The 56,681-nt window shown below is 72.5% G+C and carries 48 protein-coding genes and 1 tRNA gene (2 of these 49 cut by a window edge); 28 read left to right on the forward strand and 21 right to left on the reverse strand.

All coding sequences use genetic code 11. The annotated features are described in order from the left end of the window. Window positions 1-1,040, forward strand: partial view of a penicillin acylase family protein gene (locus E6R60_RS21240; protein ID WP_136328195.1) — the 3' end only. It extends 1,807 nt beyond the left edge of the window; the window shows 1,040 of its 2,847 coding nt (coding positions 1,808-2,847); its start codon lies beyond the left edge, outside the window; it ends in the stop codon at window positions 1,038-1,040. A 57-nt stretch (window positions 1,041-1,097) separates the two neighbouring features. Here the strand turns inward: E6R60_RS21240 and E6R60_RS21245 are convergent, their stop codons facing one another. Next, a complete protein-coding gene (locus tag E6R60_RS21245) occupies window positions 1,098-2,375 on the reverse strand; it encodes a DUF1343 domain-containing protein (protein ID WP_136328196.1) in 1,278 nt (425 codons plus the stop codon). A 208-nt stretch (window positions 2,376-2,583) separates the two neighbouring features. Here E6R60_RS21245 and E6R60_RS21250 point away from each other — a divergent pair, with 208 nt between their 5' ends. Genes E6R60_RS21250 through E6R60_RS21260 form a run of 3 tightly spaced genes read left to right on the forward strand, consistent with a single transcriptional unit; the run spans window position 2,584 to window position 5,641 of the window. Beyond that, window positions 2,584-3,348 carry an SDR family oxidoreductase gene (locus E6R60_RS21250; protein ID WP_136328197.1) on the forward strand — a complete coding sequence of 255 codons (765 nt, stop codon included), beginning with the start codon at window positions 2,584-2,586 and terminating at the stop codon, window positions 3,346-3,348. After that, entirely contained in the window at window positions 3,345-5,003 is a 1,659-nt protein-coding gene (locus tag E6R60_RS21255) for an AMP-binding protein (RefSeq protein ID WP_136328198.1), read from the forward strand. Before E6R60_RS21250 ends, E6R60_RS21255 begins: the two co-directional genes overlap by 4 nt. A gap of 44 nt (window positions 5,004-5,047) precedes the next feature. Beyond that, window positions 5,048-5,641 carry a TetR/AcrR family transcriptional regulator gene (locus E6R60_RS21260; RefSeq protein WP_136328199.1) on the forward strand — a complete coding sequence of 198 codons (594 nt, stop codon included), beginning with the start codon at window positions 5,048-5,050 and terminating at the stop codon, window positions 5,639-5,641. A gap of 111 nt (window positions 5,642-5,752) precedes the next feature. Here the strand turns inward: E6R60_RS21260 and E6R60_RS37495 are convergent, their stop codons facing one another. The 3 genes from E6R60_RS37495 to E6R60_RS21275 all read right to left on the reverse strand — a co-directional run bounded on the left by E6R60_RS37495 (window position 5,753) and on the right by E6R60_RS21275 (window position 9,410). Beyond that, window positions 5,753-6,631: an ATP-binding protein gene (locus E6R60_RS37495; RefSeq protein WP_136328200.1), complete on the reverse strand. Its 879-nt coding sequence runs from the start codon at window positions 6,629-6,631 to the stop codon at window positions 5,753-5,755. Between the two features lie 527 nt (window positions 6,632-7,158). Next, window positions 7,159-8,373, reverse strand: a complete 1,215-nt coding sequence (locus E6R60_RS21270) for an acyl-CoA dehydrogenase family protein (RefSeq protein WP_136328201.1) — start codon at window positions 8,371-8,373, stop codon at window positions 7,159-7,161. Window positions 8,374-8,381: 8 nt separating this feature from the next. Then, window positions 8,382-9,410, reverse strand: coding sequence for a phosphotransferase family protein (locus E6R60_RS21275; protein WP_136328202.1), 1,029 nt, complete (start codon window positions 9,408-9,410; stop codon window positions 8,382-8,384). A 154-nt stretch (window positions 9,411-9,564) separates the two neighbouring features. Between E6R60_RS21275 and E6R60_RS21280 the strand changes: the two genes are divergently transcribed. Together E6R60_RS21280 and E6R60_RS21285 are read left to right on the forward strand one after the other, a co-directional pair. Next, on the forward strand, window positions 9,565-10,854 hold the full coding sequence (locus E6R60_RS21280; protein ID WP_136328203.1) for a glucarate dehydratase family protein: 1,290 nt from the start codon (window positions 9,565-9,567) through the stop codon (window positions 10,852-10,854). Window positions 10,855-10,921: 67 nt separating this feature from the next. After that, entirely contained in the window at window positions 10,922-11,863 is a 942-nt protein-coding gene (locus E6R60_RS21285) for an NADP-dependent oxidoreductase (protein WP_136328204.1), read from the forward strand. Window positions 11,864-11,878: 15 nt separating this feature from the next. Here E6R60_RS21285 and E6R60_RS21290 read toward each other — a convergent pair whose 3' ends face one another. The 4 genes from E6R60_RS21290 to E6R60_RS21305 are packed head-to-tail and all read right to left on the reverse strand — an operon-like array spanning window position 11,879 to window position 14,070. Then, a complete protein-coding gene (locus E6R60_RS21290; RefSeq protein WP_136328205.1) occupies window positions 11,879-12,190 on the reverse strand; it encodes a DUF202 domain-containing protein in 312 nt (103 codons plus the stop codon). Beyond that, window positions 12,187-12,582, reverse strand: a complete 396-nt coding sequence (locus E6R60_RS21295) for a DUF202 domain-containing protein (protein WP_136328206.1) — start codon at window positions 12,580-12,582, stop codon at window positions 12,187-12,189. Before E6R60_RS21295 ends, E6R60_RS21290 begins: the two co-directional genes overlap by 4 nt. Window positions 12,583-12,620: 38 nt before the next feature. Continuing rightward, window positions 12,621-13,130 (reverse strand): NUDIX domain-containing protein, encoded by a 510-nt coding sequence (locus E6R60_RS21300; RefSeq protein ID WP_136328207.1) that lies wholly within the window; start codon window positions 13,128-13,130, stop codon window positions 12,621-12,623. A 46-nt stretch (window positions 13,131-13,176) separates the two neighbouring features. Next, the gene (locus tag E6R60_RS21305) at window positions 13,177-14,070 is read right to left on the reverse strand and encodes a DMT family transporter (protein WP_136328208.1); all 894 of its coding nucleotides are present in this window, start codon (window positions 14,068-14,070) and stop codon (window positions 13,177-13,179) included. Between the two features lie 219 nt (window positions 14,071-14,289). Here E6R60_RS21305 and E6R60_RS21310 point away from each other — a divergent pair, with 219 nt between their 5' ends. Together E6R60_RS21310 and E6R60_RS21315 are read left to right on the forward strand one after the other, a co-directional pair. Further along, window positions 14,290-15,945 carry an FAD-binding dehydrogenase gene (locus E6R60_RS21310; RefSeq protein WP_136328209.1) on the forward strand — a complete coding sequence of 552 codons (1,656 nt, stop codon included), beginning with the start codon at window positions 14,290-14,292 and terminating at the stop codon, window positions 15,943-15,945. Window positions 15,946-16,032: 87 nt separating this feature from the next. Continuing rightward, window positions 16,033-17,280, forward strand: a complete 1,248-nt coding sequence (locus tag E6R60_RS21315) for an aromatic acid exporter family protein (protein ID WP_136328210.1) — start codon at window positions 16,033-16,035, stop codon at window positions 17,278-17,280. A gap of 21 nt (window positions 17,281-17,301) precedes the next feature. Here the strand turns inward: E6R60_RS21315 and E6R60_RS21320 are convergent, their stop codons facing one another. Beyond that, window positions 17,302-17,745 carry an ASCH domain-containing protein gene (locus tag E6R60_RS21320; protein WP_136328211.1) on the reverse strand — a complete coding sequence of 148 codons (444 nt, stop codon included), beginning with the start codon at window positions 17,743-17,745 and terminating at the stop codon, window positions 17,302-17,304. Between the two features lie 218 nt (window positions 17,746-17,963). On the opposite strand from E6R60_RS21320, the gene E6R60_RS21325 reads away from it, so the two are divergent. Further along, entirely contained in the window at window positions 17,964-18,629 is a 666-nt protein-coding gene (locus E6R60_RS21325; protein WP_168713657.1) for a molybdopterin-dependent oxidoreductase, read from the forward strand. Continuing rightward, the gene (locus tag E6R60_RS21330; protein ID WP_168713651.1) at window positions 18,613-19,260 is read left to right on the forward strand and encodes a cytochrome b/b6 domain-containing protein; all 648 of its coding nucleotides are present in this window, start codon (window positions 18,613-18,615) and stop codon (window positions 19,258-19,260) included. The genes E6R60_RS21325 and E6R60_RS21330 overlap by 17 nt, the downstream gene beginning before the upstream one ends. On the opposite strand, the gene E6R60_RS21335 is transcribed toward E6R60_RS21330, so the two are convergent. Beyond that, window positions 19,246-20,643, reverse strand: a complete 1,398-nt coding sequence (locus E6R60_RS21335; protein ID WP_136328213.1) for a gluconate:H+ symporter — start codon at window positions 20,641-20,643, stop codon at window positions 19,246-19,248. The genes E6R60_RS21330 and E6R60_RS21335 overlap by 15 nt on opposite strands. 11 nt (window positions 20,644-20,654) lie before the next feature. Further along, on the reverse strand, window positions 20,655-21,164 hold the full coding sequence (locus tag E6R60_RS21340; protein WP_136328214.1) for a gluconokinase: 510 nt from the start codon (window positions 21,162-21,164) through the stop codon (window positions 20,655-20,657). 180 nt (window positions 21,165-21,344) lie between these two features. Between E6R60_RS21340 and E6R60_RS21345 the strand changes: the two genes are divergently transcribed. Beyond that, complete coding sequence (locus tag E6R60_RS21345; protein ID WP_136328215.1) at window positions 21,345-22,046, forward strand: FCD domain-containing protein; 702 nt, start codon at window positions 21,345-21,347, stop codon at window positions 22,044-22,046. A gap of 9 nt (window positions 22,047-22,055) precedes the next feature. On the opposite strand, the gene E6R60_RS21350 is transcribed toward E6R60_RS21345, so the two are convergent. Then, on the reverse strand, window positions 22,056-22,769 hold the full coding sequence (locus E6R60_RS21350) for a TetR family transcriptional regulator (protein WP_136328216.1): 714 nt from the start codon (window positions 22,767-22,769) through the stop codon (window positions 22,056-22,058). Window positions 22,770-22,868: 99 nt separating this feature from the next. Here E6R60_RS21350 and E6R60_RS21355 point away from each other — a divergent pair, with 99 nt between their 5' ends. The 4 genes from E6R60_RS21355 (at window position 22,869) to E6R60_RS21370 (ending at window position 27,942) form a co-directional block, all read left to right on the forward strand. Next, window positions 22,869-24,392, forward strand: a complete 1,524-nt coding sequence (locus E6R60_RS21355) for an APC family permease (protein ID WP_240802641.1) — start codon at window positions 22,869-22,871, stop codon at window positions 24,390-24,392. A gap of 51 nt (window positions 24,393-24,443) precedes the next feature. Beyond that, a complete protein-coding gene (locus E6R60_RS21360) occupies window positions 24,444-26,084 on the forward strand; it encodes an amidohydrolase (protein WP_136328218.1) in 1,641 nt (546 codons plus the stop codon). 143 nt (window positions 26,085-26,227) lie between these two features. Next, the gene (locus tag E6R60_RS21365; protein WP_136328219.1) at window positions 26,228-27,313 is read left to right on the forward strand and encodes an S-(hydroxymethyl)mycothiol dehydrogenase; all 1,086 of its coding nucleotides are present in this window, start codon (window positions 26,228-26,230) and stop codon (window positions 27,311-27,313) included. After that, the gene (locus tag E6R60_RS21370) at window positions 27,313-27,942 is read left to right on the forward strand and encodes an MBL fold metallo-hydrolase (RefSeq protein ID WP_136328220.1); all 630 of its coding nucleotides are present in this window, start codon (window positions 27,313-27,315) and stop codon (window positions 27,940-27,942) included. The genes E6R60_RS21365 and E6R60_RS21370 overlap by 1 nt, the downstream gene beginning before the upstream one ends. A gap of 14 nt (window positions 27,943-27,956) precedes the next feature. Here the strand turns inward: E6R60_RS21370 and E6R60_RS21375 are convergent, their stop codons facing one another. Further along, window positions 27,957-28,892 (reverse strand): pseudouridine synthase, encoded by a 936-nt coding sequence (locus tag E6R60_RS21375; protein ID WP_136328221.1) that lies wholly within the window; start codon window positions 28,890-28,892, stop codon window positions 27,957-27,959. Between the two features lie 218 nt (window positions 28,893-29,110). Between E6R60_RS21375 and E6R60_RS21380 the strand changes: the two genes are divergently transcribed. Beyond that, the gene (locus E6R60_RS21380; RefSeq protein WP_136328222.1) at window positions 29,111-30,154 is read left to right on the forward strand and encodes a rhamnogalacturonan acetylesterase; all 1,044 of its coding nucleotides are present in this window, start codon (window positions 29,111-29,113) and stop codon (window positions 30,152-30,154) included. 50 nt (window positions 30,155-30,204) lie between these two features. On the opposite strand, the gene E6R60_RS21385 is transcribed toward E6R60_RS21380, so the two are convergent. Then, a complete protein-coding gene (locus tag E6R60_RS21385; RefSeq protein WP_136328223.1) occupies window positions 30,205-33,084 on the reverse strand; it encodes a glycoside hydrolase family 2 TIM barrel-domain containing protein in 2,880 nt (959 codons plus the stop codon). Window positions 33,085-33,361: 277 nt separating this feature from the next. Continuing rightward, window positions 33,362-34,315: a helix-turn-helix domain-containing protein gene (locus E6R60_RS21390; RefSeq protein WP_168713652.1), complete on the reverse strand. Its 954-nt coding sequence runs from the start codon at window positions 34,313-34,315 to the stop codon at window positions 33,362-33,364. A 91-nt stretch (window positions 34,316-34,406) separates the two neighbouring features. Between E6R60_RS21390 and E6R60_RS21395 the strand changes: the two genes are divergently transcribed. Next, window positions 34,407-38,630 carry a S8 family serine peptidase gene (locus E6R60_RS21395; RefSeq protein ID WP_168713653.1) on the forward strand — a complete coding sequence of 1,408 codons (4,224 nt, stop codon included), beginning with the start codon at window positions 34,407-34,409 and terminating at the stop codon, window positions 38,628-38,630. 354 nt (window positions 38,631-38,984) lie between these two features. Here E6R60_RS21395 and E6R60_RS21400 read toward each other — a convergent pair. Next, window positions 38,985-39,072 (reverse strand) — tRNA-Leu (locus tag E6R60_RS21400). 182 nt (window positions 39,073-39,254) lie between these two features. Here E6R60_RS21400 and E6R60_RS21405 point away from each other — a divergent pair. From E6R60_RS21405 to E6R60_RS21415, 3 genes are all read left to right on the forward strand, one after another. Next, on the forward strand, window positions 39,255-40,589 hold the full coding sequence (locus E6R60_RS21405) for a M20/M25/M40 family metallo-hydrolase (protein WP_136328226.1): 1,335 nt from the start codon (window positions 39,255-39,257) through the stop codon (window positions 40,587-40,589). Between the two features lie 178 nt (window positions 40,590-40,767). Beyond that, window positions 40,768-41,001: a chaplin ChpH gene (chpH, locus tag E6R60_RS21410; RefSeq protein ID WP_136328227.1), complete on the forward strand. Its 234-nt coding sequence runs from the start codon at window positions 40,768-40,770 to the stop codon at window positions 40,999-41,001. 138 nt (window positions 41,002-41,139) lie between these two features. After that, window positions 41,140-41,931, forward strand: coding sequence for a chaplin (locus E6R60_RS21415; RefSeq protein WP_136328228.1), 792 nt, complete (start codon window positions 41,140-41,142; stop codon window positions 41,929-41,931). 58 nt (window positions 41,932-41,989) lie between these two features. Here the strand turns inward: E6R60_RS21415 and E6R60_RS21420 are convergent, their stop codons facing one another. Continuing rightward, on the reverse strand, window positions 41,990-42,178 hold the full coding sequence (locus tag E6R60_RS21420) for a DUF5703 family protein (protein WP_136328229.1): 189 nt from the start codon (window positions 42,176-42,178) through the stop codon (window positions 41,990-41,992). A 47-nt stretch (window positions 42,179-42,225) separates the two neighbouring features. On the opposite strand from E6R60_RS21420, the gene E6R60_RS21425 reads away from it, so the two are divergent. Continuing rightward, window positions 42,226-42,888 (forward strand): hypothetical protein, encoded by a 663-nt coding sequence (locus E6R60_RS21425; protein WP_136328230.1) that lies wholly within the window; start codon window positions 42,226-42,228, stop codon window positions 42,886-42,888. Between the two features lie 66 nt (window positions 42,889-42,954). Here E6R60_RS21425 and E6R60_RS21430 read toward each other — a convergent pair whose 3' ends face one another. Continuing rightward, window positions 42,955-45,366: a helix-hairpin-helix domain-containing protein gene (locus tag E6R60_RS21430; RefSeq protein WP_136328231.1), complete on the reverse strand. Its 2,412-nt coding sequence runs from the start codon at window positions 45,364-45,366 to the stop codon at window positions 42,955-42,957. Further along, window positions 45,363-46,346: an aldo/keto reductase gene (locus E6R60_RS21435; protein WP_136328232.1), complete on the reverse strand. Its 984-nt coding sequence runs from the start codon at window positions 46,344-46,346 to the stop codon at window positions 45,363-45,365. The genes E6R60_RS21430 and E6R60_RS21435 overlap by 4 nt, the downstream gene beginning before the upstream one ends. A 140-nt stretch (window positions 46,347-46,486) precedes the next feature. Here E6R60_RS21435 and E6R60_RS21440 point away from each other — a divergent pair, with 140 nt between their 5' ends. Both E6R60_RS21440 and E6R60_RS21445 read left to right on the forward strand, forming a co-directional pair. Then, the gene (locus tag E6R60_RS21440) at window positions 46,487-47,539 is read left to right on the forward strand and encodes an LLM class F420-dependent oxidoreductase (RefSeq protein WP_136328233.1); all 1,053 of its coding nucleotides are present in this window, start codon (window positions 46,487-46,489) and stop codon (window positions 47,537-47,539) included. A 244-nt stretch (window positions 47,540-47,783) separates the two neighbouring features. Beyond that, window positions 47,784-48,572 (forward strand): ferritin-like domain-containing protein, encoded by a 789-nt coding sequence (locus E6R60_RS21445; protein WP_136328234.1) that lies wholly within the window; start codon window positions 47,784-47,786, stop codon window positions 48,570-48,572. A 16-nt stretch (window positions 48,573-48,588) separates the two neighbouring features. On the opposite strand, the gene corA is transcribed toward E6R60_RS21445, so the two are convergent. Then, on the reverse strand, window positions 48,589-49,575 hold the full coding sequence (gene corA, locus E6R60_RS21450; RefSeq protein ID WP_136328235.1) for a magnesium/cobalt transporter CorA: 987 nt from the start codon (window positions 49,573-49,575) through the stop codon (window positions 48,589-48,591). 68 nt (window positions 49,576-49,643) lie between these two features. Here corA and E6R60_RS21455 point away from each other — a divergent pair, with 68 nt between their 5' ends. The 5 genes from E6R60_RS21455 (at window position 49,644) to E6R60_RS21475 (ending at window position 56,385) form a co-directional block, all read left to right on the forward strand. Then, window positions 49,644-50,357: a histidine phosphatase family protein gene (locus E6R60_RS21455; RefSeq protein WP_136328236.1), complete on the forward strand. Its 714-nt coding sequence runs from the start codon at window positions 49,644-49,646 to the stop codon at window positions 50,355-50,357. Between the two features lie 106 nt (window positions 50,358-50,463). Continuing rightward, window positions 50,464-51,054: a DUF3090 domain-containing protein gene (locus tag E6R60_RS21460; protein ID WP_136328237.1), complete on the forward strand. Its 591-nt coding sequence runs from the start codon at window positions 50,464-50,466 to the stop codon at window positions 51,052-51,054. Next, window positions 51,018-51,857, forward strand: a complete 840-nt coding sequence (locus tag E6R60_RS21465) for an SCO1664 family protein (RefSeq protein WP_136328238.1) — start codon at window positions 51,018-51,020, stop codon at window positions 51,855-51,857. The genes E6R60_RS21460 and E6R60_RS21465 overlap by 37 nt, the downstream gene beginning before the upstream one ends. 138 nt (window positions 51,858-51,995) lie before the next feature. Next, window positions 51,996-53,225, forward strand: coding sequence for a cysteine--1-D-myo-inosityl 2-amino-2-deoxy-alpha-D-glucopyranoside ligase (mshC, locus tag E6R60_RS21470; RefSeq protein ID WP_136328239.1), 1,230 nt, complete (start codon window positions 51,996-51,998; stop codon window positions 53,223-53,225). 109 nt (window positions 53,226-53,334) lie between these two features. Then, window positions 53,335-56,385, forward strand: coding sequence for an NPCBM/NEW2 domain-containing protein (locus tag E6R60_RS21475; protein ID WP_136328240.1), 3,051 nt, complete (start codon window positions 53,335-53,337; stop codon window positions 56,383-56,385). Between the two features lie 57 nt (window positions 56,386-56,442). On the opposite strand, the gene E6R60_RS21480 is transcribed toward E6R60_RS21475, so the two are convergent. Then, window positions 56,443-56,681 carry the 3' portion of a PAC2 family protein gene (locus tag E6R60_RS21480; protein WP_136328241.1) on the reverse strand. Its footprint extends 820 nt past the window's final position, so 239 of the gene's 1,059 nt are visible here — the last part of the coding sequence; the start codon falls outside the window, past its right edge; the stop codon is at window positions 56,443-56,445.

Genomic DNA, 56,681 nt, shown 5'->3' on the forward strand with positions numbered 1-56,681 from the left:
GGGCGGCGAGCAACATCGACTACGCCTTCAACTGGTTCTACGCCGACTCCCGCACGGCCGCCTACTACAACAGCGGCATGAACCCGGTCCGTGCCCCGGGCGTCGACGCGGCACTGCCCGTCAGGGCGGAGAAGGCGTACGAGTGGCAGGGTTACGAACCGGTGGCCAACACCGCCTCCTACACCCCGTTCGCCGAGCACCCGCACTCCAGCGGCCAGGACTACTACGTCTCCTGGAACAACAAGCAGGCCGAGGGGTACGCCTCCGCGGGCTTCGGGCTCAGCGCGGTGCACCGGGCCGATCTGCTCGACGACCGGGTGGCGGCCCTGGTGGCGGAGGGCGGGGTGACCCGCGCGTCCCTCACCCGGGCGATGGCGGACGCCGCGCTCACCGATCTGCGGGGCGAGCAGCTGCTGCCCGAGCTGCTCAAGGTGATCCGCTCCCAGCCGGTCACCGACCCCGCACTGAACGCGGTGGTCCAGCAGCTGGACACCTGGCGGGCGTCGGGCGCCCAGCGCAAGGAGAGCAGCCCGGGCTCGCACGCGTACACCCACGCCGAAGCGGTGCGGATCATGGACGCGTGGTGGCCGAGGCTGATCGAGGCGGAGTTCGCACCGGGGCTCGGCGAAAGCCTGTACGGGGCGCTCACCACGAATCTCGCCACCGACGAGTCACCGGCGGCCAGCCACGGGCCGAGCGGCGCGCACAGCGGTTCGGCCTTCCAGTACGGCTGGTGGGGCTTCGCCGACAAGGACCTGCGCCAGGTGCTGGGGCAGCCGGTCAAGGGACCGCTGGCCAGGACCTACTGCGGCAACGGCGACCTGAGCAGCTGCCGCACGGCCCTGCTGTCCTCGCTGAAGCAGGCGGTGGCGGTGCCGGCGGCCGAGGTCTACCCGGCCGACGGCACCTGCAAGGCCGGTGAGCAGTGGTGCACGGACTCGATCATCCACCGGGCGCTGGGCGGGATCACGCAGAAGGCGATCCACTGGCAGAACCGGCCGACCTACCAGCAGGTGGTGGAGTTCCCGGCGCACCGCTGAGTTCCACGCCGGGTCCCAGCCCGTCCCGCGTTCGAGGACGGAACCGCCCGGCACAGCTCACCGATACTGCAGGTACCGCTGCCGGACGGCCCGGAACGCGGCGAGATCGTCCGCCCACGCACCCACCACCTCATCCGTGTCCGCACCCGCGTCGATCATCGTGCGGACACGCGTGTTGCCGGTGAGCTTGTCGATCCAGTTGTCCGGCCGCCAGGCGAACCCGCTCCACGTCCGCTTCGCCGTCACGAGCAGCGCGATCCCCGTGCGCACCGGATCGAAGGCCTCGCGGTCCTGTACGTGCACCTGGACCCCGCCCACCGTCTTCCCCTGGAACTTGGAGAACGTGGGCGCGAAGTACGCCTCGCGGAACGCCACGCCGGGCAGGTCCAGCGCGTTGGCCGCCGCAGCCCAGGCCGGGCCGACGCCCTCCGCGCCGAGCAGCTCGAACGGCCGGGTCGTGCCGCGCCCCTCGGAGAGGTTCGTCCCCTCGAAGAGGCAGGTGCCCGAGTAGACCAGCGCGGTGTCGGGCGTCGGCATGTTGGGGCTCGGCGGCACCCACGGCAGGCCGGTCCCGTCGAAGAAGTCCGTGCGGGACCACCCCGACATTTTCACGGTCTCCAGCTCGGCCGGACGGTCCGCGAGGAACTCCCCGTTGAACAGCAGGGCCAGCTCCGTGACCGTCATCCCGTGCGCCTGGGCGATCTCCCGCCGCCCCACGAAGGTGCCGAAAGCCGGGTCCAGCACCGGCCCGAGCGCGGCGCGTCCCGACACCGGGTTCGGCCGGTCCAGGACCACGAACCGCTTGCCGGCGAGGGCCGCCGCCTCCATGCAGTCGTACAGCGTCCAGATGTACGTGTAGAAGCGGGCGCCCGCGTCCTGGATGTCGAAGACGATCGTGTCGACGCCGGATGCCGTGAAGACGCCGGCGAGCGCCTGACCGCTCTTCAGATACGTGTCGTAGACCGGCAGCCCGGTCGCCGGGTCGTCGTACCGGCCCTCCGACCCGCCCGCCTGCGCCGTGCCGCGGAAGCCGTGCTCGGGGCCGAAGACCGCGGTCAGGTCCACCCGCTCGTCCGGGTGCATCACATCGACGATGTGGCGCACGTCGGAGGTGATCCCGGTGGGGTTCGTGACGACACCGACCCGCTGCCCCGCCAGCAGCGCGTAGCCGTCCGCCGCCAGCCGGTCGAATCCGGTACGGACCCGGCCGTGTCCGCCGCCGTGCCCCTTGCCGGAAGGGGCGCCGGCCGCCGCGGGTCGGGCGGACGCCGCGGTCGCCGCGAGCGCCCCCACCGCGCCTCCGGCGGCCAGCAATCCACGCCTGGACAGGCTCATTCGGCTACCTCCATGATCGCGACTTCTGTCATGGCCACGCACGCTAGCGCGCGGGAGGGCCGCAGGGAACGCGCCGGACGGGGCGGCTGTGCGCCGGTCGGTGGGCGACCGCCGCGGTCCTCGGGGAAGGCCCCCGGCCCCACCCCTTCCCCGAGGACATACCGACCGGTTAGTCTGCCGGTGCAATCGGCTGAGAGAGGCGGGACCGATGAGTACGGTGCAGGGCGCGGGCGTAGTGGTCACGGGGGCCGGAGGCGGCATCGGAGCCGCCCTGGCCCGCAGATTCGCCGCCGAGGGCGCACGGGTCGTGGTCAACGACGTCGACGAGGGCCGGATCAAGACGCTCGCCGAGGAGATCGGCGCCGTCCCGGTCGCCGGAGACGCCTCCCGGATCGTCGAAGCCGCCCGCGACGCGCTGGACGGCACGGTGGACGTGTACTGCGCCAACGCCGGCCTCGCCTCGCCCGGCGACGTCTTCGCCGACGAGGAGGTCTGGGCCGCCGCCTGGGACGTCAACGTGATGGCCCACGTCCGCGCGGCCAGGGCGCTGCTCCCCGACTGGCTGGAGCGCGGCAGCGGCAGGTTCGTCTCCACGGCCTCCGCGGCCGGACTGCTGACGATGATCGGCGCGGCGCCGTACAGCGTCACCAAGCACGGCGTGGTCGCCTTCGCGGAGTGGCTCTCCCTCACCTACCGCCACCGGGGCGTCAAGGTCCACGCGATCTGCCCGCAGGGCGTGCGCACGGACATGCTCACCGCCGCCGGATCGGCCGGGAAGCTCGTCCTCGCCCCCAGCGCCATCGAGCCCGAGGACGTCGCCGACGCCCTCTTCGACGCCATGGACGAGGACCGCTTCCTCGTCCTGCCGCACCCCGAGGTCGCCGGGTACTACCGGGCCCGCGCCAAGGACACCGACCACTGGCTCGGCAATATGAACCACCTCCAGCAGAAGTGGGAAGAGGCAGGCGCATGAGCGAGTCGATCTACGCGGCCAAGCCCTGGCTCGCGCTGCTCAGCGAGGCGCAGCGGGCCCCGGTCAGCCCCGCCGAGACCCTGGTGCACGCCTTCCGCGACTCAGCGGCCCGGGCCCCCGGCCATCCGGCGCTCGCCTACTTCGACGGCCGCCTCACCTATCGCGAGACCGGCGAACTCTCCGACTCGGTGGCCGGGCACCTCGCGGCTCGCGGCCTGGAGCGCGGCGACCGGGTCGCGATCATGCTGCAGAACTCCCCGCAGTTCGTCCTCGCGCTGCTCGGCGCCTGGAAGGCCGGGGCCACCGTCGTCCCGCTCAACCCGATGTACAAGTCGGCCGAGGTCGGGCACGTACTGAAGGACGCCGAGGTCACGGCGCTGATCTGCTCCGACCGGGCCTGGGAGGCGTATCTGCGGGACACCGCGGCCGCCGCCCCGGCCCTCCGGATCGCCGTCACCGCCTGCGAGCTGGACCTCCAGACGAAGAACGACGAGCGGGTGCTCGACTTCGACCGGCGGCCGCCCGCCGAGGACGCCGACGATCTGGTGACCGTCGCCCGCCAGGGCCTCGCGGCTCCCGCCGGCCGGGAGCCCGCCGCCGCCGACGTCGCGCTCATCAGCTACACCTCCGGGACCAGCGGCACCCCCAAGGGCGCCATGAACTCCCACGGCAACATCATGGTCAACGCCGAACGGCAGCGCACCGGCCACCCCGTCGCCGAGGGCTCCGCCTACTTCGCCCTGGCCCCGCTCTTCCACATCACCGGCATGGTCTGCCAGCTGGCCGCCTGCCTCGCCAACGCGGGCACCCTGGTCCTGGCCTACCGCTTCCACCCCGGCGTCGTCCTCGACGCGTTCGCCGAGCACCGCCCCGCGTACACCGTCGGCCCGTCCACCGCCTTCATGGCGCTGGCCGCGACCCCCGGGGTCACGCCCGAGCACTTCGCCTCCTTCCAGGTGATCTCCTCCGGCGGCGCACCCCTGCCGCCCGCACTCGTCGAGAAGTTCCGGACCGGCTTCGGTCCGTACATCCGCAACGGCTACGGCCTCACCGAGTGCACCGCGCCCTGCGCGTCCGTGCCGCCCGAGCGCGAGGCGCCCGTCGACCCGGTCTCCGGCACCCTCTCGGTCGGCGTGCCCGGCCCGGACACGGTCGTGCGGATCATCGACGAGAACGGGGCGGACGTTCCCTTCGGGGAGCAGGGCGAGATCGCGGTGCGCGGTCCCCAGGTCGTCTCCGGCTACTGGCGGCTGCCCGAGGCCACCGCCGCCGCCTTCCCCGACGGGGAGCTGCGTACCGGCGACATCGGCTTCATGGACCGCGAGGGCTGGCTCTACGTCGTCGACCGCAAGAAGGACATGATCAACGCCTCCGGGTTCAAGGTCTGGCCGCGCGAGGTGGAGGACGTCCTGTACACCCACCCCGCCGTGCGCGAGGCCGCCGTCGTCGGCGTCCCCGACGCCTACCGCGGCGAGACGGTCCGCGCCTACGTCAGTCTGCGGCCCGGCGCCTCGGTCCAACCCGGCGAATTGGGTGCGTACTGCAAGGAACGGCTCGCCGCGTACAAGTACCCGCGCGAAGTCGAGATCCTGGCGGAACTTCCCAAGACCGCAAGTGGGAAGATCCTCAGGCGGGAACTGCGTTCACCCCGCTAGAACCGGGTCCGGTTCACGCGTCTCACGGAAGGAAGGTGGCGGCTATGGCCAAGGCGACGGACGGGAGCGGTACCCCCGTCCCCCAGCGGCTGCTGGCCGCCGCCACCCGGCTCTTCGCCGAGCGGGGGTACGACCGCACCTCGGTCCAGGAGATCGTCGAGGCGGCCGGCGTGACCAAGGGCGCGCTCTACCACTACTTCGGCTCCAAGGAGGACCTCCTCCAGGAGGTCTACGCCCGGGTGCTGCGACTCCAGCAGGAGAGGCTGGACGCCTTCGCGGACGCCGACGCGCCGGTCGAGCAGCGGCTGCGCGAAGCCGCCGCGGACGTCGTCGTCACCACCATCGAGAACCTCGACGACGCCTCGATCTTCTTCCGCTCCATGCACCATCTGAGCCCGGAGAAGAACAAGCAGGTACGGGTCGAGCGGCGCCGCTACCACGAGCGCTTCCGCGCACTCGTGGAAGAGGGCCAGCGCAGCGGGGTGTTCTCCACGGCGACCCCGGCGGACCTGATCGTCGACTACCACTTCGGCTCGGTCCATCATCTGTCGACCTGGTACCGGCCGGACGGCCCGCTGACCCAGCAGGAGGTCGCCGACCACCTCGCCGACCTGCTGCTGCGCGCCCTGCGGCCGTAGGGCCTTTCCGGCGGGCCCGTTCGCACGGGCCCGCCGGGGGCTGTTCCCCGGTGCTGCTCCCCACAGGTGCGTGGAGGGGCCTCGGACGCGGAGCTGGACGCGTCGGATGCGTCAGGCGAAGTGGAAGAGCGCGGCGGCTTCGGCGGGCGTGGTCGCCTGGCGACGTCCGGGAACATCATGGACGGTGGTTGCGCCCTCGGAGCGGAGCCGGTCGGCGCCGGCGTCCCGGGTCATGAGGGCGGCGTAGGAACGGACGTCCGCGGCGGTGAGGTCCGTGCGGCCTCGCTCGGTGTACTGCTGGAGGAGGCCGGGGACGTCCGGGTCGAATCGCAGCATGGTCACCGGCGCGTCGAAGCGCCTGGCGAGGGCGATGAGCCGTGCGCGTGCCTGCGGCGTGACGTTCGTCGACTCGGCGACTGCGCTGCGCCCGGCGGCGAGCCTGGCGACGATCCTGCGGTCACGTTCCTCGAAGACGCGTGCGTCCGCCGCGTCGGATTCCGCTTCCGCAGATGAGGTGCCGAAGAGCTCAGCGCGAATCTCGTCGCTGGACACCACGGCTTCCGCGTCGATCTGCCGGCGCGTGATCAGCGCCTGAACGAAGCTGGTCTTGCCCGAGGCGGGTGGCCCGACGAGGAGGACGAGTCCTGCCGGCACCCGGATGGCCGGCGCGAGAGCGTTGAGGTAGAGGTCGCCCGCGCAGTCGAGGGCTTCCTCCGGGGAGCCGGCCGGCAGTCCGCTGGAAAGGATGTGGTCCCGGTAGCGGTCGTTGCCGGCCGGACAGAGGGCGAAGCCCCAGGTATGGAGTACGCCGGTAAAACGCAGTCGGCACAGCGGCAGGCTCTGCTCGCCGGGCAGCTCGGCTGCCACGTAGGCGAATCCTGCGCGGAAGCGGACCGTGAGGGCGTCCACGTGGGGCCAGCACTCCCGGGCGTGGCGGTTCAGACGCCGGCGCAGGTGGTGCTGCATCGATTCCGGGGGGTTCTTCGGCACGAGCCCCATCCTGCCGTGCCCCCGCGGCGGCCCGCCATGACCACGGGCCGTGACGGGCGGGCGACGGGCGGGGACAGCGGTGGCGGTGGCGGTCGCTGCGCGGGTCCGCGAGCGGTTGGTGCGGACAGCGGCCTCGGCGAAGCCTGCTTCGTGTCGGTCTCCGCCTCCCAGGCCGGCAGGATCCTGGCCGGGTCGCGACCCGAAGCCGCACCAGGTCCGTGGCCGGCTGCCCTGCCGGGACACCCCCGACCTCCGGCAGCGGGCGTCCGCGGGGTGCCCCCTCCTCCTCGATCCACCGCAGGGAACGGTGGTGCGCTCCCTCGACGGGAAGACCGCGATCGCCGCCCGTTCACGCGGCCATCTCAGCCTGACCCGCCGGGCCCTGCGGCACGGCGACTTCCGCAGCCGCACCGACCTGACCGAGAAGCTGGAGGCATACGTCATCGGGTCCGATGAGCCGCGCAAGCCCTGTCGAGGGACCCACGTAGGCACCCCTCTCAAGGCCGCACGACTTCAGCGGAGCAGCCCTAGAGGTACTTCTTGATCTCCCTGCGGGCCAGCGACCGCTGGTGCACCTCGTCCGGACCGTCCGCCAGCCGCAGCGTCCGCGCCGCCGCCCACAGCTCCGCCAGCGGGAAGTCCTGGCTGACCCCGCCCGCACCGTGCAGCTGCACCGCCTGGTCGAGGATCGAGACGACCGCACGCGGAGTGGCGATCTTGATGGACTGGATCTCGGTGTGAGCGCCGCGGTTGCCGACCGTGTCCATCAGCCAGGCGGTCTTCAGCACGAGCAGCCGCAGCTGCTCCACGGTGACCCGGGCGTCCGCGATCCAGTTCTGCACCACGCCCTGCTGGGCGAGCGGCTTGCCGAAGGCGGTACGGGCCACCGCGCGCCGGCACATCAGCTCGATGGCGCGCTCCGCCATGCCGATCAGGCGCATGCAGTGGTGGATACGGCCCGGACCCAGCCGCGCCTGGGCGATGGCGAAGCCGCCGCCCTCCTCGCCGATCAGGTTCGCCGCCGGCACCCGCACGTCCTCGAAGACCACCTCGGCGTGGCCGCCGTGGGAGTGGTCCTCGTAGCCGTACACCTGCATGGCGCGCTTCACCGTCAGGCCGGGGGTGTCGCGAGGGACCAGGATCTGCGACTGCTGGCGGCGGATGTCCTCGCCGTCCGGGTCGGTCTTGCCCATCACGATGAAGATCGCGCAGTCCGGGTTCATCGCCCCGGAGATGTACCACTTGCGCCCGTTGATGACATACGTGTCACCGTCCCTGGTGATCCGGGTCTCGACGTTGGTCGCGTCCGACGAGGCGACCTCCGGCTCCGTCATCGCGAACGCGGACCTGATCTCACCGGCCAGCAGCGGCTCCAGCCACTGCTTCTTCTGCTCCTCGGTGCCGAACTGGGCCAGCACCTCCATGTTCCCGGTGTCGGGGGCCGCGCAGTTCAGCGCGGTCGGCGCCAGGTGCGGCGAGCGGCCCAGGATCTCCGCCAGCGGGGCGTACTGGAGATTGGTGAGCCCGGCGCCGTACTCGGCGTCCGGCAGGAAGAGGTTCCACAGCCCCTGCCGGCGGGCCTCGGCCTTGAGGTCCTCGACGATTCTCGGGGTGTCCCAGGGCGACGCGAGTTCCGCGCGCTGCTCCTCCGAGATCTGCTCGGCCGGGTAGACGTGCTCGTCCATGAAGGTGAGCAGCTTGGCGCGCAGCTCTTCGGTACGGGCGTCGAATGCGAAGTCCATGGGGTGGGTCAGCCTTCCTGGAGGGTGGTGAGGCCGTGCTCGATGAAGACGGGGACGAGGTCGCCGATGCGGTCGAAGCCGCCGCCGACCGTCTGGCCCAGGGTGTAGCGGTAGTGGATGCCCTCCAGGATCACGGCGAGCTTGAACCAGGCGAACGCCGTGTACCAGGAGATCGCGGAGGTGTCCCGGCCGGAGCGGGCGGCGTAGCGCTCGATCAGCTCGGCGGGGGAGGGGTGGCCGGCCGCCCCGCTGGTGGTGGAGACGGGCGACTCGGGCAGGCCCAGGTCGGAGCTGTACATCACCAGCAGGCCGAGGTCGGTGAGCGGGTCGCCGAGGGTGGACATCTCCCAGTCGAGGACGGCCTTGATCTCGTCGTCGGACCCGAGGAGCACGTTGTCCAGGCGGTAGTCGCCGTGGATGACGGTGGGGGCGGGGGAGTGGGGCAGTTGCCGGCCGAGCGCCGCGTGCAGCTCGTCGATGCCGGGCAGTTCGCGGTTGCGGGAGGCGTCCAGCTGCTTGCCCCAGCGGCGCAGCTGCCGGTCGAGGAAGCCCTCGGGGCGCCCGAAGTCACCGAGGCCGACGGCCTGCGGGTCCACGGCGTGCAGCTCCACGAGGGTGTCGACGAGCCCCAGCACCGCCTTGCGGGTCCGCTCGGCGCCCAGCGGCGCCAGCTGTTCCGCCGTGCGGTACGGGGTGCCCTCGACGTACTCCATGACGTAGAAGGACGAGCCGATGACCGTGTCGTCCTCGCAGAGGAGGACCGGTTCGGGGACCGGGACGGCCGTCGGGTACAGCCCGCTGATCACCCGGTGCTCGCGCTTCATGTCGTGGGCGGTGGCCAGCACATGGCCCAGCGGCGGCCGGCGGACGACCCAGCGGCCGGCGCCCTCCGTGTCCGTGACGACGTAGGTCAGGTTGGAGCGGCCGCCCTCGATGAGCAGGGCGTCGAGCGGTCCGTTCACCAGACCCGGCCGCTCGCGGTCCAGATGTCCGCGCAAGCGGTCGAGGTCGAGACCTGGCGGATGGACTGGGCTCATCGTGGGCACCTCCGGGGTGGAAAAGCAGTCGGTGCTCATGATGCCGACCAGTCGGTATGTCGTCCAGTGAACTTCCGGAACCGGATGTGCGGAATCCGGTCCGAATGACGGCCGGGCCCTGGCACTCAGTCGTATCTCTGAATAGAGTTCACGTATGGATACTGCACTGCTGATCGACGAAGTCCGGCTGACCCCGATCCTCATCGCCGACCCGCCGCTCCTCAACACCCAGGGCGTGCACCAGCCCTACACCCCGCGGCTCATCGTGGAGGTCGTCACCCGGGGCGGAGTGACCGGCATCGGGGAGACCTACGGCGACGGCAAGTACCTCGACCTGGCCGAACCCCTCGCCGCGGCCCTGGCCGGACGCCCGGTCAGCGATGTGAACGGCCTCTTCGCCCTTGCCGAAGAGGTGTGCGGAGATTCACGCGCGGCCGACGAACGGGTCGACGCGGGCGGTCTGCGCGGCGTCCAGACCGCGGACAAGCTGCGCCTCTCCGTGGTCTCCGGCTTCGAGGTCGCCTGTCTGGACGCCCTGGGCAAGTCCCTCGGCCTGCCGGTGCACGCACTGCTCGGCGGCAAGGTCCGCGACAGCGTCGAGTACAGCGCCTACCTCTTCTACCGCTGGGCCGGGCACCCGGACGGCGGCGAGGACGACGACTGGGGCGCGGCCCTCGACCCGGCCGGAGTCGTCGCCCAGGCCCGGCGCTTCGCCCGCGAGTTCGGCTTCTCCTCCTTCAAGCTGAAGGGCGGCGTCTTCCCGCCCGACGAGGAGATCGCCGCGGTCCGCGCCCTGGCCGAGGCGTTCCCCGGACAGCCGCTGCGGCTGGATCCCAACGGAGCCTGGTCCGTCGAGACCTCGCTGTACGTCGCCGAGCAGCTGAAGGACGTGCTCGAATACCTGGAGGACCCGGCGAGCGGCACGGAGCTGATGGCCGCCGTGGCGGCCGGCACCGACGTCCCGCTGGCCACGAACATGTGCGTCACCACGCTCGCCGAGGTGCCCGAGGCCTTCGCCCGCGGCGCCGTCCAGGTCGTCCTCTCCGACCACCACTACTGGGGCGGGCTGCACCGCACCCGCGAACTGGCCGGGATCTGCCGCACCTACGGCGTCGGCCTGTCCATGCACTCCAACACCCACCTCGGGATCAGCCTCGCCGCCATGACGCACGTGGCGGCCACCGTCCCCAACCTCGACTACGCCTGCGACAGCCACTACCCGTGGCAGACCGAGGACGTCATCACCACCCGCCACGTCTTCGAGGACGGCCGGCTCACCGTCTCCGACGCCCCGGGCCTCGGCGTCGAACTCGACCGGGAACGCCTGGCCGTACTGCACCGCCGCTGGCTCGACGACGACGGCACGATGCGCGAGCGCGACGACGCCGCCGCGATGCGCAAGGCCGAGCCGGACTGGGCGACTCCCGCGATCCCGCGCTGGTGAAGGCGGGTACGCCGGGCCCGGGCCGGTCCGACTTGCGGGCGCCCCGCCGCGCCGCGAATGTCGGTGTATGAAGGCGATCAGCTACAGCAGCTACGGCGGGACCGACGTTCTGGAGTACGGGGAGCGCCCCGACCCCAAGGTCGGCCCCGACAGCGTTCTGGTGAAGGTACGGGCCGCGGCCGTCAACCCGGTCGACCGGGCCGCCCGCGAGGGACACCTCGACTCCGCCCTGGACACGGTCTTCCCGGTGATCCCCGGCTGGGACGTCTCCGGGGTCGTCGTCCAGCCCGGCGTCGCCGTCAACGAGTTCGCCGTCGGCGACGAGGTCATCGGGTACGTGCGGGAGGACTTCCTCAGCCGCGGCACCTTCGCCGAGTACGTGGCCGCGCCCGTGCGCACCCTCGCACGCAAGCCGCTGAGCCTGAGCTTCGAGGAGGCGGCGGGCCTGCCCCTGGCCGGCCTCACCGCCTACCAGGTGCTCCACCGCTCGCTGGGCATCGGCGACGGCGACACGGTCCTGGTCCATGCGGCGGCGGGCGGCGTCGGCTCGATCGCCGTGCAGCTCGCCCGCCACGCCGGATGCCGGGTCATCGGCACCGCGAGCGAGCGCAACCACGACCATCTGCGCCGGCTCGGCGCGGAGCCCGTGGCGTACGGGGACGGGCTGGCGGACCGGTTGCGGGCGCTCGCCCCCGACGGGATCGACGCCGCCTTCGACACCGTGGGCGGTCAGGCGCTGCGGGTGTCCGCCGAGACGCTCGCGCCGGACGGGCGCCTGGCGTCGATCGTGGACAGCGAGGTGTTCTCGTACGGCGGCACGTACGCGTTCGTGCGGCCCGACGCCAAGGACCTGGCCCATCTGGCCGAACTGGCCGAGCAGGGCATCGTCTCGGTCCATGTGGACCGGGTCTTCCCCCTGGCGGAGACGGCGGAGGCCCACCGGCTCAACGCCGAGGGGCGCACCCGCGGGAAGATCGTCGTCACCGTCGACTGGGAGAGCGAGGACTGACCGCCCCAAGGCGGATCAGAACAGCATGGCCGCGGCGAACGCGGCCAGCGCGACGGTGCACGCCGCCGCCGTCAGCGCCGCACGCGCGCCGAGCGGCTGCGGTCGCGCGGCGCCCATGCCCTGCACCCGCCGGTTCGCCACCCTCAGGAACCCCAGCCAGGCGAGCACGCTCAACGCCAGCGCGACCACTCCGGCCGTGGTGATCCCGCCGTGCAGCGCCTGCTTCCCGGCCAGCAGCGCCACCACCGTGCACGACAGCGTCGTACGCCGCCATGCCAGCCTGGTCCGCTCGGGCTGGAGCCCCGGGTCCCGCTCCCCGGCGGTCACCGGCCCTCCCAGCCGAAGAGGACCACCACCACCATCACCACGGCCACCACGGCGACCGCCAGGCCCAGCAACGTCGGGAAGCGCGACACCGGCAGGTCCTCCCCGCGCCGCATCGCCCGCTCGCACCGCACCCAGTGGTTGACGGCCCGCAGCGCACAGAGCACCCCGGCCGCCAGCAGGGCGAGCGCCAGGCCCGCGCGGACGCCCCACGCCAGCTCCGGCAGGAACTGGTCGACCGCGAAACCGCCGCCGATCAGGGCGAGAGCCGTCCGGATCCAGGCGAGGAACGTCCGCTCGTTGGCGAGCGAGAAGCGGTAGTCGGGAGTGTCGCCCTCTTCGCGGATCCGCTGCGGCGCGAACCACAGCCGCAGACCCCGCACGAATTCCTTCACGTGAGGACCTTAAGGGCTGTCCCGCACCCGGGGCGGTCTCAGGCCGACCGGAACGCCCGGAGCCGCCGGTAGCCCTCCAGCCCGTCCGGCACCCAGTCCCAGTCGCCGAGCCGCTGCTCCAGCTCCGCGTCGGTGAGGAAGGTGTGCCAGGCGACCTCCTCGACCTGCGGCCGCACCGGCAGCACGCACCGCACCCGGTACACGTACGACCACCAGCTGTGGCCGCCGCCCTCGTAGAGGAACTTGAACAGCGGCTCCGGACGGGGCAGGCCCGTGACGCCCAGCTCCTCCTCGGCCTCCCGCAGCGCGGCCTCGTCGTAGGACTCACCGGCGCCGACGACCCCGCCGACGAACATGTCGTAGTGGGATGGGAAGACGAGCTTGGCAGCGGTCCTGCGGTGCACGAAGACCCGGCCCTCGGCGTCGCGGGCCTCGATGAACACGCAGCGGTGGCGCAGGCCCCGCGCGGTCGCCTCGCCGCGCGGGGCCTGCCCCACCACCTCGTCGTTCTCGTCGACGATGTCCAGGATCTCGTCAGAGGGATTCATGGCCCCCATCCAACATCAGCGCCGGCACGCCCGTGACGGGCAGCCCTCAGTGCGGCTGGAGGCTCTGCGTACGGCGTCCGCCCACGGGCCCCTCCGGCATCGCCGGGTGCAGCCCGAGCAGCACGATCCCGCCCACGATCGCCGCCAGCCCGGCCGCCTGCCAGGCCAGGGCGCCGGTGTCGGTGCGCACCTGGTCGCCCAGGAAGCCGATCCCGCAGGCGATCCCGGCCAGCGGCTGGGCCGCGGTCAGGGCCGGCAGCGACAACCGCAGCGGGCCCGTCTCGAACGCGCTCTGCACGAGGATCAGTCCCGTGACCCCCAGCACCAGCACCGCGTACGGCTGCCAGCTGGTGACGAACCCCGCCCAGCCCCCATCCGAGAGCCGCTGCCCGCTGACCCGGGTGAGGCCGTCCTGGAGTCCGTACAGCAGTCCCGCCGCCACCGCGAGCAGTGCGGGGGACACCCCCGACCGGGCGCGCTTGGCGAACGCGGTCAGCAGCAGGGCGAGCCCCACCACCACGCCGATCACCAGCCAGTGCCGCAGCGGACTGGACACCGCCTCCCCGCCCTGGGGCTCGCCCGCCACCAGGAAGGCGGCGACTCCGCCGGCCAGCAGCCAGAGCCCGGCCCAGCCCTGCCGGCCCAGCCGCTGACCGGTGCGGTGACGGGACAGGGCCATCGCGAAGAGCAGATTCGTGGCCAGGAGCGGTTCGACGACGGAGACCTCGCCCTTCCCCAGGGCCAGGGCGCCCAGCACCATGCCGCAGACCATCAGCCCGATGCCGGCCAGCCAGCTGCGCACCCGCATCAGGTCCAGCAGCAGCCGGGGGGAGAGGTAGTCGCTCCTCGGGGCGTGGCTCGCGGCGGCCTGCTGCAGCACGAAGCCGAACCCCAGACAGCAGGCCGCACTCACGGCGAGCACGAGGACCAGCACCGACACGCGTCTCCACCCCAAGTCAGGCCGGAAGAGGGTGATTTGTTTCGACGATAGCGCCTGGGGCCCGCCGGTGCGGCCGGAGTGCGGCCGACCGGGCGGTTGACGCCGGAGCGGCCGGTACCGAAGATCTGACGCACGAGTAACTTCGCGAGCGGCCGTACGGGTGACGTGCGGTCCTTCCGCCGGACCGCCGCCCGGTCGGCCCCGACAAGGATGGAACCCATGGCGTACGACGCTGATGTGATCGTGATCGGGGCAGGACTCGCGGGGCTGGTCGCCACCGCGGAACTCGTCGACGCGGGCCGTTCCGTGATCCTCCTCGACCAGGAACCCGAGCAGTCGCTCGGCGGCCAGGCGCACTGGTCCTTCGGCGGCCTCTTCCTCGTCGACTCGCCCGAACAGCGCCGCATGCGGATCAAGGACAGCCATGAGCTGGCCCTCCAGGACTGGTTCGGCACGGCGGGCTTCGACCGCAAGGAGGACCACTGGCCGAAGAAGTGGGCCGAGGCGTACGTCGATTTCGCCGCCGGCGAGAAGCGTTCCTGGCTGCACGCCCAGGGCGTCCGGTTCTTCCCCGTGGTCGGCTGGGCCGAGCGCGGCGGCTACGACGCGAACGGCCACGGAAACTCCGTCCCCCGCTTCCACATCACCTGGGGCACCGGCCCCGGCGTCGTCGCCCCCTTCGAGCGGCGCGTGCGCGAGGGCGTCGCCAAGGGCCTCGTCAGCTTCCGCTTCCGCCACCGCGTCACCGGACTCGGCCGCACCGGGGGCACCGTCGACACCGTGAGCGGCGAGATCCTGGAGCCCAGCGACGCGGCCCGGGGCACCGCGAGCAGCCGCGGGACGGCCGGCGCCTTCGAGCTCAGGGCCCAGGCGGTGATCGTCACCTCCGGCGGCATCGGCGGCAACCACGACCTCGTACGCGAGCAGTGGCCCGCACGGCTCGGCACCCCGCCCGCCAAGATGCTCTCCGGTGTCCCCGCCCACGTGGACGGGCTGATGCTCGGCATCACCGAGGAGGCGGGCGCCCACCACATCAACCGCGACCGGATGTGGCACTACACGGAGGGCATCGAGAACTGGAACCCGATCTGGGCCAGGCACGGCATCCGCATCCTGCCCGGCCCGTCCTCGCTCTGGCTGGACGCCCGCGGCAAGCGGCTGCCCGTCCCGCTCTTCCCGGGCTTCGACACGCTCGGCACCCTCGAACACATCATGCGCAGCGGCCACGACTACACCTGGTTCGTCCTGGACCAGAAGATCATCGGCAAGGAGTTCGCGCTCTCCGGCTCCGAACAGAACCCCGATCTGACCGGCAAGTCCGTCCGCGACGTGATCGGCCGGGCCCGTGCGGACGTGCCCCGGCCGGTGAAGGCGTTCATGGAGCGGGGCGCGGACTTCGTCGTCGAGAAGGACCTCGGCGCCCTGGTCCGCGGCATGAACGCCCTCACCGGCGAAGCGCTCATCGACGAGGACGAGCTGCGCCGCGAGATCACCGCCCGCGACCGGGAGATCGCCAACCCGTTCACCAAGGACCTCCAGATCACCGCGATCAGAGGCGCCCGCACCTACCTCGGCGACAAGCTCATCCGCACGGCCGCGCCGCACCGCATCCTCGACCCCAAGGCCGGCCCGCTGATCGCCGTACGGCTCAACATCCTGACCCGCAAGTCGCTCGGCGGGCTGGAGACGGACCTGTCCTCCCGGGTCCTCACCGCCGACGGCGCCCCCCTGGCGGGCGTGTACGCGGCCGGCGAGGCGGCCGGCTTCGGCGGCGGCGGGGTACACGGCTACCGCTCCCTGGAGGGCACCTTCCTCGGCGGTTGCATCTTCTCCGGCCGGGCGGCGGGCCGGGCGGCGGCGGAGGCCGTCGGCTGAGCGTGGTGCGGCACTTCCGCGCGTCCGTCCGGTGGGGTTCGGAGCCCTCGGGCGTGCGGAAACGCCGGATCCGGGCATGAGTGGAGGATGCCAGGAGTAGCCGAACCCGTCCTCAAACTCGTCCGGCGCACGACCGAACCCGTGGCGGCGCAGATCCTGCGCTCCACGGGCGCGGCGGTGATCGCCTACGTCGTGGCCACCGCGACGCTGAGCGAGCCCGCGCCCTTGACCGCACCGCTGACCGCGCTGCTCGTCGTCCAGGTCACCCTCTACGCCACCGTCAACATGGGGATCAAACGCGTCAACGCCGTGGTCGTCGGCGTCCTCATCGCGAGCGGCTTCAGCGCCCTGGTCGGCCTGTCCTGGTGGAGCCTCGGGGTGACGATCTTCACCGCGCTGATCATCGGCAGACTGGTACGGGTCGACGAATTCGTCCCCGAGGTGGCGATCAGCGCCATGCTGGTCCTCGGCGTCACCTCCGTGGCCGCGATGGCCTGGGAGCGCGTGTTCGAGACGCTGATCGGCGCGGGCGTGGGCCTGCTGTTCAACCTGCTGTTCGCCCCGCCCGTATGGGTGCAGTCCGCGGGGGCGTCCATCGACGGACTGGCCCGCGAGATGGGGCAGATGTTCCGCGACCTGGGCAGCGACCTCGCCCGGCCGGTCACCGTCGCGGAGGCGGCCGAGCGACTGCACCGGGCCCGTCGTCTCGACCACGACATCGTCGAGGTGGACGCCTCCCTGCAGCAGGCCGAGGAAAGCCTCATGTACAACCCGAGGGTCCGGCAGGGACTGCTCCACCGCGTGGTGCTGCGGACCGGGCTGGACACGCTGGAGATCTGCGCGGTCGTCGTGCGGGTGCTCTCCAGGACGCTGACCGACCTCGCGAAGGACCGGGTCGACGAACCCCTGTTCCCCGCCGAGGTCGCCGCCCACATCACGGAATTGTTCGAACAGATGGCGGGGGCCATCGAAAGCTTCTCGGTGCTCATCACCACCCCCGTGGCCGCCAGCGCGGAGGAGGCCGAGGAACGGCTCGCCGACGCGCTCACCGCCAGCCGGACGACCCGCGACCGGGTGGCGGACATGCTGCTGGCCGCCGTCCAGGAACACCCCAGGAAGTGGCAGCTGCACGGGGCCCTGCTCGCCGAGGTGGACCGCATCCTGGACGAGCTGGACATCGAGAAGCGCGCCGAGCGCCTGGGCCAGGAACTCGACCGCCGTTCGGCCGACCTGCACGAGCGCCACCCCCGGCTGCTCGCGTTCCGGCGCCGGCTGGGCCTCGTCAAGGGCGCGGCCCAGGAGAAGAGGGCCGAGGTCGAGGTCGAGGTGCTGTGAACCCGGGCCGGCCGCGCCGGCTCAGTCCCGCGCGCCGTCCGGGCCGATGCGCTCGACCACCCGGAAGCGCTCGGCGACGATCATCGTGTCGTCGTCCACGGTGAACTCGGGGTCGCCGAGCGCCTCCCGCATCTCCTCGCTGTGCCAGAACCGTTCGTGGCCCGCCCGCCACTCGGCGACCGACGCGTAGCCCTCGCCCTCGTCCAGCGCGTGCTGGAGGCCGACGTCGGCGAGTCGCAGCACCCGCACCTCGGTCACCTCGAGCACCGCGATCTCCCGCCCGTCCGAATCGATGAGGGCGGACCGCTCACCGACCGGAGGCAGCTCCTCCTTCTCGATCTCGTACTCCACGAGCAGGCCGGAGGTCGACACCTTGCGCCCGTCCAGGACCGCCGCGACCAACTGGTCGCGCAGCGGGCCGGGGAAGGCGAGCAGGAAGGGCTTGAGCGCTTCGCGGTTCGGCATGGCGCCAGTCTGGCATCCGTCCCGCGCCCGCCGTGCGGAGATTCTGACGGGTCGGTGACGTCCGGGCGCAGCCCCTGGCGTCCGGGAGTCGGGGGTGCTCGAATCGGGGGGTGAACAGTTCCCCCTCCGCCGACGGCCCGGAAGCGGCCGGACCGGTCCCCGGGCCGGCCGGCCCCGACGGTGTCGGCACCCCGGTCGGCCGCCGCCTGGTCCTGAGCATGCTCGGCCTCGGCGCCGCCGGGCTCGTCGCCGCCCCCGTACTGCAGCGGACCCTCGAATCCGGCCTCGGCGCGCTCTCCGACAAGGACCCCACCGGACTGACCGGTCTGCTGCCCAACGGCGGCGGCTTCCGCTACTACTCCGTCGCCACTTCGGTTCCGGAGAAGAGCGCGGCCGACTACCGGCTGACCGTCGACGGCCTGGTCGACCGCCCGGCCACGTACACCCTGGACGCCCTGAAGCGCATGGAGCAGACCCGCATGGTCCGGGACGTCCAGTGCGTCACCGGCTGGCGGGTGCCCGAGACGCCCTTCGAGGGCGTACGGCTCTCCGTCCTGCTGGACGCGGCGGGGGTGGGGCCGGGGGCGAAGGCCGTCCGGTTCACCTGCTTCGACGGGGCGTACACCGAGAGCCTCACCCTCGACCAGGCCCGCCGGGCCGATGTGCTGGTCGCGCTGCGGATGCAGGACCGGCCGGTGTCCCACTCCCACGGCGGGCCGGTCAGGCTCTACGTGGCCCCGATGTACTTCTACAAGTCGGCGAAATGGCTCTCCGGGATCACCGTCACGGACTCGGTTCGCCCCGGTTACTGGGAGAAGCTCGGATATGACGTCGACGCCTGGGTCGGCCGGTCCAACGGCCGCGACGATGCCCCCACGACCTGAGGCGGCCGGCCGGGTGCGCCGGTTCAGCGGCCCGGTGCGGTGGGTGCACCGCACCACGGCGGCGCTGACGCTCCTGTGCGTGGCGACGGCGGCCTGTCTGTACGTGCCGCAGCTCGCCGAACTCGTCGGGCGCCGCCATCTCCTGGTCACCGTGCACGAGTGGTCCGGGCTGCTCATCCCCGTACCGCTGCTGGCAGGACTCGTCGCGCGGTCGCTGCGGGCGGACCTGCGCCGGCTCAACCGCTTCGGGCCGCACGACCGGCAGTGGCTGCGGGCGGTACGCCGCCGTGACCACCGGCCCGGGTCCCGCCCGGCCGGGAAGTTCAACGCCGGACAGAAGCTGTACGCGGCGTGGATCGCGGGAGCGGTGCTCGTCATGGCGGGCACCGGGCTGCTGATGTGGTTCACGGGTCTCGCCCCGCTGATGTGGCGGACCGCCGCGACCTTCGTCCACGACTGGCTGGCGCTCGCCGTCGGCCTCGTGCTGGGCGGGCACATCGCGATGGCGCTCAAGGACCCGGAGGCACGCCGTGGCATGCGCACCGGGTCCGTCGAGCGCCGATGGGCCCGCCGCGAGCACCCGCTGTGGCAGGAGCCCGCGGCGCCGGGGGAGCGGCTAGAGCACCAGTGACAGAAGCAGGATGAAGGCCAGCGAGACGACGGAGATGATCGTCTCCATCACCGACCAGGTCTTCACGGTCTGGCCGACGTCCATGCCGAAGTACTCCTTCACCAGCCAGAACCCCGCGTCGTTGACGTGGCTGAAGAAGAGCGAGCCCGCGCCGACGGCGAGGACCAGCAGGGCGGCGTGCGAGGTCGACATGTCGGCGGCCAGGGGAGCCACCAGACCGGCCGCCGAGATGGTGGCCACCGTCGCCGAGCCGGTCGCGAGCCGGATGCCGACGGCGATCAGCCAGCCGAGCAGCAGCGCCGGGATCGACCAGTTCTCGGAGAACTCCAGGATCATCTGACCCACACCGGCGTCGATGAGCGTCTGCTTGAAACCGCCGCCCGCGCCCACGATGAGCAGCACGCCGGCGATCGGGGCGAGGGACTTCTCCACGGTGGTGGAGAGCCGGGCCTTGGTGAATCCGGCCGCCCGGCCCAGTGTGAACATGCCCACGATGACGGCGGCGAGCAGGGCGATCAGCGGCGAGCCGATCACATCGGTGACCCGCTGGAGGCCCTGCTCCGGGTCGTCCACCACGATGTCGACCAGTGCCTTGACCAGCATCAGGACGACGGGCAGCAGGATCGTCGCCAGCGTGGCGCCGAAGCTCGGCCGGCGGTCCAGGTCCTCGGACGGGCGCTGCGGGATCATCTTCTCCGGCGCCTTGATGTCCACCCAGCGGGCGGCGTAGCGGGAGAAGACCGGGCCGGCGATGATCACCGTCGGGACGGCGACCAGGACGCCGAGGGCCAGTGTGACGCCCAGGTTGGCGCCGAGGGCGTCGATCGCCACCAGGGGGCCGGGGTGCGGGGGGATGAGCCCGTGCATCACGGAGAGTCCGGCCAGGGCCGGGATGCCGATCCGCATCAGGGAGTAGTTGCCGCGCTTGGCGACGAGCAGCACCACCGGGATCATCAGCACGATCCCGACCTCGAAGAACAGCGGCAGGCCGATGATCGAGGCGATCAGGACCATGGCCCACGGCATGGCCCGCTTGCTCGCCTTCGCGAGGATCGTGTCGACGATCTGGTCCGCGCCGCCGGAGTCGGCGAGCAGCTTGCCCAGGATCGCGCCGAGCGCGATGAGGACGCCGACGCCCGCCACGGTCGAGCCGAGGCCCGCGGTGAAGCTGGCTATCGTCTTCGCCGGCGCCGCGCCGGCGAACGAACCGAGGGCCAGCGAGCCGATGGTCAGCGCGAGGAACGCGTGCATCTTGAACTTGGTGATGAGCAGGACGATGACGGCGATGCCCGCCAGGACGGCGATGCCCAGCTGCGCGTTGCCGGCCGAAGTGATCGGTTCGACGGCGTCCGCTGCCAGCATCTCGACGCTGAGACGTGTCACGGTGAAGATCCTTAGCTATCGAGCCGGCGCAACGCGGCGACGGCTCGCTGGGTGATTTCCTGGGGGGTGCCGGACACATCCACGGTCACGCCGGCCTCGTCGTCCTCAAGGGGCTGGAGGGTGGCGAACTGCGAGTCGAGGAGTGCGGTCGGCATGAAGTGGCCCTTGCGGGCCGCCATCCGTTCCTCGATGAGCGACCGGTCGCCGCTCAGATGAAGGAAGACGGCGCCGGGGGCCTCGCTGCGCAGCCGGTCGCGGTAGGCGCGCTTCAGCGCGGAACTGCTGACGACGCCGCCGAGCCCCGCCCGGCCGTGCGCCCACTGCCCGATCGCGTCGAGCCAGGGCCACCGGTCCGCATCGTCCAGGGGGGTGCCGGCCGTCATCTTGGCGATGTTGGCCGGGGGATGGAAGTCGTCGCCCTCGGCGTACGGGACGCCCAGTTCGGCGGCGAGCAGGGGGCCGATCGTGGTCTTGCCGGTCCCTGCGACGCCCATCACCACAACGACGTGGGGGGTGCTCATTACGGTGCCTCGCTGTCTTCTTCGATGTCGTCCTCGACACCGGTCCGTCGCGCTACTGAAACCTATACGTACGACTTATTCAAGATGCTGTGACATAAACGTCGTACTTTTCATTCCTGCCGGGGTGGCGGCAGGGCTTCCCGGAGCGGTTTCCCGAGCCTGCCCCCGTACGCTTGGCCCATGACCACACAGAGCCAGGGACTGCATACGCATGTGCTGGACGCCCTGGGTCTGGAGATCGCCGCGGGTGAGCACCCGCCCGGCCAGGTCCTGCGCACGGACGAACTCGCCCAGCGCTTCGACGTGTCCCGCACGGTCGTCCGCGAAGTGATCCGGGTCCTGGAGTCCATGCACCTGGTCGAGTCCCGGCGCCGCGTCGGCGTGACCGTGAGGCCGACCGAGACGTGGAACGTCTACGATCCGCAGGTCATCCGGTGGCGGCTGGCCGGCGCGGACCGCCCGCGGCAGCTGCGCTCGCTGACCGTCCTGCGCTCGGCGATCGAACCCGTCGCCGCCTCGCTCGCCGCCCGCAACGCCACCGCCCGGCAGTGCGCCGAACTCACCGAGCGGGCTCTCGGCATGGTCGCCACGTCACGCGGCCAGCAGCTGGAGGGGTACCTGGAGCACGACATCGCGTTCCACCGGATCATCCTCAACGCCTCCGGCAACGAGATGTTCGCCCGCCTCGGCGACGTCGTGGCCGAGGTCCTGGCGGGGCGCACCCACCACCAGGTCATGTTCGAGGACCCGGACCCGGCCGCCGTCACCCTCCACGTCCGGCTCGCCGAGGCGGTCCGCGAGGGCGACGCCCCCGCCGCCGAGCGGCTGACGAAGGAGATCGCGGTGGGCGCTCTGCACGAACTGGACGTCCTCGCGCCCTGAGCCGGCCCCCTAACGCCTGACGTGCTGCAACCGTGCCGCGGCCGCGGCCAGCATCATCTCCAGCGCCGCCGGATACCCGCTGCGGCTCATCTCCGCCACCAGCACCGGCGCGGTCGCCGCGATGTTCGGGTGGGTGTGCGCCGGCTGCCGGGCGTAGACATCCGGCCAGGCCTGCACCTCCTGCTCCCTGGCCCGATCCGGCAGCGCCAGCGTCGAGGCGTCCAGCGCGGCGAACGACAGCGTCTGATCGACGAAGACGTGGTAGATCCGCACCGCCTCCGCATCCGGGAACCCCGCGCCGCGCAGCACGCCGAGGATCGCCTCCACCGACCGGATCTCATGGGTCCGTCCGGTCACCCGCGCGCAGGTCAGCATCGCCGCCCGCGGGTGGGCCAGATAGTCCGCGTGCATCCGCAGCCCCAACGACCGCAGATCGGCCCGCCAGTCACCCGTCGGCCGCCAGTTGCGCAGCGTCCGCCCGATCAGCTCGTCGGCCACCGCGAGCAGCAGCTCGTCCGTGTCGCGGAAGTACCGGTAGAGCGCGCTCGGGTCGCACCCCAGGGCGGCGCCGAGCCTGCGCACCGTGAGCGCCGCCGCCCCGTGCTCCCCGATCAGCCGCAGCGCCGTCTCCACGATCAACTGCTCGGACAGCACGGTGCCCTGCTTGGTGGGACGCCTGCGGCGCCGCGCGCCCTCCGGCACCACCCGCTCGCTCGCCTTCATGCGGGGACCTTATGACAACAGCGTTGACGTGCGGAACCCCCGGGGAGTTCGATGTGCCGCCATCGGGGCCGAAGAGCGCCCCTCGGTGAAGGAGCGACCGTGACGTCCTCTCGTACTTCCTGCGGCGACGGGCCACCCGGAACGGCACAGGCGCCGGCGGCCCTGCGCAAGAGCCTCGGTGTGGTGGACGGGTTCGCCATCGCGGCCTCGTCGACCGCGGCCACCACCAGCATCGGCATCGGACTCGGCGTCACCGCCACCGCCGTAGGGCTGCACCTCCCGGTCATCATGCTGCTCGCCTTCCTCCCGATCCTGGGCATCGCGAGCGCCTACTCCCGGCTCAACCGCGTCGAGCCGAACATGGGCAGCGGCTACGTCTGGGCCGGCCGCTCGCTCAACCCCTGGCTCGGCTTCCTCGTGGGGTGGATCGGCATCGTCTCCACGATCGTGTTCCTCGCCTACACCACCACGGTCACCGGCTCCGCTCTGCTCCAACTCGCGGGCGAGGCCGGGCTGCACGAGCTCCCCGGGCTCCGGCTCGACCCCGACTCCACCGCACAGTCGACCGCGCTCGGCATCGTCGTCCTGGTCGCCGTCACCTTCACCGCGGTCACCGGCCTCCGGTCGGCCGCCACGTTCCAGAAGTACCTCCTGGTCTTCGAGTACGCCGTCCTGCTCGGCTTCTGCGGGTACGGCCTGTTCGCCGGCTCGCAGCCCTTCAGCCTCGACTGGCTCAACCCGTTCACCATCCCCTCCTTCGAACAGCTCGCCCAGGGACTCCTGCTCTCCGTCTTCTGCTTCTGGGGATTCGAGTCCACCTTCAGCGTCACCGAGGAGATCCGGGACCCGCAGGACGCCTCCAAGGCCGGGTTCCTCACGCTCTTCACGATGCTGGGCCTGTTCCTGCTCGGCTCCTTCGCCTTCCAGCGCGTCCTTTCGCTCGACGAGCTGACCGCCCACGGCGCCCAGGGGCTCACCTACTTCGGCACCCGGCTGGCCGATCAGCCGCTCGCCGCCCTGCCGTTGACCGCCCTCACCCTGTCGGCCGTGGCGTCCCTGCAGTCCGGGGTGATCCCGACGGTGCGCGGCATGTTCGCCATGGGCCGCGACCGCACGCTCGGACCCCTGTGGACCAGAGTCAGCCCGCGTTACGGAACTCCCGCCGCCGGTACCGTCGCGGTCGGCTGCGTCGCCGCCGCGATAGCCGTGCTCTCCCTCGTCATCCCGAAGGTCGGAGACCTGATCCTGGCGTCCGTCAACGCGATCGGGGTCGTCGTGTCGGTCTACTACGCCCTGACCGCGCTGGCCGCCGCGTCGCGCTTCCGCGGCTCGTTCCGGGAGAGCTGGTCCCTGGCGGTGCGGACGGTGGTGCTCCCCGTGACCAGCGCCCTCGTCCTGCTCGCGCTCGGCGGCTACCTCTGCTGGACCTTCGCCACCTCCGCCGACCACTTCGAGATCAGCCCGGACAACGGCTGGTTCATGCTCCTCTGCCCCGCCCTCATCCTGCTGACCGGCGTCGTCGCGGCCGCCTGGGCCAAGTGGGCCAGGAAATCCCCCTACTTCGTCACCGGCCGCTCGGTGCCTCCGGACGCCCTCGTGGAACCCGCCCCCGGCCCCGCCTGAATCCCGCTCACCACCCAGCAGCCCCCGCCACCCCGACGGAACGGAACCACCATGCCCCGCACTCCCGCCGACCTCGTCTTCACCGGCGGTCCCGTCCACACCACCGACGCCGCCCGCACCCGCGCCACCACCGTCGCCGTCACCGGCGACCGGATCACGGCGGTCGGCCACGACGAGGTGCGCGCACTCATCGGCCCGCGCACCGAGGTGGTGGACCTCGCCGGACGCCTCCTGCTCCCCGGCTTCCAGGACGCCCACATCCACCCGGTCGCCGCCGGGCAGGAACTCGCGCAGTGCGACCTCACCGGCGCCGGCGACGCCACCGCCACCCTCGCCGCCGTACGGGCCTACGCCGACGCCAACCCGGAACGCGAATGGATCACCGGCGGCGGCTGGTCGATGGACGCGTTCGAGGGCGGCGCCCCCACCCGGCAGCAGCTCGACACCGCCGTGCCGGACCGCCCCGCCTGCCTGGTCAACCGCGACCACCACGGCGCCTGGGCCAACAGCAGGGCCCTCGCCCTCGCGGGCATCACCGCCCACACCCCCGACCCGGCCGACGGCCGCATCGAACGCGACGAGCGGGGCGAACCCACCGGGCTCCTCCAGGAGGGCGCCATGGACCTGGTCGCCCGCCACGCCCCCCGCTCCACCGCCGCCGACCGGCTCGCCGGGCTCCTGCGCGCGCAGCGCCTGCTCCACGCCTACGGCATCACCGCCTGGCAGGACGCCATCGTCGGCTCCTACGGCTCGATGGACGACGTGGCCGACGCCTACCTCACCGCCGACCGGGACGGCTCTCTCACCGCCCGCGTCACCGGAGCACTGTGGTGGGACCGCGAGCACGGAACCGAACAGATCCCCGGACTCGTCGCCCGGCGCGAGGCGCTGACCGGCCGGAACTTCCGCGCCGGATCGGTGAAGATCATGCAGGACGGGGTGGCCGAGACCGGCACCGCCGCCCTCCTCGCCCCGTACCTCGACGCCTGCGGCTGCGCCACGGCCAACAGCGGCACCAGCTTCGTCGACCCGCTCGACCTGCGCCGGTACGTCACCGAGCTGGACGCCCTCGGCTTCCAGACCCACTTCCACGCGCTGGGCGACCGGGCGGTGCGCGAGGCCCTGGACGCCGTCGAGGCCGCCCGGGCCGCCAACGGCCGCACCGGCACCCGTCCCCACCTCGCCCACCTCCAGATCGTCCACCCCGACGACATCCCCCGCTTCCGCGCGCTCGGCGCCACCGCCAACATCCAGCCGCTCTGGGCCGCCCACGAACCCCAGATGGACGAGCTGACCATCCCCTTCCTCGGCCGCGAACGGGCCGCGCTCCAGTACCCGTTCGCCGCCCTGCTGCGCTCCGGCGCCACCGTCGCCGCCGGCTCCGACTGGCCCGTCAGCAGCGCCGATCCGCTGCACGGCATCCACACGGCCGTCAACCGCGTCGTACCCGGCGGCGACCACAGCAGGGTCTTCCTCCCGGAGCAGCGCATCTCGCTGACCGACGCGCTGGCCGCGTACACGGCGGGCTCGGCGTACGTGAACCACCTGGACGACACCGGCAGCATCCGGACCGGCGCCCTCGCCGACCTCGTGGTCCTGGACCGCGACCCCTACGCCGCGCCGCCCGAGGAGATCGCCGAGACGCGGGTCGTGGCGACGTACGTGGGCGGCCGGCGGGTGTACGGGGACTGACCCGGGCACACCCCGGCAGGACGGTGGTGCGCCAACGCGGCGCACCACCGGGGCCTTCCGCACCGCGTACGGTTGTTCGTGATCGATCTCGGGAGAAGTCGTGAATCGATCCCAGGGAAAGCCGCACAAGGGAGACCACGGGAATGGCGCAGCACGTACAAGGGGTCATCGCACCGGGAAAGAACGAGCCGGTACGCGTCGAGACGATCGTGATTCCGGACCCCGGCCCCGGTGAGGCCGTGGTGAAGATCCAGGCGTGCGGCGTCTGCCACACCGATCTCCACTACAAGCAGGGCGGCATCAACGACGAGTTCCCCTTCCTCCTCGGCCACGAGGCCGCGGGCGTCGTGGAGTCCGTGGGCGACGGCGTCACCGACGTCGAACCGGGCGACTTCGTCGTCCTCAACTGGCGCGCCGTCTGCGGACAGTGCCGCGCCTGTCTGCGCGGACGGCCGTGGTACTGCTTCGACACGCACAACGCCAAGCAGAAGATGACCCTGCTGGACGGCACCGAGCTGTCCCCGGCGCTGGGCATCGGCGCCTTCGCCGAGAAGACCCTCGTCGCCGCCGGCCAGTGCACCAAGGTCGACCCCGAGGTGTCCCCGGCCGTCGCCGGCCTCCTGGGCTGCGGCGTGATGGCCGGCATCGGCGCCGCCATCAACACCGGCCAGGTCGGCCGCGGCGACTCGGTCGCCGTCATCGGCTGCGGCGGTGTCGGCGACGCGGCGATCGCGGGCGCACGGCTGGCCGGCGCGGCCAGGATCATCGCGGTGGACATCGACGACCGCAAGCTGGAGACGGCGAAGAAGATGGGTGCCACGCACACCGTCAACTCCCGCTCCGGCGACCCGGTCGAGGCCATCCGCTCGCTCACCGGCGGCAACGGCGCCGACGTCGTCATCGAGGCGGTCGGCCGGCCGGAGACCTACAAGCAGGCCTTCTACGCCCGGGACCTCGCGGGCACCGTCGTCCTGGTCGGCGTCCCCACCCCGGAGATGCAGCTCGAACTCCCGCTCCTGGACGTCTTCGGCCGCGGCGGCTCGCTCAAGTCCTCCTGGTACGGCGACTGCCTGCCCTCGCGCGACTTCCCGATGCTCATCGACCTGCACCAGCAGGGCCGGATCGACCTCGGCGCGTTCGTCACCGAGACCATCGGCCTCGGCGACATCGAGCAGGCCTTCGCCCGGATGCACGACGGCGACGTCCTGCGCTCGGTGGTGGTCTTCTGATGACGGCCCGCATCGACCACCTCGTCACCTCCGGCACCTTCGCCCTCGACGGCGGCGAATGGGACGTCGACAACAACGTCTGGATCGTCGGCGACGACACCGAGGCGGTCGTCATCGACGCCGCCCACGACGCCGCCGCCATCGAGGCCGCGCTCGGCGGACGCACGCTGCGCGCCATCATCTGCACCCACGCGCACAACGACCACATCGACGCGGCCCCGGCACTCGCCGACGCCACCGGCGCACCGGTCCTGCTCCACCCCGACGACCTGCCGCTGTGGCAGCAGACCCACCCGGACCGGGCCCCCGACGGCGAACTGGCCGACGGCCAGGAGCTGCGGATCGCGGGCACGACGCTCACCGTCCTGCACACCCCGGGCCACGCCCCGGGCGCGGTCTGCCTCTACGCCCCCGAGCTGTCGACCGTCTTCACCGGCGACACGCTCTTCCAGGGCGGGCCCGGCGCCACCGGCCGGTCCTTCTCGCACTTCCCGACGATCGTCGCCTCGATCAGGGACCGGCTGCTCGCCCTGGACCCGGCGACCACCGTCCGCACCGGACACGGCGACTCCACGACCATCGGCGCGGAGGCCCCGCACCTGGACGAGTGGATCGCGCGGGGCCACTGACGCCCGGGCCCCGGCTATTCCTCCGGCCACGCGGAGAGCCGCAGCCCGCTCTCGAAGCGGTGCGGCTCTCCCGTGACGGGGTCGGTGAACTCCAGCACCCCGGCCAGGAGCTGCAGGGGTCGCGCGAAGTCGTCGGGAGCATCCTCCGCCCGGACCACGGGATAGACGGGGTCGTGGACGAGCGGCAGCCCCAGGCTGTTCATGTGGACCCGCAGCTGATGCGTGCGCCCGGTGGCGGGCAGCAGCCGGTAGCGGCCGAGCCCGCCCCGGTGCTCCAGCAGCTCGATCCGGCTCTCGCTGTTCGGCTCGCCGGGCTCCTCGCGGGCGGCGATCACCCCGCGTTCCTTCACGATGCGGCTGCGTACGGTGCGCGGGAGGACCAGCCGCGGTGTGTACGGCGCCACCGCCTCGTACTCCTTGTGCACCCGACGGTCCCGGAACAGCGTCTGGTACGCGCCCCGTTCCTCCGGCCGCACGACGAAGAGGACGAGCCCCGCGGTCAGCCGGTCCAGCCGGTGGGCGGGCTGCAGCAGCGGCAGCCCCAGCTCCCGGCGGAGCCGGGCCACCGCGGTCTCGGTGATGTGCCGGCCGCGCGGGGTGGTCGCCAGGAAATGCGGCTTGTCCGCGATGACCAGGTGCTCGTCCCGGTACACCACACCGACCGGGAAGGGCACGGGCTCCTCCGGCGCGAAGTCCCGGTGGAACCAGAGGTACCGGCCCGCCGCATACGGCTCCCGGCCCGTCACCGTGCCCTCGACGCACACGAACCGGCCCCCGGCCAGCATGGCGTCGACCCGCTCCACGCCGATCGCGCCGGCGAAGCGCGCCAGCAGATGATCACGGACCGTCGGCCACTGCCCGTCCGGGTCCTCCGGGAGCCGCACCCGGACCGGATCGACCCCCTCGCGCTGGGGCAACGGCGACGGCGGGGGTTTGGCGCGCCCTCTCATCGGGTCCTGCCGGACGCCTTGGTGCTGGTTCTCATGATGCCCGGCATCCTTCCACAGCGACTGCGCCCCCGGCCGGGGAGGACAGCGGGAGAAGGCGGGCGGCCTTCCGTTGCACTGAAAGGATTCAACATCCGTGCTCCCGGGGTAGAAAGCGCTTGCGGTACCGGCGTGACCGCCGGTACCGGACCCGCACCCGCCTCGTCGAAGGAACCTCCGCCATGCCCCTTGGCCGCAGAACCGCCCTCGCCCTGCCCGCCGCCGTGGCCGCCCTGGCCGCCCTCGTCACGCCCGCCGTCGCCGACCCCGCGCCCACCCTCCCGGGGTGCACCGGGACCGCCCCCGTGATCTGCCACTTCGACGTGGCCCCCGGCGCCTATCGCGTCACCGCGCGCATCGGCGGCGCCACCGAGGGCCGTACGACGGTCACCGCCGAGACGCGGCGCACCGTGCTCGGCGAGACGCCGACCGCCGCCGGACGGCCGGTGCTCCGCAGCTTCACCGTCCAGGTGCGCGAGCCCGAGGGCGAGCCCACCGGGGCGAGCGGCAGCCCGGGGCTCGACCTCACCTTCGGCGGCCCGGCCCCCCTGCTCGCGGGGCTGCACGTGAGCCCGGCGCCGGGTGTCCCGCAGCTGTTCCTGATCGGCGACTCGACGGTCTGCGACCAGCTCGGCAGCCCGTACACGGGGTGGGGCCAGGAGCTGCCGCAGTACCTCCGGGCGGGCGTATCCGTCGCCAACTACGCGGACTCCGGCGAGAGCTCGCGGACCTATCTCGACCAGCCCCAGCTCTTCCCCGCCGTCCGCCCGTTGATCAACCGCGGCGACACCGTCCTCATCCAGCTCGCCCACAACGACAAGCAGACGACCGAGGCGGACTACCGGGCCAACCTCACCGCGATGATCGACGCGATCCGCGCCGAAGGCGGCCGTCCGGTGCTCGTCACCCCGATCGTCCGCCGCTGGTTCAACGCCGACGGCACGCTGGACAACGGAACCGCCCTGCTGGTCAACGGCCTCGGCGTCGACCTGCCCGCGCAGATCCGGCTGCTGGCCGCCGAACACGACGTGCCGCTCGTCGACCTGACCGCGCTCACCCGGCAACGCGTCGAGGAACTCGGCCCCGAGGGCTCCAAGGCCCTCTACCTCACCGCCGAGAAGCGCGACAACACGCACACCTCGGAGCGCGGCGCCACGGAGTACGCGGCCATGGTCCGCGACGCCCTCCGTGACCAGCACCTGCTGCCGGGACGTCTGTTCCGCTGACGGGGACGGCCCCTGTCCCGGCCCGAGCCGGGACAGGGACCACGGGTGGTTCAGCCCAGCGCGGAGAACAGGAACGAGAACTCCGCCGGCGCCGCGTCGAGCCGGTGCTCCGGCAGCACGCCCGGTCCGCACGACTGCGAGCCGATGCCCTGCAACGCATGGTCCAGGTTGACCCACACGCGGTCCCCGGCCACCAGATCCCTCCCGTGCTCCGCCGCGTCCAGGTGCTCGCTCGTCCAGCGACGCGCGGTGAACCAGAACGGCGTGGTGCCCTCGGCCCGCAGCCCCGCACCGCCGGCCTCCGTGAGCTCCGCCCAGCGCACGTCGACGCGGGCCCCGTTCTCCTGGGGCCTGACGTACGGGGTCTGGAGCGCGTCCACCGTCCGCTCCCACGTCCCGAGCATCGCCGCCGCCCGGGTGTCCGGGTAGGCCTCGCCCGGTCCGCCGCCGGACCACCGCGCATCCCCGTACGCCGCCGGCAGCCCGAACCGGATGCCGAGCCGGGGCAACGGAACCCGCCAGTCGCCCTCCGGCGCCACGGACACCGTCAGCCCGAGCCGGTCCCCGGCGGCCGTCCACCGGTACGTGGTCCGCAGCCCGAGGTCCCAGCCCGCCGGGGCCACCCGGGTCCGGACGGTCAGCGCGTCCCCGTCCGCCTCGACCGCGTCGATCCGGTGCCGCATCCGGTGCAGCCCCAGCTCCCGCCACCGCAGCCCGTACCGCTCGTCCGGCTGCCAGGCCGCCCCGTTGTCGTTGTCGGTGGGCGCGCGCCACACATCCAGCCGCAGCGCCTCCACCGGAACGTCCCCGATGCGCACCGGCGCCCCGGTCGCCGCGTCGAAGACGCCCGGTCCGAGGGTGATCACGCCCCCTGACCGCACCGGACGATCACCGGCGGCCGGTGCCGGGGCGGCCGGTGCGCCCGTCTCCGCCTGGCCCCACGCCACCACGTGTCCGCGCTCGCCCCAAGCGGTGTCCTCGGCGAGCACCGCCCGTACCGTCCACAGGCCGTCGCCCGCGGCGCCGGGCGTGACCTCCGTCGAAGCGCCCGGCGGCAGGTCCGGCACGGCCAGGGCTCCCGAGGCGACGACCTTGCCGTCCACCTCGTGCGACCAGACGAACTCGAGGTGCCCCAGCCCGGCGAAGTCGTACCCGTTGGTGACCGCGAACGAACCGGCCGCGGTCCCCGGGCCGATCCGCACCGGCTCGATGACCTTCTTGTACTCGACGAGCCCGGGGGAGGGCGTGCGGTCCGGGAAGAGCAGCCCGTCGCAGACGAAGTTGCCGTCGTGCAGTTCCTCGCCGAAGTCCCCGCCGTACGCGAAGCCGTGCTCCGGGTGGGCGAGGCCGTGGTCGATCCACTCCCAGACGAAGCCGCCCTGGCAGCGCTCGTACCGCTCGAAGAGCCGCTGGTACTCGCTGAGTCCGCCCGGCCCGTTGCCCATGGCGTGCCCGTACTCGCACATGATGAACGGCATCGCGCGGCGCCGGGCGTCGAGGCCGGCGTCGGCCAAGGGCTCCTCCGCCCGCTTGCCGATGAGCTCGACCTCGGCGTGCGTCGGATACATCCGTGAGTACAGGTCGACGTCCGCGCAGGACAGATCGCCCTCATAGTGCAGCAGCCGCTCCGGGTCGCGGCCCCTGATCCACTCGGCCATCGCGGTCAGGCCGCGGCCCGAACCGCACTCGTTGCCCAGGGACCAGATGATCACCGAGGCGTGGTTCTTGTCGCGCTCGACCATGCGGGCGGCGCGGTCGAGCAGGGCGGGGATCCACCGCTCGTCGTCGACGGGGTTGCCCCGCCACTCCAGGTCGACGAAGCCGTGCGTCTCCAGATCGCACTCGTCGATCACCCAGAGGCCCAGCTCGTCGCACAGGTCGAGGAAGGCGGGATGCGGCGGATAGTGGCTGGTCCGCACCGCGTTGATGTTGTGCTGCTTCATCAGCACCAGATCCCGCCGCATCGTGGCCGCGTCGACGGCCCGGCCCGTCTCGGGGTGGAACTCGTGCCGGTTCACCCCGCGGAACAGCAGCCGCCGGCCGTTGACCTTGATGACGCCGTCCTCGACGGCGACCGTACGGAAGCCGACCCGCAGCGGTATCCGTTCGCCGGCCGTCACCAGTTCCGCGTCGTACAGCCGGGGCGTCTCGGCGGTCCACGGCTCGACCGGCAGCGTCACGGCCTCGCCCGCCGCCATGTCGACGCCCAGCTCGGGCACCAGGACCCGGCCCTCCGCTCCCTCGCACTCCACGCGCAGCGTCCCGGAGCCGTCGCGGTGGTCGTACCCCGCATGCACGAAGAAGTCCCGGGCGGCGCCCGGCGGCCGGTGCAGCAGGGTGACCTCACGGAAGATGCCCGGCAGCCACCACTGGTCCTGGTCCTCCAGATAGCTTCCCGACGACCACGCGTGCACCCGTACGGCGAGGACGTTCGCGCCGGGCTCCAGCAGATCGCCCACGGCGAACTCGTGCGGCAGCCTCGACCCCTTGAAGTCACCCAGCTCCCGGCCGTTGAGCCATACCCGGGCGCACGATTCCACGCCGTCGAACCGGAGCACGAACTCGCCGTCCAGAGGCCGGTCGCCGGGCAGCGTGAACGTCCGCAGATGGTCACCCGTCGGGTTCTCGGACGGCACCCGCGGCGGATCGACGGGGAAGGGATAGACGACGTTCGTGTACGCGGGTGCGCCCCCGGCCCCCTGGAGCACCCAGTGGCCGGGCACCGCGACCGTCCCCCATGCCGAGGCGTCGAAGCCCGGCCGGGCGAACGATTCGTCCTCGGTGCCGGCCCCCGGCGAGAGCCGGAAGGCCCACGCGCCGTTCAGGGACATCCGCCAGGCGTCGGATGCCGCGTACCAGGACCGCGGCGCCAGGCCCCCGGTACCCGGGCCCGGATCCTCGTACCAGGACAGCGTGTCGGTGCGGCTCATGGTTCTCCTCGCTCGGGAACGCCCTTTCTCGGGTTGACGGTAACCACGAATGAACCGTTTCAACAAGGGATGCCGGCCGAGACGTTCGCAACCGGGAGATCCGGAGGAGGCGCGCGGTGCCGCGGGCAGGCCGGTCCCTTCCCCTGTTCCTCGAGGCCGGTGCGGTGGCGGGCGGAACGCTCGAGCGGTCCGGCACCGGGGCCGCCGGGAGCGAAGCGGGTGCCATCGTCCCCGTCCCGGGCGAACCCGGCCCCGGGGCAGTTCACCTGACCGCAGGTCAGATCCAGCCGCGGCGGGCCGCGATGACGCCGGCCTGGAAGCGGTTCACGGCGCCCAGGAGTTCGTGGAGGCGGCTCATGCGCCGACGCATGGTGCGGACCGACCAGCCGAGCTGGCGGGCTATGGCCTCGTCCTTGAGGCCGCTGACCAGCAGGGTGAGCAGGAGGCGGTCCTCTTCGCCGAGCGGGTCCTCGCCGGGGACGTCGAGCGGCAGGGCCTGTTTCCAGCACAGTTCCCAGTAGTCGGTGAGGGCGTCCAGCAGAGCTGAGGGGCGGATGACCGCGGCGCGCACCCCGTCGAGGTCCAGGGAGAGCGGCATCAGCGCCAGCCGGCGGTCCGCGATGGCCAGCTTGATCCGCAGCCCCGGCATCACCCGGGCCTGCTCGCCCCGGCGCACGAGCCCGCGGATGTCGTCCAGTACCCCCGGCCACTCCAGCGCCTCGGGGGCGTAGACCGCGCGGTAGCGCACCCCCCGCCCCAGGGCCGTGCTCTCCACCGGGTTGGAGGTGGTCAGCGCGTACGGCGGCCGGTCCAGCGTCATGACGTCCTCGCGCGCCTCCTGCTGGAGCCGGACGAACCAGCGGCCGAGCGCCTCGCGGCCGGTGGTGATCTCCACCTCGTCCTCCCCGGCGGCACCGGTCTGGGCCGCCGCGAAGAGACGGGACAGCTCGTGCGCCGCCGAACGGACCCGGTCCAGCTCCGCGGCTCTGGCCCGTACCAGCGACTCGACCGCGGCTCCCGGCTCGATCGCCGCGTACCGCCGCCGGACACCCGCGAGCCGGCCGACCAGGCCGTGGTCGTGCAACCGGTCCAGCGCCCTGGCGGCGCGGAGGGAGGAGCAGCCGAGGTCGGCGGCGAGTTCGGCCGGCGCCGCCGAGCGCCGGGCCAGCACGGCCCGGTAGACGCTCTCGTCGAACGGGTCGATGCCTGCGGGCGTGAGCTCGGTTGTCATATGCGGATACTGGCCCACCTGTGCCAGCGTCAGCAATGGGCCGCCGAGATCTGTTGTACGGAGAGTGACTTGGGCACTAGGACCTTTACTCATGGCCAAGAACACACGAAGACTCCGACGCCTGGTGGCCGGAACGGTCACCACCGTCGCGCTCGCCGGGACGCTCACCGCGATACCCGGCGCCACGACCGCCACCGCGAACTCAACCGTCCCCGACCAGCGGGTCATCGTCGAACTGTCCGGGGACGCCGCGGTCGCCGCCGCCCCCGGCGGCTCGCTCACCTCGTCGGCGTCCGCCTCCGCCGTCAGCGACGCCCGGCAGGCCCTGACGGTGCGCCAGAACGCCTTCGTCGGGACCGTGCGCAAAGCCGGACTGCATCCCGCCGCACCGCGCAGGCTCGGCCTGCTCGTCAATGCCGTGGCGATGACGGTGCCCGCCTCCGAGGAGGCGCGGCTGGCAGCCCTGCCGGGCGTCACCGCCGTCCGTCGCGACACCCGCATGCAGGTGCAGACGGACGTCAGCGTGCCGCTGACCGGAGCGCCCGAGGTCTGGAAGCGCGAGGACCCGGCCGGGGTGAAGGCCACCGGCAAGGGCACCGTCGTGGCGGTCGTGGACAGCGGCGTGGACTACGGCCACCCGGACCTGGGCGGCGGCTTCGGCGAGGGCCACAAGGTCGTCGGAGGCTTCGACTTCGCCAACGGCGACGGCGACCCGATGGACGACAACGGTCACGGCACCCACGTCGCGGGCATCATCGCGGGCAGGGCGGCCCGGAAGGGGGGCGTCACCGGTATGGCGCCCGACGCGCGCCTGCTCGCCTACAAGGTCACCGACGCGGGCGGCAGCGCCTACACCTCCGACATCATCGCCGCGATCGAGGCGGCGACCGATCCGGCCAATCCCCACCGGGCCGACGTCATCAACATGAGCCTCGGCGGCCCCGGTGACGGCACCGATCCGCTGGGCCGCGCGGCGACCGCCGCCGTGCGGACCGGCGTGGTCGTCGTCGCGGCGGCGGGCAACGCCGGACCCGGCAGCGGCACCGTCAGCACCCCGGCGTCGGCCGACGGTGTCATCGCGGTGGGCGCCTCCACCAGCGGGCTGCGGATGCCCAGCGCGTACCTGGCGGGCGAGAAGCCCGAACTGATCCAGACGTACCGGGGCATCCTGTCCGCGAACCCGCCCCGGGAACCGGTCACCGGGCGGCTCGTGGACGTGGGCGAGGGCACAGCCGAGGACTGGAAGCGGGTCGGTGACGTACGCGGCAAGATCCTGCGGGCCGACATCCTCGTCCCGCCCAGCACAGACGTCCTGAGCCTGCGGGACATCAACTGGGCCCGCGAGGCCGAGAAGCGCGGCGCACTCGCCGTACTCGGCGGTCTCCCGGTCAACGACGGGCCCCAGCTCGCCGCCGCCCCGGGGACGGTCGAGGTCCCGGCGACCCCCGGCCGCCCCGACTTCGCCCGGACCGCGGCCTCCGGCGACTCGCTGCGCATGGACCGCCTGGTCGTCATGGGCATCGACACGACCCAGTACGCCCAGCTGAGCCGTGAACTGGCCGCCGGCAAGGTGTCCGTCACCCTGCGAGGCACCGACTCCACCGACGAGATCGCCTCCTTCTCCTCGCGCGGCCCCGGCACCGGTTTCGGCCTCAAACCCGATGTCGTCGCACCCGGCGTGGAGATCCGCTCCGCGATCCCCACCTCCATGTACGAGCCCGGTGTCTACCGCATGTCCGGCACCTCGATGGCGAGCCCGCACGTCGCCGGAGCAGCCGCCCTGCTGCGCCAACTGCGCCCGGACCAGGGCCCGGACGGGATCAGGTCCGCCCTGGTCGGCACCGCGAAGCCGCTTCCCGGCAGCGGCCCCACCACCCAGGGCGGCGGGCGGCTCGACGTGGCCGCCGCGGCGTCGGCCACCCTCGGCGCCTCCCCGGCGACCGTCTCGTTCGGCCTCGCCGACCTGGCGGACAGGACCGTCGGCGCCACCGCGAAGGTGAAGCTGACCAATGCCGGCAACGAACCGCTGACCACCACCCTCAGCAGCACCGGCCCCACCACGCTTTCCCCGGCGCGGGTCACCGTCCCCGCCCGGGGGTCCGCGACCGTCACCGTCACCCTGCGCGCCGGCCGGCCGGTCACCGACACGGAGATCAGCGGGCGGATCACGGCCACTCCCGCGCGTGGCCCGGCCCTCCGGGTGCCGTACCTGCTCGTCGTCCGCCACCTGGTCGTCCAGGCGTCCCCCGACCCGAGCGACGGCCGTTCCACGGTGCACATCGCCACTCCGGCAGCCCTGAGCGCGCCGCCGCAGATCGTCGTCACTCCTCCGCGCGGCAGGGCCTTCACGCTCTCCGCCACCATGAACGGCGCCGGCTACTACCAGGCCGACGTGACCGGGAAGGCGGCCGGCGCCTACCGGCTGGCCGTGCGGGCCACGACCGCGGACGGCCGGCGCATCACCGGAGCCGGCGCCTTCGAGGTCACTCCCGTGGGCAGCCGCGGCGACCGCTGGGAGCCCATCGGCCCCAACAGCGAGGCCGGCCACGTCGCGCTCACGCCCGCCCGGCCGAAGCAGGCGGTCGTGACCCAGTTCGAGAAGGCCGCTCCCTGGCTGACCACCGACGGCGGCGCCCACTGGCGCCAGGTGGGCCGGCTGCCCGTCGCCGACGGCGACGGCACCGGACCCGTCGTGGTCGACGCCCGCCGCCCCGCCCGCTGGTGGTACGCCGTGAACACGGTCGGCGACCCGACCCGTCGGGGCACGATCCTGCGGACCGACGACAACGGCCGTACCTGGCGCAAGCTCGACGTGCCCGACGCGCACATCGACGAACTCGTCGCGGACGAGCAGACCCGCACCCTCGCCGCGATGGTCGGCGGCTCGCTGATGGTCAGCACGGACGCGGGCGACAGCTGGGACGTGTATCCCACCGGCGTGACCGGTTCGGTCCGCGACGCGACCCTCGTCGGCGACACCCTGTACCTGGCGACCTTCAACGACGTCTGGCGGATCGACGGCGTCGGCAAGGGTGACCCCGGGGCGGCACACCTCCTCCTGGGCGGGCCGGGGACCGACGTCCAGGGCATGGCGGCCGACTCCACGGTGGTGGCGGCGTACGTTCCCGGTACGGGCGTCCGGGGCTCCTACGACAAGGGCCGCACCTGGTCCACCCTGCTGCCACTGGAGGAAGGCGGCCACGGACTGTCGGCCTCCGGCGGCGACCTCTACCTGAACGCGCTGTTCGGCGCCGGGCAGGTGAGCCGTGACCACGGCAGGACCTGGAAGCCGGCCCCCGGCCCCTCCCGGGCCGCCGTGGCGATGGACTACGACCGCTGGGCCGACGGCTCGGTGACGGTCTCCAGCGAACAGGACGGCCTGTACCGGGGCTCCGCCGACGGCACCGGCTACCGGAGGATCGGCGTCCAAGGCCTCACCCCGTTCGCCCTGGCGGCCAGCGGCGACCAGTTGCTCGCCGGCACGGCGAGCGGCGTCTACCGCACCGCGATGCCCGTCGCGAGCCCGGAATGGGGCCAGTCCGGCGGAGAGGGCATGAACGGCCTCCTCACCTCGCACATCGCCGTCGCGGCCAAGGACACCACAGTGGTGTGGCAGGTCCGGCGCACCGCTACCGGTCTCTTCAAGGTCTTCCGCAGCGGTGACGCGGGCCGGACCTGGCAGCTGAGGGGCACGTCGTCGGAGACACCGACCTCGATCCTGGTCCACCCCGCCGACCCCGACCGGGTGGCGGTCAGCTTCAGCAGCGCCTTCGGCCACGGGCTGTTCACGACCCTCGACGGCGGCAGGACCTGGAAGAACCTCTTCCACGAGCGGCCCTTCACGGCCATGGCCGGTGACCCGCACGACCCGCTGCGCCTGTGGCTCGGCAACAGCTCGGGCCTCTACCGCTCGGACGACGGCGGCGTCACCAAGACCAAGGTCGCCGAGGGCCCCGTCTCCGCGATCGTGAAGGACGGACGGCGGCTGATCGTCGGCGGTTCGTCGGTCCGGGTCAGCACCGATGACGGCAAGACCTTCCGCACCGCCGACACCGGCCCGCTCGCCCTCCACGTCTCGGACCTGCTGAGGGTCGGCGGAGCGGTCTACGCGGCCACCGCCGGATCGAGGGAGACCGGGCTCGTCCAGGGCGGCCGGGGCGTACTGCGCAGCACCGACAACGGTCTGACGTGGGAGAACGTCTCGACCGGCCTGCAGAACACCAACACCACCAAGCTGGCCGCAGCCTCCGACGGCCGGACGCTCTACGTCGGTACGGTCGATGGCGGGGTGCACCGTCTGAAACTGCGCCGCTGACCCGCCCCGGAGGCGTCGGACGCGACCGGCGCGTCCGCGGGACCGGCGGGACTGCCCGGCACCGGCGTGTCCGTGTGACCGGCGGGTCCGCGCGGCCGCAGTGAGCGGGTGACTGGAACGCGCGACGGCCGGGCCCGGAAGCCCCGGGCCCGGCCGTCGCTCGTGCCCATGGCCGGGGGAGGCGCTCCCGCCCGCCGGCCGCGGCGCCGTTCCCCGCACGTGCGATCGCCGCAAGACCCCGGCCCGCGGCGCACGGACAGGAGCGGCACCCCACTTCGGGCCCGGTCCCGGCGCACGAGGGGGCGTGCCAGGGCCCGGACATGCAAAAGACCCCAGAGAAACTGGGGTCTTTGCTGGTGTCCGAGGGGGGACTTGAACCCCCACGCCCGATAAAGGGCACTAGCACCTCAAGCTAGCGCGTCTGCCATTCCGCCACCCGGACTAGGTGTCTGTCTCGCGGGCCCGGCCCGTTCCGACGTGGAAAACCATAGCAAACATCGGGGGGTGCTCGATCACGCCCCCTTCGTGTGACGGGCGTGTGACGAGGGGCGGGCGGCCTTGGGTACGCGGGCCGGGCGCGGGAGGATGAGGGGGAGCACCACAGCGACAGTGGAGGGAACCAGCGTGAGCGAGACCAGAGCGGCCAGGACCGGCGCGGGCGAGAGCGCCGAGAACGAGGTCGTCGACCTCTGTCGCGATCTCATCCGGATCGACACCAGCAACTACGGGGACCACTCGGGTCCGGGCGAGCGCGCGGCCGCCGAATACGTCGCGGAGAAGCTGGCCGAGGTGGGCCTCGAGCCGCAGATCTTCGAGTCCCACAAGGGCCGCGCCTCCACGGTGGCGCGGATCGAGGGCGAGGACCCCTCCAAGCCGGCGCTGCTGATCCACGGCCACACCGACGTCGTCCCGGCCAACGCCCACGACTGGACGCACCACCCCTTCTCGGGGGAGATCGCGGACGGCTGCGTCTGGGGCCGGGGCGCGGTCGACATGAAGGACATGGACGCGATGACCCTGGCGGTCGTGCGCGACCGGATGCGCAGCGGCCGCAAGCCCCCGCGCGACATCGTGCTCGCCTTCCTCGCGGACGAGGAGGCGGGCGGGACGTACGGGGCCCGGTATCTCGTGGACAAGCACCCGGACCTCTTCGAGGGCGTCACCGAGGCCATCGGGGAGGTCGGCGGCTTCTCCTTCACGGTCAACGAGAACCTGCGCCTGTACCTCGTCGAGACCGCGCAGAAGGGCATGCACTGGATGCGGCTGACCGTGGACGGCACGGCCGGCCACGGTTCGATGACCAACGACGACAACGCGATCACCGAGCTCTGCGAGGCGGTCGGGCGGCTCGGCCGGCACACCTGGCCGGTCCGGGTGACCAAGACCGTGCGGTCCTTCCTGGACGAGCTGTCCGACGCCCTCGGCACCCCGCTCGACCCGGAGGACATGGACGCCACGCTGGCCAAGCTGGGCGGCATCGCCAAGATGGTCGGCGCGACCCTGCGCAACTCCGCGGCGCCCACCATGCTCGGCGCGGGCTACAAGGTCAACGTGATCCCGGGGCAGGCGACCGCCCATGTCGACGGCCGCTTCCTGCCGGGGTACGAGCAGGAGTTCCTGGCCGACCTCGACCGGATCCTCGGCCCGCGGGTCAGGCGCGAGGACGTGCACGGCGACAAGGCGCTGGAGACCGACTTCGACGGCTCGCTCGTGGACGCGATGCAGATCGCACTCAAGGCCGAGGACCCGATCGCGCGCGCGGTCCCGTACATGCTCTCCGGCGGCACGGACGCCAAGTCCTTCGACGACCTCGGCATCCGCTGCTTCGGATTCGCTCCGCTCAAGCTCCCGCCGGAGCTGGACTTCGCGGGCATGTTCCACGGGGTGGACGAGCGGGTGCCGGTCGAGGGCCTGAAGTTCGGGGCGCGGGTGCTCGACCGCTTCATCGACCACAGCTGACCTTCCGGCGACTGAATCGCCGGCCACCACAGCCGACCTCGCGCGAGTAAATCGCCAGCCTGTACGTGTCTCACCGGAACGAGTGAAACGGGTGAATCGCTCGTAGCCCGATTACTTCTTCCTCGTTACAGGTGATGCGGTCCGCGGCTGGGACCGCATTTGCCAACTAGGAGGAATAATGATCAAGAAGATCGTCGCCGCTGCGGCTGTCACCGGTGGTCTGGTGCTCGCGGGTGCCGGCATGGCCGTCGCCGACTCGGGCGCCCAGGGTGCCGCCATCGGCAGCCCCGGCGTGCTCTCGGGCAACGTCGTTCAGGTTCCCGTCCACGTTCCCGTGAACGTGTGCGGCAACACGATCTCCGTGATCGGGCTGCTGAACCCGACCTTCGGCAACACCTGCGTCAACGCCTGACGTCGTGCGTCAACCCGCAAGGGTTTGAGCCCGCTCGGCCCCGGAGCGCACGCCATGTGCCCCGGGGCCGTCGGGTCCTTTGCCTCCGCACGGTCAAGTCCGGGGGTATTCCGGAAGGTAGAAGGCAGGAAACAACCTATGCGACAGGTCACGCGTAAAGGCCTGATCACCATGGCGGCTGCGGGCGGCGTGCTCGCGCTCAGTGGCGGTTACGCGCACGCCGACGCGGGAGCGGCCGGCGGCGCATCGAATTCCCCGGGGGTGCTTTCAGGGAATTCGGTACAGATTCCGGTCGAGGTACCGGTCAACGTCTGCGGCAACTCCGTGAACGTCGTGGGGCTGCTCAACCCGGCGGCGGGCAACGCCTGCGCGAACGGTTCGAACGGCGCCTCCGCGGGCCATCACGGGTCGGCCGCCGGCTCCTCGGGCAGCCACGCCTCGGGCAACCACGCCGCGGACCACGGCAGGACTTCGGACGGCCGCGGTCACGGCGGGCAGGCGGGCACCGGGAAGCACCGGGCCGTCGGCCACGGACAGGGGGGCGGAGCCACCGCGCAGGGGACCGCTCAGGGCTCGCCGGGAATCCTCTCGGGCAACCAGATCCAGGCGCCCATCGACATCCCCGTGAACGCCTGCGGGAACAGCGTCACCATCGGTGGCCTGCTCAACCCCGCCCTCGGCAACACGTGCGAGAACGACAGCACGCCGCCGCCGGTCGTCACGGTCCCCCCGGTCCACCACGAGACACCGAAGCCGCCGGGACCGCACACCGTCCCGAACGCGCCGGAACCGCAGACCCTGCCGGCGAGCACGCCGCAGCTCGCGCACACCGGAGGGGGCGGGCTCGACCTGCTCATCCCGGCGAGCGCGGGTCTGCTGCTGGCCGGTGCGGGCACGGTGCTGTACCGCCGCTCCAAGGCCGCCGCCTGACGGCAGCGGTCAGCACGGCGAAGGGAACGGGCCCCGCGGCAGCGGGGCCCGTTCCGTCTCACCAGGTGGCCCGCAGCTGGCGGATGATCCGCCGCCGCAGCCGCACCCGGCGGCTGCCGTCCAGGCGCAGCGTCAGTCGGTCCAGCTCCCAGTGCCCGTACTCGGCATGGTCGGTCAACAGGCGGGCGGTCTCCTTCCGGGACACCCCGCGCGGCACGTACACGTCGACAAATTCGTATTCCGGCATCGCATCTATTGTGCGGGCAGAGCCCGTGTACGGATAGCGTCTGCCCTATGTCTGATGCTGCGCAGCCCACCGCTGCCGAGGTACGCGCCGCCGCCGATGCGGTCAAAGCCGCGATCGACCACCACCTCGCGGCGGTCGAACGCCGGTCCGGGGACGACGACCCCGCCGTGTACGACGCGTTCAACGCACTGGCCGCTGCGGCCGAGGTCTACGACGAACTCCTCTACGACCGGCATGACGAGGTCACCCCGTTCGAGATTCCGGGGGCGGAGGACTCCCTGCCGCCGTACAGCGGCCCGGAGGAGCCGAACGCGCTGAGCGTGCTGATCCGCCGCGACTACGCGGTGGTGGAGCCGCAGCGGCTGCTCGCGCAGGCGCAGCGCCTGGCCGACGTGGAGGCCGACGACCGGGAAGGGGAGGGCGCGGCCGTGGTCGGCGGAAGCGTGCATGCGGCGCTGGGGGTGTTGTTCGGGGAGTACGAGGCGGACGAGATCGCCTCCCGGCACGCGGAGTTCGGTCTGGAGGAGGGCGACTCGACGCTCTGGGTCGCGGCCGCGGAGGAGCTGCCGGAACCGGGGGAGTGGCTGGGCGCCCCGTTCGACGACGCGGACCCCCAGCTGGTGGTCTGCCGCTTCGACGTCAGCGCGGTGTTCGACGACGACGACGATCTCGACGAGGAACTCGGCGGTCTGGCGAGGGGCCGGAGCTGATCCCTCGCCGCTGCCTCCGAAGGGCCGGATGGACACGACGCGTCCGCCCGGCCCTTCGGCGGGCCGTCAGCCCTCGGACGCCTCCAGCAGCGCACGCAGCCGCGTGGTGCGGTCCTGGGCGGGGGACTCGGCCACGGCACGGGGCAGCGCCTGGTCGACACCGTGCACCACGGACAGATGCCGTTCGCCCCGGCCGAACGCGGTGTAGACCCAGGGGCGGCTCAGCCCCTGAGCCGCGTCACCGGGCAGGACGACGACGACCGCGGGCCACCGCATCCCCGCCGCCTGGTGGGCGCTGAGCGCCCAGGCGTGCCGGACGGAGGCGGCCACCCGCTCCTGCGGTACGACGACGGGGCTCCCCGCGCAGTCCAGGTGCAGTCCCTCGGCGTCGGCCGAGACGACCACGCCGGGCACGGTCCTGCCCGGCGCCGGGACATGGGCCACCCTGTCCCCAGGATCGAAACCGCCGAAGCGGCCCGGTCCGGGGTTGAGCCGCTGCTTGAGCGCCTCGTTCAACGCCCGGGTGCCCGCGGAGCCGCCATGTCCGACGGTGATGACCTGGGTCTGGGAGGACGGCACCCCGATGACGCGGGGCACGGAGTCGGCGACCAGCTGCACCGTGCGGTGCACGGCCTCGCCCGCGTCCCGCACGGGGACGATCACGACCTCCTTGCCCGGCGCCTCCACCTGGTTCAGCTCCCCGATGCCGATGCCGGAGACCAGCTCGCCGATCGGCCCCGCGTCCGGGGTGCGGGAGACGACCTGGGGGCAGGCGCGGGCGGCCAGCACATCGGCGAACACGCGTCCCGCACCCGCTGACCCGAGCACGCCCGGGTCGCCGCTCAACACCACCCGGGTGCCGTCGGCGAGGGACTCCACCAGCATCGCGCCGGTCTCGACGTCCAGCTGCGGGGCGTCCAGCACGACGAGCAGATCGAGGGCGAGCGCTCCCTCCTCGTCCCGGCCGGGGCCCTCGGTTCCGGAGAGCAGCCCGGCGAGGGTGACGGCCGCCGCGGGGTCCCCGACCGTCTCGGCCAGCCGCTGCCGGCCGTCCACGCTGTGGGTGGCGCCCAGGGCCCGCAGACCGAGACCGCCGGCGGCGGCGATCAGGGCCGCGGGTTCGGCTCTCGCCGCCTCGCCGCCCGTGTGGGCGACGAGGCCGTGGGCCGCGACCGTGCGGATCAGTTCGGCGGCCGACGGGGACGGGGCCGCGGCCGCGGCGTCCGACCAGTCGGCGTCCTTCTCGCAGGCGTTGACCAGCCGGGCGAGCCCGTCGGCGAGGCTCTCCTCCGCCAGCGCGTACCGGTCGAGGCCGAGGAGCACCTGGACCGGCTCCCGGCCGGCCGCCGGCTCCGCGGCTCCGTCGTCCGAGCCCGTCCCGCCGCTCTCCTCGTCCGTCTCCTCGGCGCTCTCCTCGCCCTCCGGGCCGTCCTGGAAGACCAGGACGACGCCCTCGGCGATGGCGTGCTGCACCGCCGCGTCGGGGTCGCTCACCGCCCGGCCGGCGAGCGCGGCGCGCACCTGGTCCGCGTCCAGCGCGGTGTGGCCCTGCAGCGTGGCCCGCTCCAGCAGCCAGCCCACCAGGGCGGCGGTGCGCCGCTCGTCGTCGGGTCCGCAGCCGGCGCCCAGCAGCGCCCGGGCGAACCCGTCGGCCTGCTCGGGGGCGACGCCGGGCAGTGACAGCAACCGCCACGGGTCCTCCCGCAGCGCCTCGTCGGCCTGTGCGCCGAGGGTGGCGGCCGCAGGCCCGGCCAGAGCCTCCGGAGCCCCTCCCCCGGCCAGCACGGCTGCCACGGCGGCGACGGCCTCCGGTGACGCGGCCCGGGGCGCCCGGGCGGGCTCGGGGGTCCTCTCCCGCGCCGGCGCCGGGGCGGGGACGCTCCGGCGGGCCGGGGACGGGGCGGGGGAGTCGAAGAAGGCGGTGGCGGGCTTGTCGCCGCTCTCCACGGCGCGTACGGCCGCCAGCAGATCGGCCGCCGGGCCGCTCAGCTTCGTACCGGCGGCGATGGGGCCCTCCTTCTCGGCCTTGCGCTTCTCGATCCGCTCCCGCAGCTCGCGCTGGGCGGCCAGCTCGGCCTCGGCCTCGGAGGGCGCCGCGGCAGCGGTGGCGTCACCCTCGGCGTTTCCGGCCGTGCCCGCCACGGCGTCACCCTCGGTGTTTCCGTCCGTGCCCGGTACGGCGTCACCCCCGGTGTTTCCGTCCGTGCCCGGTACGGCGTCATCCTCCGAAGGGCCGCCCCCGCCCGCCTCTTCGGTCCCACTCGCCGGGCCGGTCCCGTCGGTCCCTTCCGCCGCGTCCGAACCACCCGGGGCCGCGCGGCCGCCGGAACCCTCGGACGCAGGCGCAGGCGTGGAAGTGGGCGTAGACGTCTCCCCGTCCCCGGCCTCCCCGGCGGGTGAGGTGGCGGTCTCGTCCGCGGCGACGCCGTCGTCGGTGGCCGAGGATCCGGGGGATTCCCCCCGGGGAAGCGCAGTCACAGCGTGCTCCAGTCCTGGTCGGGATAGCGGTGCACGGGCGCCGACACGTCGTCGAGCGCCTGGCAGATCTCGTCAGGAAGACTAAGCGCCTCCACTGACAATGCCTCCGTGAGCTGCTGCGCGTTGCGCGCGCCGATGATCGGGGCCACCACTCCCGGCCGGTCCCGCACCCAGGCCAGCGCCACCTGGAGCGCCGTCGTGGCCAGTCCCTCGGCCGCGGTCGCCACGGCGTGCACGATGCGGCTCGCCGCGTCGTCGAGATACGGCTCGACGAAGGGGGCGAGCAGTTCGGAGGCGCCGCGCGAGTCCGCCGGGGTCCCCGTGAGGTACTTCCCGGTCAGCACGCCCCGGCCGAGCGGGGAGGAGGGCAGCAGCCCCACACCGAGGTCGAGTGCGGCCGGCAGCACCTCGCGCTCCACGCCCCGCTGGAGGAGCGAGTACTCCATCTGCGTACTGGCCAGCCGGGTCCGCACACCGGGCGAGGCGAGCTGCCAGGTGGCCGCCTTCGCCAGCTGCCAGCCGCAGAAGTTGGACACCCCCGCATACCGGGCACGCCCGCTGGACACCGCGATGTCCAGCGCCTGGAGCGTCTCGTCCAGCGGCGTCATGGGATCGAAGGCGTGGACCTGCCACAGATCCACGTGGTCCGTGCCGAGCCGCGCCAGCGAGGCGTCCAGGGCGGCCAGCAGATGTCCGCGCGAGCCGTTGAACCTGCGGTGCGGATCGGCCACGCTGCCTGCCTTGGTCGCGATGACCAGATCGTGCCGCGGTACCAGCCCTCCCACGAGCTGCCCGAGCAGGTACTCGGCCTCCCCGCCGCCGTACACGTCGGCCGTGTCGACCAGCGTGCCCCCCACCTCCCAGAACGCCTTCAGCTGCTCGGCAGCGTCGTGCTCGTCGGTGTCCCGGCCCCAGGTGAGGGTGCCGAGCCCGATCCGGGACACTCGAAGGCCGGTGCGGCCGAGATGCCTCTGCTCCATGGGCGCTGAGATTACTGGCCAGAGCCCCACGCGTCGCAGGCCTGTGGACAACCGGCGCCCGGGTGGCCCCTGCCGGATGGCCCTCCCGCGCGCTAGAGTCCGGAACACAGGGACGTTACTGATCAGTAAGGGGAGCGGCTATGCGGCTCGGCATCAATCTCGGTTACTGGGGTGCGGGAATGGACGGCGACAACCTCGCCGTCGCGCAGGAGGCCGACCGGCTCGGCTACGACGTCTGCTGGGCGGCCGAGGCGTACGGCTCCGACGCGCCCACCGTGCTGTCCTGGGTCGCCGCGCAGACCGAGTCCATCGACGTCGGCTCCGCGATCATGCAGATCCCGGCCCGTCAGCCCGCGATGACGGCCATGACCGCGGCCACCCTCGACTCCCTCTCCGGCGGCCGCTTCCGCCTCGGCCTCGGGGTGTCCGGGCCGCAGGTCTCGGAGGGCTGGTACGGCGTCAAGTTCGACAAGCCGCTCGCCCGCACCCGCGAGTACGTCGAAATCGTCCGCAAGGCGATGGCCCGTGAGCGGCTGTCGTACGAGGGGCAGCACTGGACGCTCCCGCTGCCCGGCGGTCCGGGCAAGCCGATCAAGCTGACCGTCCACCCGCAGCGCGAGCACATCCCGCTGTACATCGCCGCGATCGGGCCCAAGAACCTGGAGCAGACCGGCGAGATCGCCGACGGCGCCCTGCTGATCTTCCCGTCCGCGGAGCACCTCGAGGACACCGCGATGAGGTACCTGCGGGCGGGGCGCGAGAAGGCGGGCAGGACGATGGACGGGTTCGACGTCTGCCCGACGCTGCCGCTCGCCGTGGGCGACGACATCAAGGGCCTGGCCGACATGTTCCGGCCGTACACCGCGCTGTACGTCGGCGGCATGGGCAGCCCCAAGCAGAACTTCTACAACCAGCTCGCCCAGCGCATGGGATACGAGAAGGAAGCCGCCGAGATCCAGGAGAAGTACCTGTCCGGCGACAAGGCAGGCGCGGCCGCCGCCGTTCCGCACCAGTTGATCGACCAGACGACGCTGCTGGGATCGGTGGAGCGGATCGCCGACCGGATGCAGGCCTACGCGGCCGCCGGTGTCACGACCCTGACGCTGGCCCCCGCGGGCTTCACGCTCGACGAGCGGATCGCCGCGCTGCGGGTCGGCACGGAGGCGCTGGAGCGGTCCGGGCTCGCCCGGTAGACCTGCCGCGGGCAGCGGTACGGCCGTGGTGGGGGCTCGGGGTTTCCTCCCCGCCACGGCCGCGTCACAGGGAACAACGCGGGCGGGGCGTGCGGGTTACGGGCCGTGCGGAAACGGTTCGCCAGAGGCGGGTGCGGCGGGGGAGGCGTCCCCCGTTCGGCCCAGTGGGGGAGCGCTCCTGTTGCCCGTCGGGGCCGGGAGGAATTGACTGTCGCTCGGCGGACGCCGCACGGAGGTGGCAGTGATGCTCTCGGCAAAGAACCTGTTCCAGGAAATTCTCGACGACGACGACGCGTTCCGGCTGTTCTGCTCCATCGCCGCCAGCGGGGAGTCCCAGGGCGGCTGGGAGAACGGCCGCATCGCCGCCCTCGTCCCCGCCAGCCAGCGCGCGCTCGCCCCGAAGATCGCCCGGCACGGCGCCGACGAGGACAAGCACGGGCGGATCTTCAACGCCCTGCTGCGCAAGCGCGGCCTGACGCCGGTACCGGTCCCACGGGAGACCGACTACACGATGCTGCTGGAGCAGCACGGCATCGGACTGGCCCATGAGCAGCTGGGACGCGAGGAGCCGCTCACCGAGCGCGACATCATCACTTACCTCGCCCACAGCCGGGTGACCGAGCAGCGCGCGTCCGAACAGATGCGGCTGCTGCGCAAGCACTTCGCCGACCACCCCGACCTGGGCCGCGCGGTCAGGATGATCTCCAACGACGAGGACAACCACCTCGCGTACTGCCACGAGGAGCTCCTGCGCTTCGCCGCGGCGGGGCACGGCCGGACCATTCAGCACATCCTGCGCGAGTGCGCCCTCGCCGAGATCCGGGTCTACCGCGACGTCAGCCTCGCCGTGATGGACCACATGGGCCGCGCCCTCGGCTGGTCCCGGGCGAAGGCCGCGGTACTGGCGGCGGGGATCCACGCCGTCCACGCGTACGAGCGGCTGCACGGCTGGCGGCGCATGGTCACCCTCGCGCCTCCCGAGCGGCGCGACGCGCTGGGCGGACCGGCCGTACCGGCCCCCGAGTTCGCCTGAGCGGCCCGGACGGCCCTCAGAGCCAGCCGCGCCGCTTGAACTGGCGGTACAGGCCGACCACGGCGCCCGCCATCAGCAGCAGGACCGCCGGATACGCCCAGATCCACCGCAGTTCCGGCATGTGGTCGAAGTTCATGCCGTAGATCCCCGCCACCATCGTCGGCACCGCGGCCATCGCCGCCCAGGCCGAGATCTTGCGCATGTCGTCGTTCTGCCGCACCCCCATCTGCGCGAGATGCGCCGACAGGATGTCGGAGAGCAGCCGGTCCAGCCCCTCCACCTGCTCGTTCGCGCGCGTCAGGTGGTCCTGGACGTCCCGGAAGAACGGCTGCGACTGCTCGTGGACGAAGGGCACCCCGGCGCTCGCCAGCCGGGCCATCGGCGCGGCCAGCGGGACCGTCGCCCGGCGGAACTCCAGCACCTGGCGCTTGAACGTGTAGATGCGGGCCGCGGTGTTCTTGGAGTCGCCGGTCGCGTTCGGGGCGAAGACCTGCGTCTCCAGCTCCTCGAGGTCGACCTGGAGCTCCCCCGCGACGTCGATGTAGTGGTCCACGATCGCGTCGCTGACCGCGTACAGGACCGCGGTGGGCCCGTGCTTGAGCACCTCGGGCTCGGCCTCCAGGCGACGGCGGACCGCCGCCAGGGGAGCGCCCTCGCCGTGCCGGACCGTCACCACGAACGAGTCGCCTATGAACACCATCAGTTCGTCCGTGCTGACCGTGTCGCTCTCGTGGTCGTACTCGATCGGCTTGATCACCGCGAACAGCGAGTCGTCGTACACCTCCAGCTTCGGCCGCTGGTGGGCGGCCAGCGCGTCCTCCACCGCCAGCGGATGCAGCCCGAACTCGCTGCTGACCAGCTCGAACTCCTTCTCCGTGGGCTCGTGCAGGCCGATCCACAAGAACGCGTCGCCGTCGGCCCGCGCCTGGTCGAGGGCATCGGAAAAGTCGGCGGGGCCGTCGGTGCGGCGTCCGTCCCGGTAAATGGCGCAGTCCACGATCACGCGCGCATTCTTCCCTGCCCGGCTCCCCGGCGCACCTTTGCCCCGGTCGTCGGCCTACGCTGGCCGGTATGCCGACCCTGATCCTCGTACGCCACGGACGCTCCACGGCCAACACCGCCGGGGTGCTCGCCGGCCGGACCCCCGGTGTCGCGCTCGACGAGCGCGGTGCCGAGCAGGCCGCCGCACTCCCCGCACGGCTGGCGGCTCTGCCCCTCGCCGCCGCGGTCAGCAGCCCGCTGCAGCGCTGCCGCGAGACGCTCCGGCCGCTGCTCGACGCCCGGCCGGGGCTGGCGCTACACATCGAGGAGCGGATCAGCGAGTGCGACTACGGCGACTGGTCGGGACGCAAGCTGGCGGAGCTCACCGACGAGCCGCTGATGACGGTCGTGCAGCAGCACCCGTCCGCCGCGGCGTTCCCCGGCGGTGAGTCGATGCGGGCGATGCAGGCGCGCGCCGTCGACGCCGTACGTGACTGGAACACCAGGATCGAGGCGGAGCACGGCGAGAACGCCGTCTACGTGATGTGCTCCCACGGGGACATCATCAAGTCCCTCGTCGCCGACGCCCTCGGCATGCACCTGGACCTCTTCCAGCGCGTCCACGCCGACCCCTGTTCCGTCACGGCGATCCGCTACACCAGGCTGCGCCCGTTTCTGCTCCGGCTCGGCGACACCGGCGACCTGTCCTCGCTGGCGCCCCGCGAACCGGCCCCCGACGAAAGCGCCGGGGCGGCCGGCGGCGAAGGGGACGCGGCGGTCGGGGGCGGCGCTGGGGCACCGTGATCGCTCCGCACAGTAGGGTGGACGCGCCGTGGACGCCTTCCCGGGAGACTCTCCCGGGAAGGCCCGGCCGACCCTCATATGCCGTCGATCTCAAGGGAGACAGGACGTGTCCCGTCAGGTGTTCCTCTACGACCCCCCGGACCGTTTCGTGGCCGGTACGGTCGGGCTGCCTGGACGTCGTACGTTCTTCCTGCAGGCATCCTCAGGCGGACGTGTCACCAGCGTTGCCCTGGAGAAGACCCAAGTCGCCGCGCTCGCCGAGCGGGTCGACGAACTGCTCGACGAAGTGGTGCGGCGCACCGGCGGCAACTCGCCCGTGCCGGCCGTGGCCCCGATGGACGTCACGGACACCGCTCCGCTCGACGTCCCCGTCGAGGAGGAGTTCCGCGTCGGCACCATGGCGCTGGCCTGGGACGGCGACGAACAGCGCATGATCGTGGAGGCGCAGGCCCTGGTCGAACTGGACGCGGACTCCGTCGAGGACCTCGCGGAGGCGGAGGAGCGGCTGCTCCAGGACGAGGAGAACGGCCCGCCGATGCTCCGGGTCCGGCTCAGCGGGGCGCAGGCCCGCGCCTTCGCCAAACGCGCCCTGGACGTCGTGAACGCCGGCCGCCCCCCGTGCCCCCTGTGCAGCCTGCCGCTCGATCCGGAAGGACACGTATGCCCGCGTCAGAACGGATACCGTCGCGGCGCCTGACCGGCGGCGAGCTGATCACCCTGCTCGGCAAGGGGCGGCTCACGGTCCTCGGGCAGGTCCGGGGGGCGTCCAACGCGGTGCTGTACTGCTCCGTCGCGTACGAGGGCGAGGAGGCGCACTGCGTCTACAAGCCCGTGGCGGGCGAACAGCCCCTGTGGGACTTCCCCGACGGCACCCTCGCCCAGCGCGAGGTGGCCGCCTACGAGGTCTCCGAGGCGACGGGATGGGGTCTGGTGCCCCCGACCGTGCTCCGGGACGGGCCGTACGGCCAGGGCATGTGCCAGCTCTGGATCGAGGCGGCACCGCAGGACGACGACGCCCCCGGGCTGCTCGCGCTCGTCGAGGACGAGGAGCCGGGCGAGGGCTGGAAGCCCGTGGCCCTCGCCGAGGTGGCGGAGGGGAAGACGGCCCTGCTGGTCCACCGGGACGATCCCCGGCTGCGACGGCTCGCGGTCCTCGACGCGGTGATCAACAACGGCGACCGCAAGGGCGGCCACCTGCTGCCGGCACCCGACGGCCGGCTGTACGGCATCGATCACGGCGTGACCTTCCACGCGGACGACAAGCTGCGCACGCTGCTGTGGGGCTGGGCGGGGGAGCCGCTGCCGGCGGAGGCCGTCGAGGTGCTGGACCGGCTGGCCGCGGAACTGGAGCCGGGGGCCGCGCTGGTCACCCGGCTGGGGGAACTGATCACCTCCGCCGAGATCGAGGCCCTGCGGGCCCGGGTGGCGGCCCTGCGGGCGACGGGGGTGCACCGCGAGCCGAGCGGTGAGTGGCCGGCCATCCCGTGGCCACCGGTGTGATCAAGCCGCGGTGACGGCCGGCGGGGCCCCGGAAGGACGGGGGCATGCATCTTCCGGGCCGGGACGCAAGAGTGCCTCTTCGGTCAGGATCCCCCCTCCGGTTCGTATCCGGAAGCCGCGTCCGGTTACGCTCGTGGCATGCATGCCTGGCCCGCTTCTGAGGTCCCCGCCCTGCCTGGCAAGGGCCGCGACCTTCGGATCCACGACACCGCGACCGGCGGACGGATCACCCTTGACCCCGGTCCCGTCGCCCGCATCTATGTCTGCGGCATCACGCCGTACGACGCGACCCATATGGGTCATGCGGCGACCTACAACGCGTTCGACCTCGTTCAGCGCGTGTGGCTCGACACCAAGCGGCAGGTTCACTATGTCCAGAACGTGACCGACGTGGACGACCCCTTGCTGGAGCGGGCCGTGCGCGACGGACAGGACTGGACCGAGCTCGCCGAGCGCGAGACGGCCCTGTTCCGTGAGGACATGACCGCCCTGCGCATGCTCCCGCCGCAGCACTACATCGGAGCCGTCGAGGCGATACCCGGCATCGTGCCGCTCGTCGAACGGCTCCGGGACGCGGGCGCCGCCTACGAACTCGACGGCGACGTGTACTTCTCCGTCGACACCGACCCGCACTTCGGCGGGGTCTCCCACCTCGACGCCGAGGCGATGCGGCTGCTCTCCGCCGAACGCGGCGGCGACCCGGACCGCCCGGGCAAGAAGAACCCGCTCGACCCGATGCTCTGGATGGCCGCCCGCGAGGGCGAGCCGAGCTGGGACGGGGCCTCGCTCGGCGCCGGCCGGCCCGGCTGGCACATCGAGTGCGTGGCCATCGCCCTCGACCACCTCGGCATGGGCTTCGACGTCCAGGGAGGCGGCTCCGACCTCGCCTTCCCGCACCACGAGATGGGCGCCTCGCACGCCCAGGTGCTGACCGGCGAGCACCCGTTCGCCCAGGCGTACGTGCACGCCGGCATGGTCGGCCTGAACGGCGAGAAGATGTCCAAGTCGAAGGGCAACCTCGTCTTCGTCTCGGCCCTGCGCCGCGACGGGGTGGACCCGGCCGCGATCCGCCTCGCGCTGCTCTCGCACCACTACCGCTCCGACTGGGAGTGGACCGACCAGGTGCTCGCCGACGCCGTGGCCCGGCTCGCACGGTGGCGCGCGGCCGTCTCCCGGCCCGACGGGCTGTCCGCCGACGCGCTGGTCGAGGAGGTCCGTGAGGCCCTCGCCGACGACCTGGACGCCCCGGCCGCGCTGGCGGCCGTGGACCGCTGGGCCGAGCGGCAGACCGCGGAGGGCGGGACGGACGAGGGTGCGCCGGGTCTCGTCTCGCGCACCGTCGACGCCCTGCTCGGTGTCGCGCTGTAACCGTCCGCCGTACGACGCCCGTTCACCGGCCCCGAACTTCTTGATGAAGTTCGGGGCCGGTTCCGTTTTGTCCATGGTCAAATGCTTGGTGCTGCGCTAAAAGCACTCTATGCAATCAACAACGCGCATCAGAGGGGCAGTAGTTGCAGCGCTGCTGGGTCTGCTCGCCGCAGTCTCGGGGCCAGGCAGCGCGCAGGCGGCGGACGCGGCCGAAGCCGCCGGCACGACGGTCGGCGATCTCACCGGCTTCACGGCCGACGGACCCGTCTACCGGCTGAGCGCGGGGGCCGCGAAGGTCCGCGTCAGCTTCGTGTCCGAGGAGACCTTCCGTATCGAACTCGCCCCGGACGGAACGTTCGAGGACCCCGCCGGCGACGCCATCGTCCTGCCGCAGGGCGCCCCGCCGCGCACCCGGTGGAAGGAGCGGAGCGACCGCTACGACCTCTCCACGGGCGACGTCACCCTGCGTGCCTACAAGTCGCCCCTGCGCTTCGCCCTGTACCGGGCCGACGGCAGCCAGGTCTGGTCCGAGGCGAAGGGACTGAGCTGGGACGGCGAGAAGACGACCCAGACGCTGGCCCGCGGCGCCGACGAGCAGTTCTACGGCGCCGGCATGCAGAACGGCCGCGGCAACACCTCGCACCGGGACAAGACCGTCGAGGTGGGCGTCGACTACGACTGGAACGACGGCGGGCACCCCAACTCGGTGCCGTTCTACCTCTCGTCGGCCGGCTACGGCGTCTTCCGCAACACCTTCGCCCCCGGCACCTACGCGTTCACCGACCCGGTGACCACGACCGAGCAGGAACACCGCTTCGACGCCTACTACTTCGCGGGCGACAGCGCCAAGGACGTCATCGGCCGGTACACGGAGCTCACCGGCAAACCGTTCATGCCGCCGGTGTACGGACTGGAGATGGGCGACTCCGACTGCTACCTCCACAACGCCAACCGCGGTGAGCGCCGCACCCTGGACGCGCTGAAGGTCGCCGACGGCTACGTCGAGCACGACATGCCCAACGGCTGGATGCTCGTGAACGACGGATACGGCTGCGGATACGAGGACCTCGCGGCGACCGCCGAGGGCCTGAAGGACCGTGACATGGAGCTCGGCCTGTGGACCGAGGACGGCATCGAGAAGATCGCCGACCAGGTCAAGGCCGGCCAGCGCGTGGCCAAGCTGGACGTGGCCTGGGTCGGAGAGGGCTACAAGTTCGCCCTGGACGGCTGCAAGGACGCCTACAAGGGCATCGAGGACAACAGCGACGCCCGGGGCTTCACCTACGCCCCCGAGAGCTGGTCCGGAGCCCAGCGCTGCGGCGTCCAGTGGTCCGGCGACCAGTACGGCACCTGGGACTACATCCGCTGGCAGATCCCGACCTACGCGGGCGCCACGATGTCCGGCCTCGCCTACACCACGGGCGACGTCGACGGCATCTTCGGCGGCAGCGCCAAGACGTACACCCGCGACCTCCAGTGGAAGATGTTCCTGGGCACCACGATGACGATGGACGGCTGGGCGGCCAGCGACAAGCAGCCCTTCCGCTACGGGGAGCCGTACACGTCGGTCAACCGCGACTACCTCAAGCTCAAGGAGTCGCTGCTGCCCTACCAGTACTCCTACGCCCACGAGGCGACCAAGACCGGGGTGGGCATGGTCCGCCCGCTGGTGCTGGAGTACCCGGACGACCCGAAGGCGGCGACCGACGCGGCGAAGTACGAGTTCATGTCCGGTGAGGACTTCCTGGTCGCCCCCGTCTACCGGGACAGCACCGAGCGCGACGGCATCTATCTGCCGAAGGGCACCTGGACCGACTACTGGAGCGGCCGGACCTACGAGGGGCCGGTCACGGTCGACGACTACAGCGCTCCGCTCGACACCCTGCCGCTGTTCGTCAGGGCCGGGGCGGCCGTGCCGATGTGGCCGGGCATCCGCTCGTACAAGGACCGCACCGCGGCCTCCCCGCTCGCCTGGGACGTCTATCCGCAGGGCCGCTCCTCCTTCACGCTGTACGAGGACGACGGCGTGACCCGGCAGCACCGTGACGGCGCGTACGCCACCCAGCGGGCCGACGTCCGGGCACCGGCCGCGGGCGCGGGCGACGTCACCGTGAACATCGGTGCGAGCGAGGGGAAGTTCACCGGCAAGCAGAGCCGCCGGCCGTACGAGTTCAGCGTGCACACCGGCTCCGCGCCGAGTGCGGTGAACCTCAAGGGCACGCTGCCCCGGCTGGACTCGGCCGCCGCCTACGCCTCGGCGAAGCAGGGCTGGTGGTACGACCGCGACGACCGCGGCGGCGTGGTGAAGATCAGGACCGCACCGCTGTCCACGGGCCAGGAGTTCTCCGTGAAGCTGGAGAACACCAGCGCGGTCGGCGGTCGCCGAGCCGCCGCGAACGCCACGCTCTCCGCGCCCCAGGGGCAGGAGATCGGTGCGGGCGCCACGGGCACCGTCGCCGTGGACGTCACCGCGGGCACGGCCGATGTGACGGACGCCGAGGTCTCGCTCGACGTCCCCGAGGGCTGGCGGGCGACGCCGGCCGCGACCGTGGACCGGATCGCGGCCGGCACCACCCGGCGGGTCGAGGTGCGGGTCACCCCGCCGAAGGACGCGAAGGCGGGGGAGGCGCGGATCACCGCGCTCACGCGCTACCGGTCCGCGGGCGAGTCCCGCACGGCCCTCCAGCGCATCGCGGCCGCGGTGATGCCCGCGCCGCCCACCGGTGAGGCATGGGCGAGCGACCTGGAGTGGCTGACCTCCGTCAACGGGTACGGGCCGGCGGAGCGGGACCGCAGCAACGGCGAATCGGGCGCTTCCGACGGGCACCCGCTGACGCTGGCCGGGAAGGTGTACGAGAAGGGGATCGGCACCCACGCCGACTCCGGCATCGAGGTCTACCTCGGCGGCCGGTGCTCGAAGTTCACCGCCGACGCCGGGATCGACGACGAGATCAACGGCTACGGCGAGGTGGCGTTCTCCGTGGAGGCCGACGGCAAGGTCCTGTGGACCTCGCCCAAGGTGACCGGGGCGTCGGCGACGGTGCCGGTCGACGTGCCGCTCGACGGCGCCCGGCACGTGCGTCTGAAGGTCACGGACACCAACGGGTCCAAGACCGGTGACCACGGGGACTGGGGCGCGGCGCGCTTCGTCTGTTCCTGAACGCCGGCGGCGCGGAGCCGGGCGGGTGCGTGACCGCCCGGCTCCGCGCCGCCCGTTTCAGTCCTCCGAGGGATCGCCCGGAGGGTCCTCCGAAGGGTCCTGAGGCGGCTCCTGCGGTCCGCCGCTCGCGGAACCGCCGGCCGGCGGGGAGCTCTTCCCGGGGCCGGTCTCGGGCCTGGGCGGCTTCGGCGGCCTGCTCCGGCCGCTCGACGGGTCCCGCAGATACGGGCCCTCACCGCTCTCCGTGGCATGCCCGCCCGTGGCCTGGCCCGGTCCGGGATCCCGGCGGCGCAGAT

The sequence above is a fragment of the Streptomyces sp. A0642 genome (assembly GCF_004795105.1).
In the GTDB taxonomy this organism is placed as follows: domain Bacteria; phylum Actinomycetota; class Actinomycetes; order Streptomycetales; family Streptomycetaceae; genus Streptomyces.

What these genes read in the sequence shown, in the direction of transcription:
- E6R60_RS21245 (WP_136328196.1), bottom strand. Translation starts at nt 2,375, where the DNA reads ATGAGCCTGTCCAGGCGTGGATTGCTGGCCGCCGGAGGCGCGGTGGGG.
- E6R60_RS21250 (WP_136328197.1), top strand. Translation starts at nt 2,584, where the DNA reads ATGAGTACGGTGCAGGGCGCGGGCGTAGTGGTCACGGGGGCCGGAGGC.
- E6R60_RS21255 (WP_136328198.1), top strand. Translation starts at nt 3,345, where the DNA reads ATGAGCGAGTCGATCTACGCGGCCAAGCCCTGGCTCGCGCTGCTCAGC.
- E6R60_RS21260 (WP_136328199.1), top strand. Translation starts at nt 5,048, where the DNA reads ATGGCCAAGGCGACGGACGGGAGCGGTACCCCCGTCCCCCAGCGGCTG.
- E6R60_RS21270 (WP_136328201.1), bottom strand. Translation starts at nt 8,373, where the DNA reads ATGGACTTCGCATTCGACGCCCGTACCGAAGAGCTGCGCGCCAAGCTG.
- E6R60_RS21275 (WP_136328202.1), bottom strand. Translation starts at nt 9,410, where the DNA reads ATGAGCCCAGTCCATCCGCCAGGTCTCGACCTCGACCGCTTGCGCGGA.
- E6R60_RS21280 (WP_136328203.1), top strand. Translation starts at nt 9,565, where the DNA reads ATGGATACTGCACTGCTGATCGACGAAGTCCGGCTGACCCCGATCCTC.
- E6R60_RS21285 (WP_136328204.1), top strand. Translation starts at nt 10,922, where the DNA reads ATGAAGGCGATCAGCTACAGCAGCTACGGCGGGACCGACGTTCTGGAG.
- E6R60_RS21300 (WP_136328207.1), bottom strand. Translation starts at nt 13,130, where the DNA reads ATGAATCCCTCTGACGAGATCCTGGACATCGTCGACGAGAACGACGAG.
- E6R60_RS21310 (WP_136328209.1), top strand. Translation starts at nt 14,290, where the DNA reads ATGGCGTACGACGCTGATGTGATCGTGATCGGGGCAGGACTCGCGGGG.
- E6R60_RS21315 (WP_136328210.1), top strand. Translation starts at nt 16,033, where the DNA reads ATGCCAGGAGTAGCCGAACCCGTCCTCAAACTCGTCCGGCGCACGACC.
- E6R60_RS21320 (WP_136328211.1), bottom strand. Translation starts at nt 17,745, where the DNA reads ATGCCGAACCGCGAAGCGCTCAAGCCCTTCCTGCTCGCCTTCCCCGGC.
- E6R60_RS21325 (WP_168713657.1), top strand. Translation starts at nt 17,964, where the DNA reads ATGCTCGGCCTCGGCGCCGCCGGGCTCGTCGCCGCCCCCGTACTGCAG.
- E6R60_RS21330 (WP_168713651.1), top strand. Translation starts at nt 18,613, where the DNA reads ATGCCCCCACGACCTGAGGCGGCCGGCCGGGTGCGCCGGTTCAGCGGC.
- E6R60_RS21340 (WP_136328214.1), bottom strand. Translation starts at nt 21,164, where the DNA reads ATGAGCACCCCCCACGTCGTTGTGGTGATGGGCGTCGCAGGGACCGGC.
- E6R60_RS21345 (WP_136328215.1), top strand. Translation starts at nt 21,345, where the DNA reads ATGACCACACAGAGCCAGGGACTGCATACGCATGTGCTGGACGCCCTG.
- E6R60_RS21350 (WP_136328216.1), bottom strand. Translation starts at nt 22,769, where the DNA reads ATGAAGGCGAGCGAGCGGGTGGTGCCGGAGGGCGCGCGGCGCCGCAGG.
- E6R60_RS21360 (WP_136328218.1), top strand. Translation starts at nt 24,444, where the DNA reads ATGCCCCGCACTCCCGCCGACCTCGTCTTCACCGGCGGTCCCGTCCAC.
- E6R60_RS21365 (WP_136328219.1), top strand. Translation starts at nt 26,228, where the DNA reads ATGGCGCAGCACGTACAAGGGGTCATCGCACCGGGAAAGAACGAGCCG.
- E6R60_RS21370 (WP_136328220.1), top strand. Translation starts at nt 27,313, where the DNA reads ATGACGGCCCGCATCGACCACCTCGTCACCTCCGGCACCTTCGCCCTC.
- E6R60_RS21375 (WP_136328221.1), bottom strand. Translation starts at nt 28,892, where the DNA reads ATGAGAGGGCGCGCCAAACCCCCGCCGTCGCCGTTGCCCCAGCGCGAG.
- E6R60_RS21380 (WP_136328222.1), top strand. Translation starts at nt 29,111, where the DNA reads ATGCCCCTTGGCCGCAGAACCGCCCTCGCCCTGCCCGCCGCCGTGGCC.
- E6R60_RS21385 (WP_136328223.1), bottom strand. Translation starts at nt 33,084, where the DNA reads ATGAGCCGCACCGACACGCTGTCCTGGTACGAGGATCCGGGCCCGGGT.
- E6R60_RS21390 (WP_168713652.1), bottom strand. Translation starts at nt 34,315, where the DNA reads ATGACAACCGAGCTCACGCCCGCAGGCATCGACCCGTTCGACGAGAGC.
- E6R60_RS21395 (WP_168713653.1), top strand. Translation starts at nt 34,407, where the DNA reads ATGGCCAAGAACACACGAAGACTCCGACGCCTGGTGGCCGGAACGGTC.
- chpH (WP_136328227.1), top strand. Translation starts at nt 40,768, where the DNA reads ATGATCAAGAAGATCGTCGCCGCTGCGGCTGTCACCGGTGGTCTGGTG.
- E6R60_RS21415 (WP_136328228.1), top strand. Translation starts at nt 41,140, where the DNA reads ATGCGACAGGTCACGCGTAAAGGCCTGATCACCATGGCGGCTGCGGGC.
- E6R60_RS21420 (WP_136328229.1), bottom strand. Translation starts at nt 42,178, where the DNA reads ATGCCGGAATACGAATTTGTCGACGTGTACGTGCCGCGCGGGGTGTCC.
- E6R60_RS21425 (WP_136328230.1), top strand. Translation starts at nt 42,226, where the DNA reads ATGTCTGATGCTGCGCAGCCCACCGCTGCCGAGGTACGCGCCGCCGCC.
- E6R60_RS21435 (WP_136328232.1), bottom strand. Translation starts at nt 46,346, where the DNA reads ATGGAGCAGAGGCATCTCGGCCGCACCGGCCTTCGAGTGTCCCGGATC.
- E6R60_RS21440 (WP_136328233.1), top strand. Translation starts at nt 46,487, where the DNA reads ATGCGGCTCGGCATCAATCTCGGTTACTGGGGTGCGGGAATGGACGGC.
- E6R60_RS21445 (WP_136328234.1), top strand. Translation starts at nt 47,784, where the DNA reads ATGCTCTCGGCAAAGAACCTGTTCCAGGAAATTCTCGACGACGACGAC.
- E6R60_RS21455 (WP_136328236.1), top strand. Translation starts at nt 49,644, where the DNA reads ATGCCGACCCTGATCCTCGTACGCCACGGACGCTCCACGGCCAACACC.
- E6R60_RS21465 (WP_136328238.1), top strand. Translation starts at nt 51,018, where the DNA reads ATGCCCGCGTCAGAACGGATACCGTCGCGGCGCCTGACCGGCGGCGAG.
- mshC (WP_136328239.1), top strand. Translation starts at nt 51,996, where the DNA reads ATGCATGCCTGGCCCGCTTCTGAGGTCCCCGCCCTGCCTGGCAAGGGC.
- E6R60_RS21475 (WP_136328240.1), top strand. Translation starts at nt 53,335, where the DNA reads ATGCAATCAACAACGCGCATCAGAGGGGCAGTAGTTGCAGCGCTGCTG.